This window comes from Coleofasciculus sp. E2-BRE-01 (assembly GCF_040221695.1).
Classification (GTDB): domain Bacteria; phylum Cyanobacteriota; class Cyanobacteriia; order Cyanobacteriales; family Coleofasciculaceae; genus Coleofasciculus.
On record NZ_JAVKEA010000063.1, the window covers coordinates 1 to 48,951 of the forward strand.

Below are 48,951 nucleotides of genomic sequence, written 5' to 3' on the forward strand. Positions count from 1 at the left end.
TGGTTTATTTCCACGAACAGTTTTTACTCCGAATACTTCTTGAGCTATACAATTCTTCTCTTCCTTGTCTACTTTCCTTCCTTGTCTCCCTTGTCTTATCCCCACCCTAAAGTAAAAAACCTACACCTGTCAGGCTCCCCCAGCTCCCCCAGCTCCCCCAGCTCCCCCATCTCCCCCATCTCCCCTATCCACTCGATTTGACCGCAACTTGGCATAAATCGTTCAGGGAGCGGATCGCTAACCCGTATTATTAGAAGAGGGGTTAGATTATACAGTCTTGGCATGACGATTATTTGGGAACTCGATTTCTATTCACGTCCAATCTTGGACGACAATCAGAAGAAGCTCTGGGAAGTCTTAATTTGTGATAGTCCTTTAAACATCCACCAATCCACAGACGACTTATTTCAGTACGCGCAGTTTTGCTCCAACCAGGAGGTCAACTCCTTATGGTTGCGGCAATCCCTAGAAGAGGCGATCGCGAAAGCTGGACAAGCACCGACAAAAATTCGCTTTTTCCGGCGTCAGATGAACAACATGATTACTAAAGCCTGCCAAGAGTTAGGCATTCCCGCGATCGCCAGTCGTCGCACATACACGCTGGATCACTGGCTCAACCAGCGGATCAAGGACGTTTATCCCCAGCAACCCGGATATCAGTCCTCAGCCGCCGCCTCTGCCTTTGTGCGCTACCAACCTCAAGTTCCTCAACCCTTACCCGACGCCATCCAGGGACAAAAATGGGCATTGGTTAGCTTGGAAGCCGAAGCATTTGCTGATATGGAGGAGTGGGACATTGACTTTGGTGAAGCTTTTCCCCTGTCCATGATGGATCTGGCTCCCGATACGCGCATTCCGGGCATGATTATTTTCTCCGATCGCGCCAAAGCTCTAGCCGCGTGGATGTCGGGTTTAGAACTAGCGTTTGTTAAATTTCAAGGAGGTGTCACTCCTCGGTTATTACTGGAAACGGGTGCTAGTGATAGCTGGATTTTAGCCAACCTCACCGATGCCCAAACCCTAGCGGAAGCTCAAGGCTTTGAATCTGCCAAAGAAAAGGCCCAGTCCATACATTTTCTCGCCGTGCAGTCAACACCAACCTCAGAAACCTTTGCTGGATTTTGGTTATTGCAAGAATTAACGTAGCCCTGAATGGGTTAGGGGTTTATCACCATGAGCCGGAACTATAAACAGAATCATTAAGCCTAAGTATTATGGAGTCTCCGAATTTGTCACCCGCTTTGTCCTCCGAACAACTCCTAGATCTGGCACTCAAAGCTGGAGCCAAGGATGCTGAGGTGTATCAGTCGCAATCGCTGTCTCGACCTGTACTCTTTGAAGCGAATCGCCTCAAGCGGCTAGAAAGTAGTCAATCAGAAGGGGTGGCGCTACGCTTATGGAAAAACGGTCGTCCCGGATTGGCGGTTGCTTATGGTGCAGTGAATCCCCAAGACTTAGTGGATCGCGCCATTGCCCTTAGCACTCTGAATGAATCGGAATCGGTGGAACTCACACCGGGACGTACCGAAGGTTATCCCGACTTGGGCAAATCCGTGGCGGTAGAAGAATTGGTCGTCATGGGCAAAGAAGCGATCGCTAAAATTCGGGACGCAAATCCAGAGGTTCTGTGTACCGCCGAATTGGAATGTGAAGCCGAAACCATCCGCTTGATCAACTCTCAAGGCTTAGATTGTCACTACACCGACACCACACTCAACTGTTTTGTCTCCGTCGAATGGGTGCGCGGCGATGACTTTTTATGCGTCTCGGATGGTCAAACCCAACGGGAACAGCTTAACGCCGATAAAATCGTACAAGCGATTCAGCAACGCCTCAACTGGGCGCAAAATAACGTTTATCCCCCTATCGGTCAAGTCCCGATTTTGCTCACCGCCAAAGCCGCCGATTTACTCTGGGATACCGTCCAAACCGCATTAAATGGAAAACAGGTGTGGGAAAGGGCTTCCCCTTGGAGCGATCGCTTGGGTCAAGTGGTCAGTTCCCTCAACCTTACCCTATCTCAACAACCGAATACGGGTCCCTATAGCTGTCCTTTTGACGACGAAGGGACTCCGACTCGACCCCTATTATTAATTCGCGAAGGACAGTTGCAACAATTTTATGGCGATCGCACCATTGGGCGATTACTGGGAACAGGCAGTACAGGGAATGGATTTCGTCCCAGCTTAGGCAGTTATCCCACCCCAGGTTTAGTCAATATCATGGTGCAACCCGGTAAAGGCTCATTGAGAGACTTACTGATGCAACTCGATGATGGATTGGTGATCGACCAAATCCTCGGTGGTGGGGCTGGCATATCTGGAGACTTTTCTGTCAATGTAGATTTAGGGTATCGCGTCTGCAACGGTACGATCATCGGTCGGGTAAAAGACACTATGGTTGCGGGAAATGTCTACACTGCCCTCAAGCAGATTGTTGCCCTAGGTGAAGATGCAGAATGGAATGGTCCATGTTATACCCCATCCTTAGTCTTAGAAGGACTCTCAGTGACCGCTTCTGAGCAAACCTCTATTTTGATTTAGCTCGTTAGGAGAGAGGGGAAGCTGGGGAAGCTGGGGAAGCTGGGGAAGCTGGGGGAGCTGGCGAAGCTGGGGGAGAGTAGGGGCAAGTTTCAACTTTAGGGACTAATATTGATTGTTATCCCTAGATTGGCTGCAAAACCTGTCCTGTTTGTAGGGGCGGGTTTTACCGTTGGCGTTTGGTTTTCACCCTGATGTCACTAAACCCGCCCCAATGGAGTGCAAGAATTCTTCAACGAATGACAAATGACAAATGACCAATGACCAATGACCAATGACCAATGACAAATGACAAATGACAAATGACCAATGACAAATGACCAATGACCAATGACCAATGATCAATCCCATACGTCAATGGTTACTGCCCAAGCGACGTTTGGCGATCGCAGAAGCTTGTTTAATTGGGGTGGTTTCTGCGCTATCCGCCGTGTTACTCCAACACAGTATTGGTTGGCTCGGTTCATGGCGGGTTCAAACTTCTGAACAATATCCACCATTTTTAGTTTTACCCGCGTTCGGATTGGTATTGGGAGCGCTGTCTGGATTCTTGGTCGAGTATTTGGCTCCTGAGGCTTCTGGGAGTGGTATTCCTCAGATTAAAGCCGCACTTGCTCAATATCCCATCGCTCTTGATTTGCGGGTGGCGGTGGTTAAACTCCTCAGCAGTATTTTCGCGATCGCGGGAGGACTTACTCTGGGACGCCAAGGACCCACGGTGCATATTGGTGCAGCGTTGGCGGCTCAATTTAGCCGTTGGTTTCCCACATCCCCCAGCCATCGACGACAGATCATTTCAGCAGGGGCGGCGGCGGGTTTAGCGGCGGGATTTAATACGCCAATTGCGGGTATTTTGTTTGTGGTTGAGGAGTTACTCCATGATTTTTCTGGGTTAACTCTAGGAACGGCAATTCTCGCCTCGTTTATCGGTGCGGTGATTTCTCGGATTTTAGGGGGGCGTAGTCTCGACCTGAACCTGGAATGGGGTGAAACAACTACCAGTTTTTCCGCTCCGGAGATTCCCTTTTATTTACTCCTGGGTGTTTTAGCTGGATTACTGGCAACCTTATTTAATCGAGGAATTCTGTTTTCCCTGACCCTACAGCGCCGCTTTCATGTCTCCTTGGCGGTGAAAATGGGGCTAGCGGGATTAATCTGTGGGTGTTTAGTTTCTCTATTACCCCCAGCGTTCCGCAATAATAGCGGCTTACGGGAGTTATTAATTACTGGGGACGCCAGTTGGCAGTTCACTAGCCTTGCTCTAGTGACCTACTTTTTTCTCGCAATCTTATCTTATGGTTCAGGCGCTCCTGGGGGGTTATTTCACCCGTCATTGGTTTTGGGTTCTGCCCTCGGTTATCTGATCGGCGTCGCCAAGTTGTCGTTTTTAGGGGTTGGGGAACCGACGACTTACGCCTTAGCCGGAATGGGCGCGTTTTTTAGTGCCGTATCTAAGGTTCCTATAACCGCGATCGTAATCATCTTCGAGATTACGGCGGATTTTAATCTAGTTTTACCGTTGATGATCACCTGTGTGGTGTCTTATCTGATCGCTGATCAACTCTCCAAAGGCTCACTTTATCAGCGTCTGTTGGAATGGAGAGGGTATACCTCCCCCACTCAAAAAGTAGACAAGGGTTCATTGGTTGGGTTAACAGCAGAGGATTTGATGCAACGACAGGTGGAAACCTTATCGCTGCACATGACTCTGGAGGACGCCTTGCAGATGGTATCTCGTTCGACGCATCAAGGGTTTCCTGTGGTAGATGAAGGGACGCTAGTGGGGATTATTAGTCAATCAGATCTTACACAGGCGACAAAAATGCAAGGCAATCCGCCCCGTTGTCCGTTTCCCGGCACCACACCCCTAGCAGAGATTATGACATCGCACCCGATAACGGTGAAGCCGACAGCGAGTTTAGTCGATGTGCTTTATCTGCTCAACCGTTACCACCTCAGTCGCCTCCCAGTCACTGAAGGGCGTAAGTTATTAGGAATTATTACCCGCAGCGATATTATTCGGGCGGAATTGGATCAACTTGATAGTAAGACAACTCAGACTAGATCACAATCAGAACCCTCTTATGTAGTTTATCAAACCCGATCGCCAGAAACGGGACGAGGACGGTTATTAGTTCCCATCGCTAATCCCCAAACCGCCCCGATATTAGTCAAACTTGCCGCCGCCATCGCCCGCGATCGCGACTATGAATTGGAATGTCTACAAGTGATTCTCGTCTCCCGCAGCACGTCTCCTGCTGAAACGCCAGTAAAAACAACAAAAATTCGTCGGTTATTACGTCAGGCGGAAAAGTGGGGACGAGATTGGCATGTACCCGTTCACACTCAAATACGGGTGAGTCAGGATATTACTCAAGCGATTCTAGACACCATTAAAGAACGACATATTAATTTGATGATGATGGGGTGGAAAGGCTCAACATCAACCCCTGGACGCATTTTTGGCGGGGTAGTGGATGGGGTAATTCGACAAGCGCCCTGTGATGTGATGGTGGTTAAATTGGGTGAAATGATGCATCCGCCTTATATCCCTCCCTTCTTTCAGCGTTGGTTGATTCCCATCGCAGGGGGTCCCAATTCGCAACGCGCTTTGGAATTTTTGCCAGCGTTAATTCCCTTAAGTAGTAAACCACCTGATATTCGATTATGCCAAGTCTTTGATCCAGAAGATACGATTACGGATACAACCGCCATAGAAGAAGCTAGCGACTTTTTAAAGAAACAAATCGAGGGTCGGATTCGCCGGATTCCCATTCGCGCCAGTGAGGTTTCTGATGCGGTGGTTTATATCGCCAATAACCAATTATGTGATGTCGTGGTTTTAGGCGCAAGTCGGGAAGGGCTATTACAGCTAATGATTCAGGAGAATATACCGGAAGCGATCGCGCGGCGGGTTAAGAGTACCGTTATTTTAGTTCGCAGCGTGACATAATCTGTCCACCTACTTAAAAGATTAGATTCCATCGACGGGTATTATAGAACGGGAAACAAAGAATAAATTTCACTCACTCGTTATGGTTCAAATCATTCAAGCCCAAGATATGAATTTACGCTATCTCATAGAAAACCATAGACTCCAACTGGTTGAAAACAACCAAATTTTTCCAGAGTGGCAGGAAGATTTATCCGATCTATCTGATTCCGACAAACAACAATTAGACAAAGTAAAAGCGGGTTATCTCAATCTGCTTAACTATCCACCATTACTAGAGGATGTGGTGAGAATGGCTGTCTTAGACCCTATTCTCTTCATTGGTGATTTTTATCTGGCTCCCTTTTACGTTAAATCCGAACAATCCATTGATATTATCGAGGAAGATGATGGTGTAATTATCAGGGGAAGAATTGATACATTAGTCTTAAAAAACCAGCTTTGGGTCATGGTTATCGAGTCGAAACGAGCCTCCTATTCCATTGAAGCCGGACTTGCCCAAATGTTGGCGTATATGCTAGGAAATCCCAATCCAGAAAAACCTAGCTATGGCATGATTACCAGTGGAGGAACGTTCATATTTGTCAAATGTGTTCAGGAAGACTATCCCCAATACGCGACATCAAACTTATTAGCGACTCGCAACCCTGGAGATTTGTACAGCGTTCTCAAAATTTTGAAGCGCTTAAGTCAAATTGTAATTAGTAGTTAACTTTTTTTAGTTGCCGAGTTCCCTCTCAAATGACAAATCATCCCAAAGTTAACCAATCAAAAACCTGATCAACGGTTAGTTCTAATTCAATTTCCCTGAGGATAGGTAACCTAGACGTTCCGGAAAGTAGTTCCACACGCTGGGTAGAATCGATAACCAGGATACTTTCTACTTCTGGATCAATTAACCATCCGAATTCAGTACCGTGGCGGGAACAGTGGAGGAGATTGCTGAGGACTTTGGTTTGTCTTTGATCTGGAGAAAGAATTTCTATTGCCCAATCGGGATGGATTTCAAAGCGATTGGCAATTTTGCCAGATGGTTCAATCGGTATTCTTGCCCAACGAAACACGGCGATATCAGGAATGATAGAATCACCGCCAAAGGTGCAGCGGAGTTCCGGGAATGCCTTGGCAATTTTGTTGGGTTTAGCGACTCGATCAATAGCTTTGCATAATTCAATCTGAATCAGACTATGTTGACCCTGCGGTGTATGTTTTTGAATAATGTCTCCATTGATAAATTCTGATGGTGGTTGAGTTTCTGGGAGGTTCAGAAACTCCTCTAAGGTTAGAGCTTGAGTGGCTGTTGTCTGATGATTTATACGCAAAGGATAACTCCTAGTATTAGCTTACCATTGATGAAACGATGTTGACTTTATAATTTATAATCTAGATAATCCAGTCCTTACCTTGCGGACGCAAGTTTGTGTAGCAGCGACTTGAATCGCCAGGATTCCCGTTATTTTTTCCAGGGAAGCTTTGTCCCCATCTCCGTTAGCGCTGAGAAGACTAAATAGAGGATGAGACAGCTAACACCTGCTAGAAAAAGAACTAAATCATTATCCATAATTAGGGGTTGCTGAATAAGTCTTGTGGTGGGGAGAGGGAATAGGGAATAGGGAATAGGGAATAGGCAACAGTTTTGTTTGTACCATTAGCACAAGAGAATCGCTATAATTCTGTGGGTTCAACCTCTCAAAAATTGCTATACGAGACAATCAGCGTTTTTTCTTTGACCCAGAAGACCGACTATTACTACTGCCAAAACCAGAGGAACGATTTCGGGATGAACTTGGCTTAGGTTTCGATTGGCTAGACTGTCTTAAATTACTACTTCCATAACCCGAACCCGTGGTTCTGCTACCTGATGAAGACGGGGAGGAACTTGTTGAGGAACCTGTCGATGTTGGTGCAGATTGAGTGGTTGTAGTTGGATTTGTTGTTCCCGGTGAAGCTTGAGGCGTTCTCGATTTATCCGTTGGCGTTGATGGGGTTGTACTGGATGAATTCGTGGATGCGGGTGAGGTTCTTGGAGTTGTAGTTGACTTTCGTAAGACTCCCGATGTGCGTAACTGATTGTTCCGTACCGCAGGCGGTGGTGTGTTGTGGTTGCTTTTATATTTCGTGACCGCTTGGTCATAACTTGAGGCATGATAGCCACTATGAAGCACTTGACCTGATCGATAGGGAGGTGGAATATAGTATCGAGGAGAATAAAAGTCCAGTTCAATCTCAATCTCCCCGTCACTCTCAAAGGGTTGCCAATAGGTTGATTCCTCCCGCACAATTACCATTTCATTGTTCCCGGCGGGTTCAGTAACCGCGTGGATATATTCAATCTGAAACTCTGGACTCAAATGCAACACCGCTTGGTTATTCTGCATTTGCAGATAACTTTGTTCCCCAGCATTGAGTTCCTCTGGCGTCAGGGGTATCATTTGCGGGTTCGTTGTGCTGTACACCGGGGGTGTAGAGTTCATTAAAAATAAGGTATACTGCCCATTGGCGTCATTGTAGGTCACTTGCTGGAGAGGATACTTCCCATTCGTGAGTCGAGTTTGAGACGATACTGTGTTAGTGTTTTGCTGTCTTACAGACTGAGAATAGTTAGTTGAATTCTGACAAGCCAGCGTTGTCCAACATAGCGTTACACTGAGAAGCACGGGAGTAAATTTGCGGAACGTTCGACGTGGCGTACCCATAACCGCTCCTAAATAATTTTTCATAGATACTATTGTAACTCCTGATTAGTTAAGGATGGTTAGACCTAACACCTCAGTTTAGCCAACAGCCAAACTGGGGATGAGTCTCTGTCTATTACTCAGGATTAGGTCTTGAATTATATGTGCGATCGCGAGTGTCGTTACATTTCTTAACCAACGTCACCTGTCCCCAATCCTGATAATTTCTTGACAACAAGACACCTATAGTATCCTGATTTCGGGTCAGGCGTCCAGAATAGTGAAGAGAAAACGGATGGAAGAGTAATCGCAATCCTCACATCGATCTAGCAATTTGTAGGAAAAAATGAATAAACGACTATTGAGTGTCAGCCTCCTGTTCCCTATTTTACTGCTTGAGGCAGGTCACAGTTTAGCGCATTCTGGAAGTATAGCAAATCAAGCGTTCGTATTTTCCAGCTCTCGCCCGAGAACGTCTCAGGTTACACTCGATAGGCAAGAGTCTCCCCCATTTTTCCTGGCTGCTAGGAAAGAAAAACCCAAAACCTGTCGGTGGGCGGGTTATTGTGACGACGAGGATAACCAGGATAATGCAACAAGTGCGATCGCGTGGCGAGATGCCGTGTCTTTCAACGACAATAGAATCAGGACGATGAGGACTTATGGGACTAGATCTACCGAGATTTTATAAAGCGTGCAATCCAAGCAAGCCCTTAACCGTAGGGGAAGTTGAAGATCAGCAGTATTATATTGATTTTTCCCCAGTGAGAGGGAATCGAATTATTCAGTCACTGCGACGCACCATTGCCTTAATTTCCCCCGATGAACCCACTTGCCAACTGTTTACAGGTCATATTGGCTGCGGGAAGTCCACCGAATTGCTGCGACTCAAAGCCGAGTTAGAAAAGCAGGGATATTATGTGGTTTACTTTGAGTCCTCCCAAGACTTGGATATGGCGGATGTCGATATTACGGATATTCTCCTCAGTGTAGCGGGTCGGGTCAGTGAAAGTTTAGAAGCGATTAAAATTAAACTCAAGCCTGGTTATTTTGCCAATCTGTTTAGTGAAATTGCCGACTTCCTGCAAACGCCGATTGAACTAAATGCCGAAGCTGAACTCTCGATTGGCATTGGTAAAATTACCGCCAAAACCAAAGAAAGCCCCAGACTCCGCCGCCGCTTACGGGAATATCTAGAACCCCGTACCAGTGGTATTTTAGAATCGATTAATACTGAACTGTTAGGACGGGCAACCAAGGAACTGCGGCGACGAGGAAAGGCGGGGCTGGTCGTGATTGTCGATAATTTGGATCGGGTGGATAATCGTCCGCTTCCCTCGGAACGCTTACAACCTGAATACTTATTTATTGACCGAGGTGACCAATTACGGAAACTGAATTGTCACGTTGTTTATACGATTCCGCTATCGTTAACGTTTTCCAATGATGTGGAAATCCTGAAAAATCGGTTAGGGGGTGGATTACCGCCAACTATTTTACCCATGGTTCCTGTGCGCGAACGGGATGGGTCAGAATGTAAAGAAGGGATGGATTTATTGCGGCAAATGGTCTTAGTGAGAGCATTTCCCCACCATACCCCAGCACAACGATTCGCCTTACTTCCCGAAGTCTTTGATAATACTGAAACCTTAGATCGTCTCTGTCAAATCAGCGGTGGGCATCTGCGGAATTTACTGGGACTTCTATTTGGCTGTTTGCGACAAATGGACCCCCCAATCTCGCGGGATTGTCTAGAAGGCGTGATTCGCGAAAGTCGGGATTACCTCACCTCATCCATTGATGATGAGGAGTGGGAGTTACTGTTTCAGGTAGTACAACAACAGACAGTGAAAGGAGACGTGGAATACACCACACTACTGCGTAGCATGTTCGTCTATGAATACCGCGATCGCTATGGGAATTGGTTTTCTATTAATCCGGCGCTGGAAGAGACACAGAAGTTTCAAGATTGGTTGAGAGAAAACACCTAAAATGGTTGTTGCTGCAATCCTGGTTAACGGTAATTGTCGGGGCGGGTTTAGGGATTCAATCATCACACACACCCCAAACAAAACAACAAAACCCGCCCTATCCCCACCACCAGATCACGAAATCTATTCTAATATTTCACGCGATCGCACGCCAATCATCCCCATCCTGTAGGGGCGGGTTTAGGGATTAAATCATGATACACACCGCAAACAACAAAACCCGCCCTATCCCCACCGCCAGATAACAAAATCTATCCTAATATTTCAGGCGATCGCACGCCAATCACCCCAATCCTGTAGGGGCGGGTTTAGGAATTAAATTATCAGACAACACCTCAAACCAAACAACGAAACCCGCCCTATCCCCACCGCCAGACGACGAAATCTAATCCCCGGCGGATCGCATCCATGAATTGAACATTTTCGGTAATGCAGGGCGGGCTTTGTAACATATTTATTGGTTTTCCCGCCAATTTATTCCTCAACCCGCCCCTACCTATTCATTTATTTAAAAATTCCACCTTTCTCTATAAAATCTGGAATAATTAAACGATGCCAATCCAATTTCATCAACTCAGTATTACCAAATCTCTGACCCAATACATCCACCGAACTGGTATTTTCCGTGATGATGCCCACCAGAATCCGGATTGAACCAATGTGACTACAAATCAGAACCTTATTCACCTCACTCGTTTGTGTCATTTGAGCCAGATCAATCAAAAACGAGAAAATTCGTTGGGCTAATTGGGCATAACTTTCGCCATTTTCCGGGGCATAATTTAAATCGCCAGCCGCATATTCAGGAATAAATCTGAGTTTGCCTCCTTCTAATACGCCTAAATTCCGTTCATTCAGTCGCTTATCTTTGTGGATACTGCCCACGCTAATATTGCCGCTATTTATCGCAATATCTAAGGTTTTATAGGCGCGTTTTAATCCAGAGGCAAAGGCTAAATTGTACTCTGGATCAAGTTGAGTTCCTAATACCTTGGCTTGTGCTTCGCCTTGCGGCGTTATGTCTACATCTTGAGAACCCGCAATTCGCTTTTCGGCATTGACAGTGCTTTGAGCATGGCGGAAGATGTGTAAGGTTACCGGAGTTGCTAGAATCAAAGGGTGCTTTAGGTGGTTGCGGATGTCTTGCCAACTGAGAATTTTGTCATTTGTCATTTGTCACTTGTCCTTTGAGGCAATCGGAAATCAGGTACGGGGAATTACGCCATTTTAATGCACATCAGTTTAGCGGATCAGTATAATACTACTATTTACTATTTAGGGTAGCGTCTTACACAAAAGTAATACACCATAAGATACTCGACACAACGACGACTTATGCGATCTGTACTCAAAAAAATTCGCCCATTTTCTCTGAAAACTGTTCTAATTGTTCCCTTCGTTTTACAAATTGTCACGGCGGTGGGATTAGTGGGATATTTGTCCTATCGCAGTGGGCAAAAAGCCGTTGAAGATCTAGCAAACAAATTACTTGAAGAAACCGCCGAACGAGTTAGCGATCGCGTCAACAGTTATTTTGACCAATCTCGTCAATTTGTTACTCTGAATCGATTAGCTGTGGAACAAGGAGATTTAGATCTAACCGATGTTGATCAAGTTTACTGGCGACTCTGGCGATAAATGCAGGTATCTGATGCTCCGACTGCACTAGCCTATGCGAGTTCCACAGGAAGGTTTATTGGCGTGGCACACGATAAGTTAGGTATAGTTTCTCCTCCAGGTTCTTATATTAAAGCTGAGTTAAAAGGGACTGCACCAGGAACGCGAATCTATTCCCTACTCGATGAAGCGGGTCAAGTGATTGACACTGCTCAACTGCTGCCCAACTGGGACGCAAGAGAACGAATGTGGTATGAAGAAACAATTCAGGAAAATAAACTAATTTGGACAGAAATCCATCCATTGATCGGGACGCCTGTTGCCGCAATAAACATATCCACACCTGTTGATCAGAATAACAGATCGAAAGGTATTTTTTATGGTGTTTATATTCTTTCTTTTATCAGTTCTTTCTTGACCAAGTTAGACATTTCTACCTCTGGACAAGTATTTATTATAGAACGTTCTGGGGATTTGGTCGCCACCTCAACGAAAGAAAAGGCTTTTGTCAAAAATATTCAGGGCAAACAACTCATCCGGCTCAAAGCCACTGAAAGTGGCCATAAATTAACGCGGGCGACGATGCAAGCTTTACTCAATCAAGAGGATAATCTAGCATCAATTCAACACGCCAATTTTACCTTTTTCTACGAGGATTCCACCCAAACGCAATCCCAACGCCAGTTTGTTCACGTTGACCCCTATCAAGATGACTATGGCTTGGATTGGTTGATTGTCACTGTTGTGCCAGAGTCGGAATTTATGGCGCAAATTTATGCAAATACCCGCACGACAATTATTCTTTGTCTCGCCACTCTCATTATCGCTACAGGGGTGGGGATTATCACCGCCCGTTGGATAACTCAGCCGCTACTCAAGTTAAACAAAACTGCCAAAAACCTTGCTCAAGGAGAATGGGACAAACCTGTTGTAATCCAGCGCCAGGATGAAGTCGGAGAATTGGCGAACTCCTTTGCTCAGATGGCAACTCAACTACAATCCTCGTTTACGGAACTTCAGACTCTAAATAGGGCATTAGTTGAGAGTGAAAGCCGCCTGAATCAAATCCTAGAAGCGATTCCAGTTGGTGTATCCGTTCATGATATTAGCGGACAAATTATCTACGCGAATCAGACATCAAAGCAATTACTGGGGATCGACACCTTACCGGAAGCCAAAACCGCAGACTTATCAGAAACGTTTCACGTTTATCAGGCGGGAGGTGAAAATTTGTATCCCGTAGAAGAAATGCCCCTAGTTCGGGCGTTTCAGGGTGAAAAAGTGAGAATTGATAATATAGAAATTCGCTTACCCGATCGCACGATTCCGCTGGAAGTCTATGGCACGCCAATCTGGGATGAAACCGGAACCATTGTCGCCGCGATCGCCACATTTTTCGATATCACGGAACGTAAGCAAGTCGAGCAAATTTTAGCCGACTATAACCAGAATTTAACGACTCAAGTTCGGGAACGAACAGTAGAACTTAATGAAGCCCAACGCCTCGCTCATTTGGGCAATTGGTCATTCGATGTAAATAGTAAAAAAATTAGTTGGTCGGATGAAGTATTCCGAATTTATGGACGTGATCCGAGCCAGGGTGAACCTAGCTACGAAAAGCTTTTGCAACAAATCCATCCTGATGATGTTGCCCAGTTTCAGCATAATGTTGAACAAGCCATAATGCAAGGGAAATCATACGAGTATGAACAGCGAATTTTCCTGAGTGATGGTTCAATGCGGTATGTTTTGGCAAAGGGAGAAGCCGTATTTAATTCATCGGGACAAGTGGTTCAACTGTTTGGCACGTTACAGGATATTAGCGAACGTAAATTGATCGAGGAACAGTTACGAGAGAGTGAAGAAAAATTCCGCCAACTGGCAGAAAATATCCAAGATGTTTTCTTTATTCTCTCTAACACCGGAGAAATGCTCTATATCAACCCCGCCTACGAACAAATTTGGCAGAGAACTCGTCAAAGTTTGTATAACAATCCTCGTTCTTGGTTAGACTTCGTTTTCCCAGAGGACTATCCTTCAACAGTTGCTGCGATGGAACGACAATTACAGGATGCTACTGACTTTGATCACGTTTATCGGATTACTCGACCCAATGGAGAAATCCGCTGGATTCACGCCCGTTCATTTCCGGTTCCTCATCAAAATACTTACCGCTTTGTCGGGATTGCGGAAGATATTACCGATCGCAAACAAATCGAACTGGCGTTAACAGAAGCCAAAGACACGGCTGAAACAGCGAACCGGGCGAAAAGTACCTTCTTGGCGAATATGAGTCACGAATTGCGAACCCCCTTGAATGCGATTATGGGGTTTACTCAACTGATGCAGCGCAGCAGTACGTTTCCGGCTGATTATCAAGAGAATCTTCAGATTATTTACCGCAGTAGCGAACATCTACTGATGCTGATTAACCAGGTGTTAGACTTATCCAAAATTGAAGCAGGGCGGATCACCCTCAATCAGACCGTTTTTGACCTGTATGCCTTGTTGCACGATGTAGAAACCCTGTTCCAAATTAAGGCAAGGGACAAGGGATTACAGTTACTGCTTGATTACTCCAGTCAAGTGCCTCAATATGTACAAACTGATGCGGTGAAACTGCGCCAGGTGTTGATTAATTTACTCTCGAACGCCTTTAAATTTACCCAGGAAGGGGGGATATCGGTGAGAGTGTCACGAGGTATTGATGTCGGGGAAACTCCTACCGCTAATGAACCTGACGAGATTTCCCTCCAGTTTGAAGTTGAAGATACAGGCGCGGGAATGGCGGCGGCGGAATTAGAGACTATTTTTGATGCGTTTATTCAAAGTAAAACTGGGAAACAGCATCAGGAAGGAACAGGATTAGGGTTATCGATTAGCCGTGAATTTGTCCGACTCATGGGCGGTGATATGACGGTGGCGTCTCAAGTGGAACAGGGTACTGTTTTTAGGTTTGAGATTAGGGTTAAATTAGCCGACGCCAGCCAAGTTCCCAGCCAACACCCTCAACGGCGTATTATTGCTTTAGAACCTAACCAACCCTGTTATCGAATTCTAATTGTTGACGATCGCGTAGATAACCGCAAACTGCTGATCCAACTCCTCAATCCCCTGGGATTTCTCCTCCAAGAAGCGACGAATGGCAAAGACGCGATCGCGATTTGGCAAAGTTGGCAACCGCATCTAATCTTTATGGATATGCGGATGCCGATTATGGATGGGTATGAAGCCACACAACGGATCAAAGCCACAACTCAAGGTCAAGCCACGGTGATTATTGCCGTTACTGCTAGCATACTCAACTCCCAAAAAGAAGTTACCCTCTCCATAGGATGTGATGGATTTATCCGCAAACCTTTCCGCGATAGGGAGATTTTTGACGCGATTCACCACCATCTGGGTGTGAACTATGTTTATGAAGATATAACTGCATCAACCCCACCCAGCCAAACCCCAGCCTATTCCTTAACCCCAGACTCTCTAGCTGTCTTACCCGCCGAATGGTTAGAAGCATTCCACCAAGCGACAATATTGGGTGATATTGAGTTAATGCTGAGTCGGATTGAGGAAATTCGCACCTCTCACGAGTCCCTTGCCAACGCCTTGGCTGAGTTGACGAATCAGTTCGAGTTGGAGAAGCTATTAAGCTTAATCGGCTTGTAGTTAGGGAACCTCAGTCCTAAATTCCCTTGGGTTGAGCGAAGTCGAAACCCAACCAATCCCAATGTAGGGGCGCATGGCGTGCGCCCATCAAATCGGTGAGCCAGTAGGGTGGGCATTGCCCACCAGCCATAAATCAGAACCCTAGCGGATTGAGTCTTTTGAACCTTCCCAGCTTACAGAATCTTCACAGAAGCGGCAGTTTTGTAAATATTTTGTAAATATTTTGATCAAGTGTCTGAGATATTTGCCGTATAATTGACTTTGAATTAAGATATTCTTAATATAATTTAAAGAAATAAACCCTCCGGGTCAAAACGCTAACGTGATGATTAATGTGACAGAATCTCAGAAATTCAGACTCTGATACTCTGCCGCTTGAATCGTGAAACGAATCTACCCCCTAGATTATCGTTTCGAGGGGTCAGATAGGGTGCAACATTCTGGAAAATTAGGATAACAGAATGAATTTTAGTTACGACTACCACTAAATTTTAAGGGCACAAAAAAAGCAAAAGCTAATTAGAGCTGATCAAAGCTTGTCACTTGTTGTTTTTTATACAGTAATTGAGTACAATAAATCTGAAACTTAACCAATATTTATGTTGACAGCCTTGTTTCCTGCCTCCCAAATGTCAGTTTCTCAGAACAAATTTTCAAAAGAAACAATTTTAATCGTTGATGACTCTCCTGACAATTTAAGGGTCTTACGAAAACTTTTAACCGAACAAGGATATACCGTCAGAGTATCCCTGAATGGGCGACAGGCACTTCAGTCTGTTGACATCATGCAGCCTGACTTAATTTTACTCGATATTTTAATGCCCGATATAGATGGGTATCAAGTCTGTCAACAGTTAAAAGCCAATCCGGAAAGCCAAACTATTCCGATCATTTTTATCAGCGCCCTAAACAAATCTTTTGATAAAGTAAAAGCGTTTGAAATTGGGGCGGCTGACTATATCAGTAAACCCATTGAAACCCAAGAAGTTTTAGCCCGAATCGAGAATCAGTTACACATCTTACGATTACAACGGCAACTGAAGCAAGATAATGCCCGGTTAACCCAGGAAATCCAAGAACGCCAAAACACTGAAGTCCAACTGCGTAAAAGTGAAGCGTCACTCTTGCAAGCCCAAAGAATTGCCCAAATCGGGAGTTGGGAATTTGATGTCCGCACCCAAAAAGTTACTTGGTCAAGGGAAAAATATCGTATCTTTGGACTTGATCCCAATTCGTCAGCGATTACCTATGAGGACATTATCCAACGCATTCATCCGGATGATCAACCTCTATTTAAAGAAACCGTCCAGGAGGCGATCGCCTCAGGAGAACCTTACGATATCGAGTTTCGAGTCATACGCCCTAATGGGCAAATTCGCTATGTTGAATCTAGAGGAGAAGCGATTATCAATGACCAAGGGCAAGTGATTCAACTCTTCGGAATTGCCGTGGATATGACCGAACGCAAACGGCGACAAGAAGCATTGCGATTAATCGTAGAAGGAACCGCCGCCACCACAGGAGATAAATTTCTGCGTTCTTGTGTGCGTTATTTAGCGGAAGTTCTCCAAGTTCGTTACGCCTTTATTTCCACCTTTGCCAATCCTGCAGGAACACGAGTTCGCACATCATCCTATTGGACGGGTGAAACCTGGAGTGAAAACATTGAATATGATTTAAAAGATACTCCCTGTGAAAATGTATTTGCGGGTAAGGCTTGCCACTATCCTAAAAACTTGCAACAACTATTTCCCCAGGATCACTTTTTACAAGAGATTAATGTCCACAGCTACTTTGGCAGTCCCTTGAAAGATTCCGAGGGAAAGCTGGTCGGTATTTTAACAGTATTAGACGATAAAATGATGCCGTTAAGCGTTGAAAAACGGATGATTTTACAGATATTTATTGCCCGTGCTGGGGCGGAACTAGAACGCCTGCAAGCGGAAGCAGAATTACAACAATCGGAAGCACGAAAACGGCAAAAAGCACGAGAATTAAAACTGACATTATCGGAATTAAAACAGACGCAATCTCAACTGGTGCAATCTAAAAAAATGTCCAGTCTGGGGCAAATGGTTGCCGGAGTCGCCCACGAAATTAACAATCCAGCTACATTTATTGCTGGGAATATTCCCATCGCTCGTCAATATTTCAATGATTTAATTAAATTAATCCAACTTTACCAGGATGTTTGCCCGAATCATCATTCCGAGATTCAAGATTGTATTGAAGACATTGAATTAGAGTTTTTACAAGAGGATCTACCCCAATTGATGAACTCAATGAATGTCGGTGTGAATCGAATTCATCAGATTGTCAAGTCACTGCGACGATTTTCGGGGTTAGATGAAGCCAAACTGAAAGCGGTGAATATTCATGTGGGCATTGATACAACGCTGGTTTTGATGGAACACCGATTGCGTGAAACTAATATTCAAGTGATTAAAGCGTATAGTCAAATTCCCTTGCTTACCTGTTACGCCAATCAATTAAATCAAGTCATTATGATGGTGCTGGAAAATGCGATTGATGCGTTGCAAACCGATAGCAAATTTTACAATTCCCAATTAGGATTCGTTCCCACGATTAGAATTAGCACCGAACTCAGGCAAAGTAAGACGAAGGTAGACGGGAAGGAAGAAATGGGTAAAGCAGAAGCAGATGATGACTGTTTAGATTCTATTGGTTTCTCCTCCAAGTTTATTGTGATTCGGATTTCTGATAATGGAATCGGCATGAGTGAGGAAATACAAGAAAAAATATTTGACCCATTTTTTACGACTAAACCTGTAGGAAGTGGTACAGGTTTGGGGTTAGCAATTAGCCACCAGATTATCGTGGACAAACACAAGGGTAATATTCAATGTTTTTCTGTACCGGATCAAGGAACAGCTAAAATTGTGGAATAGATTTGACGTTTAACCCTGAATTTCGACAGGCTCAATTGCCGCGAAGTCGAAGGGTTAAACCGGGCGCACGCCATGCGCCCCTACGGTTTTGGGGCTAATGGTTAATTCATCAAATAAGGTATGCCACGCCACTACGGTATATCTGATCATCTACGATTATGCCTTCAGTGAGATATTTCAAGGGTTAGGGGGATTTATGCTTTTTGATAGAGAAAGCAGGCAAAGTTTAGCAGTTCTTTCCGTTTTTCTTCGGACAAATGATTGATCATAAAAGTTACTTTATCGGCTGTGGTGAGCCATTGTTTGGTTTGGGCTTGCCAAACAACAATAAATTGCTGAGTGGAAAGAGGACAAAGGGCAGTTGTTTCCCCAGTTTCGTTGATAAATTCTACTTCAAAGTGGTTTTTATCTAGACATTCAACAATTGTGCCTTGATTGCCAATAAATAGATTGTGTTCTGGCAGGTTTACCAGCAATTCTATAATATCAAGGATTTCTGGTTTAATCATGATCTTTTTTTAATAAAAATAGTGACTAATCGAGCTTGTTTAGAGTTTTCGGGAATTAACCAACCTGTCCGCACAGTTTCAATTTGTTGGGGTTCGATTCCTTGAATATCGAGATCGACTTGGTATCTTGTGCCATACTGATCTTGGTTTTGGGGGATAGCTTCAGCATCAAGAACTTTTTGATTAATTTGTTCGAGTAAGGGTTGATAATTGTCTTTAGTATAGCCTAAGTGTTGAGCAAACATTAAGGCTTTGTTTTTGCCTTTGGGGTTTTCTGGATCTAGGGCATAATTGGTTAGTTTACGAGGATCGATAACTATTTCATCGACCAGTTCTCTTAGTTTCAATAGTTTTTCCTCTTTTAATCTCTTTAACAAACATAACTTTACCTCATCACAAATTTACTAATGACAAACTCTCTTCTGATGCCACTCAGAAGGATAGGGGGTCATAGGAGCGATCGCGCGATCGCACAGTTATTCTTCGGTTTCTGGTGATTTTAAGTATAAGGGGGATAAGGTTGAGGAGTTGACATCTGGAGAAGATTCAGGAATGATGTTTTCCCAAAATCCTGTTCCTTCAAGACTGGCAGATACCACGCCAGCGACGATGCCAACTACCCCTAAAATCCCAACAACCATCGCCCAACGGGGTTGTTTGCCTAATCCAGAGATCACACCCTCTCGCTGTAGTCCCAACAATTTCAACCAATCCAGCACCGACTTGGGGCGTGCTTCGGGTTCGAGTTTCATTCCCGCCAAAATTGCTTTATTGACACGCTGAGAAATTTGAGAATTAATCTGTTTTGGCGGAATTAAATCCGCCTTACCCTTTTGGCGATCGCTAGAGGTGGCGGGTAGCTTCCCGGTTAAGAGGACATACAGCGTTGCAGCCAGAGAATAGACATCCGTAAAGGTGCCGCGCGATCGCGTCTTCGACTGAAGTTCAATCGGGGCAAAAACTTCATCTTGCCATCCCACGGTTACGGGATACTCAAATTTCCCGCCCAGGTCAAAATCAATCAGTACCGCCTGATATTGACCCGCCCTCACCATAATATTGGCAGGTTTGACATTCTGATGCAGCAATCCCTGCTGATGGGCAGCGATCAGCGCTTCCCCCATCTGCTGGATATAACTCAACGCTTCCTTTTCGGGTAACACTCGTTGAGACAGGTTCCCTAGACTCTTTCCCTGAATGTACTCCATCGCCAGACAAAAAAACTGTCCTTCAACGAATGTCTTGTACACCTGGATGACATGAGGATGCCGACAGCCTTCTAGCCGCCGCGCCTCATTGACAAACTTACATTTGAGACTTTCCCGACGTAAAGGAGTTAGCTTTTTGAGTCGATCCTCATTCAGCGTTTTGATGACCAGTTCGTTTCCTTGTGCATCTGTCGCTAGGTAGGTAATACTGAAACCCGCCTTGCCTAATGTCTTTTCAATGGTGTATTGACCATTGTGTAGTTTCTGCCCTATTATCCACGCCATCGCCTGTGCATTTAAACCCTTTGTTCTTATTTTGGCAGATTTGTCATTTGTCAGGGAACAGGGAACAGGGAACAGGGAACAGGGAACAGGCAATGGGCTATAAAAATTTTGTCTCCCATCTCCCCCATCTTCCCCATCTCCCTCATCTCCCCCATTTCCCCCATCTCCCCCATCTCCCCCATCTCCCCCATCTCCCCCATCTCCCCCATCTCCCCCATCTCCCCCATCTCCCCCATCTCCCCCATCCCTACTGCACCAAGGGAATCGCCACGATAAACTGGGTTCCCTTTCCCTCCTGGGAAATACAGCGGATTTGACCCTGATGCTTGTCCACGACGATATTATGGGCGATGGATAACCCTAACCCTGTCCCCTTCCCCGTGGGTTTGGTGGTAAAGAAGGGATCAAATAAGTGATCCTGAGTCGCTTTTGGCATTCCGGGTCCATTATCGGCAATGGTAATCACCGCCCACGGCGTCTGAGACGCGCGATCGCACTCTGAAAGTATCCCCTGTTTCTGCCAATATTCCCCCCTTTGTACGGCTGTAGAAATTGTAATTTTTCGCGGTTCAGGCTGATTTTCTAAGGCATCAATCGCATTGGCAATCAGATTCATAAATACTTGATTAAGCTGACTGCCATAACACATTACAGGCGGCAGATCCCCATAATTTTTAATCACCTGAATTTCCGGGCGTTCCGCTTTGGCTTTGAGGCGATTGTGCAGAATCAATAAGGTACTCTCTAACCCTTGATGAATATCAACAAACTTCATCTGCTGCTCATCCAGCCGTGAAAAATTCCGCAAAGACAGCACAATGTCTCGGATGCGGTTGGCTCCGATTTGCATAGACGACACCATTTTGGGTAAATCTTCAACAATAAACTCGATATCTTCCTCCTCAACAACGGCTTCAATCTCAGGTATTTCCACGGGACAATGTTTCTGGTAAAGCGCCAAAACCTGTAACACACTGTTAACATACTCGCGAGTATGAACCAGATTGCCGTAAATAAAATTGACCGGATTATTAATTTCGTGAGCAATTCCAGCCAGTAGTTGACCCACGCTGGACATTTTTTCGCTTTGAATCAGTTGACTCTGGGTTTGTTTAAGCTTCTCCAATGCCTCTTCGAGTTGTTGGGCTTGTTGTCGTGCCTTCAGTTCCGATTGTTGCAAGGCTTGTTCTACCTGCTTGCGCTCGGTGATATCAAAGCGAATGGCTAAATATTGGTAGATTTCTCCCTGTTCATCCAAAAAAGGAACAACAGTAGTATCCACCCAATAATAGGTTCCGTCTTTAGCTTTATTTTTGATTTCGCCTTTCCAGACTTTTCCCGATGCGATCGTCGTCCAGAATTCTTTAAAAAATGCTGGCGGATGATGACCCGATTTGATCAGGCGATGCGTTTTGCCAATTAACTCTTCTCGACGATATTGTGATATTTCGCAAAATTTATCATTGACATAGTGAATCACGCCCTGTTTATCGGTAAGCGCCACAATTGCGGCTCGATCTAAGGCAAATTCTAAATCGGATAATTCTTTAAGCGTTCGCTCCAAATTCCTATTCACAAAGTTTTGCTGCCCAATCCCTAGATTCGCTAAAGTCTCTATACCTACAGCGTCTTTGAATCCTGTATTTATCCGTCCATTGGTTTGATAATTATAGGAACTCTCTTGCTGATGAAGCTTTTTTGCTGTCATTTCAGGTTTCCCTTTACTTAAGTAAATATATTTAGATTTACGGATTAACCACCGCTTTGAGGATATTTTAGGCGTTTGTCAATCAGTAAGATGTGATTTACTTCACCAATTGGGGGTATTTATCGTAAAAAAAATCGAGTAAATTTGAGTTTTGTATCAAATAGTATGAGATTTATTACAAACCGTTTTCAAACTTAATCTTTCCTTAAAAGTTAATCAATGTTCCGGATTGCTGATTCATCGTTCAAGCTCTAATTTAATTTTTTCTCCCCCGGCTCCCTCCGCTTCCCCTGCTCCCAGACGTGCCATGGCACGTCTCTACATTGGCTTCCCCAGCTTCCCCAGCTCCCCCAGCTTCCCGGTGTCTTGGCTATTTGACTTTGGGACGAAACTCTGGATTAGGCGCGTATCCTGGTAAAATTTGTAGAAAGGCAGACACTATTGCATCATGCCTATAGCATCGGATTGATGGATTAGGTCAATTCTGTCCCACATTGCTGCAATTGATAATTGAGCAATAATACTTACTGTCTGTTTTGAGAAGAGGAGAACTACTTTGAAGAAAATTCTGTCCATCATTTTACTCGCCGTCGCCGTGTTTGGTTTGGCATTCAGTCGTCCGGCTCTAGCTGCTGATACGACAAAAGGAGGTCAAATCTTTGGTGCCAACTGTGCCGCTTGCCATATAGGGGGCAACAACGTGGTTATGGCAAATAAGACCCTGAAAAAAGATGCCTTGGAGAAGTATGGCATGGACTCCATGGATGCAATTGTCTACCAGGTAACAAACGGAAAAGGAGCGATGCCTGCTTTTGGCGGACGCTTAAGCGATTCCGACATTGAAAACGTTGCTGCTTATGTGTTAGAGCAAGCTGAAACGGGCTGGTAATTCAGATCCGTTACATTATTGTAGAGACGTTGCATGCAACGTCTCTACAGTCTTGTTTGGGGTGGGTTAATTCTTGGGAACGGGGCGGGTTGATTCACCTCTGGCTCACTATGGCACATCTCTACCTAACCCCAATCCCCCACATAAAAAGCGCCTGAGTGTACCCAGACGCTTTGATTGAAGTGAATATTTAGAGAGTGATACTAACCCCCAAGGGCGCTGGCACCACCAACGACTTCCAGAATTTCTTGCGTAATCGAAGCTTGTCGCGCTTTGTTGTAAGACAGGCTGAGCGTGCCAATCAATTCAGTGGCATTATCACTGGCGTTGTTCATCGCCGTCATCCGGGCGGCTAATTCGCTAGCGGCTGATTCTTGTAATGCCCGCAGTAACTGGTTGTTCAAATACAGGGGTAGCAAGGCATCCAAAATTTGTACCGGATCTTGTTCAAAGATCATGTCACGCGGTAAGGGACGACTTTCCGTTGTCACCTTTTCCCGTTCCACCTCAAATTCACCACCGCGAGTGGTGAGGCGGAAGATCTCATCATCTTGGGCTTCTAATCCTTGAGCGGTTAAAGGCAACAAGGTTTGTACCACGGGGCGAGAACTAATTAAGGAGACAAACTTGGTATAAACCAGTTCAACCCGATCCACGGTATCCGATAGGAACAATGACAGCAATTCATCGGCAATCATTGAGGCTTCGGTTGACGTGGGAATTTGTTCTAAGCCCGTGTATTTGGCGTCAATCGGCTGCTCCCGGCGCTCAAAGTATTGGATCGCTTTGCGCCCGATTAAGACATATTTGTAGTCGATGCCTTCTTTCTGGAGTTCCTTGGCGCGGTTTTCGGCACGGCGGATCACGTTATTATTGTAACCGCCACACAAACCGCGATCGCCAGACACGACGAGTAAGCCCACCGACTTGACGTCCCGTTGTTTGAGCAAGGGTAAGTCAGCCTCTTCAAACCGGAGACGATTCTGCAACCCATAGAGGACTTGTGCCAACCGATCAGCAAAGGGACGAGTTGATGTCACCTGTTCTTGGGCGCGACGCACTTTCGCCGCTGCCACCAGACGCATCGCTTCGGTAATTTTCTGAGTATTTTTGACGGATTTTATGCGATCGCGAATCGCTTTTAAATTAGGCATAGTTTGTTTATTGTTAACGGTTGATTATCCATGGTTCATGGCGTATTACCGATGAACCATGAACCATGAACGCATTACACAGAGACTAAGAATGTCTGCTTGTATTCACTCAAAGCTTCCTTGAGCAGGTTTTCGGCGTCTTCGGTGAGGACTTTCTTATCTTTGATAATCTCACCAAACTGTTGCTTGCTGGTTTTCAAGTATTCCCGCAGTCCCTTAGTGAACGCGGTGACTTTCTCCACCTCAATGTCATCTAAGTAGCCATTGATCCCGGCGTAGACGAGGGCAACTTGCTCATACACGGACAAGGGTGAGTATTGGGGTTGCTTGAGCAGTTCCCGTAACCTTGCGCCCCGTGACAATTGGTCTTGGGTGGCTTTGTCTAAGTCTGAGGCAAACTGGGCGAAGGCTTGCAGGTCATCAAACTGTGCCAAATCCAGTTTCAGTTTACCTGCCACTTTTTTAATGGCTTTGGTTTGAGCCGCAGACCCCACCCGTGATACGGAAATACCGGGGTTAATCGCCGGACGTAGACCGGAGTTAAATAAGTCAGCCGACAAGAAGATCTGACCGTCAGTGATCGAAATCACGTTGGTGGGAATATAGGCGGATACGTCACCGGCTTGGGTTTCAATAATTGGCAGCGCGGTCATACTGCCCCCACCCAAGTCGTCATTCAATTTAGCTGCCCGTTCTAACAAGCGAGAGTGGAGATAGAATACATCCCCAGGATAGGCTTCCCGACCCGGTGGGCGGCGCAGCAGCAAGGACATCTGGCGATAGGCTTGGGCTTGCTTGGACAGGTCATCGTAGATCACCAGCGTCGCTTTGCCGTTATACATAAAGTATTCGGCAATAGAGGCTCCGGTATAGGGTGCCAGATATTGCAGGGTGGCGGGGTCACTGGCGTTAGCGGCAACGATAACGGTGTAATCTAATGCGCCTCTCTCTTCCAGCGCATTGACCACTTGAGACACGGTAGATGCCTTTTGACCGACAGCGACGTAGACACAGATAACGTCTTCTTCTTTCTGGTTGAGAATCGTATCAATTGCGATCGCGGTTTTTCCGGTTTGGCGATCGCCAATAATTAACTCTCGTTGTCCCCGTCCCACGGGAATCATGGCGTCAATCGCGGTAATTCCGGTTTGCAGGGGTTCATACACAGAACGCCGTGCAATAATACCGGGAGCCGAGGATTCAATTAGACGAGATTCGCCGCTTTGAATCTCTCCCTTGCCATCAATCGGTCGTGCTAAGGCATCGACAACCCGACCAATGAGTGCTTCACCCACGGGAACCTGAGCGATTTTCCCGGTAGCCGTGACAGAACTCCCTTCCTGGATGTCGCGCCCTTCACCCATGAGTACGGCGCCGACATTATCTTCTTCCAAGTTCAGGGCAATCCCAACTGTCCCATCTTCAAACTCGACCAATTCCCCAGCCATGCACTGATCTAAGCCATAGATCCGGGCAATACCGTCACCAACTTGCAGAACGGTACCAACGTTAGAGACTTTGACCTCTTGGTCGTATTGTTCGATTTGCTGACGAATAATGCTGCTAATTTCGTCGGGTCTAATGCTTACCATTAAACTAATCCCTCTACTTTTTTGTCTTATGTCATTGGTCTTATGTCATTGGTCATTCGTCATTTGCCTTGTGAATTTAGCTTATGACTTATCACAGACGTAGACTGCTACATCTGGAACATGACGTTTGACATTTAAGTCGAACGACTCAAGCTCACACCAATACGACGCAGTTGTCCACGCAGACTGGCATCAACAACTTGAGACCCCACTTTAATAATCACACCACCGAGTAAATCGGCGTCAACTTGGGTATCTAGTTCTACATCTTGGGCATTGGTCATGGTGAGAACTTTCTGACGCACCGCCTGCTTTTGGTCGTCATTGAGTTCAACAGCGGAGACGACTTCAGCTAAAACCGTCTGTTTTAACTCCCGCAAGAGTGCTTGATACTGCTTACATACGTCTCTCAGAAACAGAATGCGCCGTCGCTCTACGAGAATCTTTAAAAAATTCACCATGTAGGGGTGAATTTGATCCCCGCTGATTTGTTCTAAGACGGCTTTTTTGTCATCGGCTTTGACAATCGGATTGCCTAAAAATTGCTCCAATTCCTCTGATTCTTTCAAAGTATCGAGCAACGCGGCAACGTCTTCACCGAATTTATCCACGAGGTTATGTTCTTGAGCCACAGACATCAACGCCTCTGCATACGGCTCAACTACCTCCGCGCTAAATGAACTTCCTTTCATAATTATCAGGCTCCTACTCGCTCGATGCTGCGGTCAACTAAGGTATGCTGTGCTGAGTCATCCAACTGACTTTTGAGTTGCGACTCGACACGCTCCATAGCTAGGGCGACCACCTGCTGGCGAAGTTGTGCGATCGCACGTTCCCGTTCTGAGTTTAAATCCTGAACGGCTGACGCTTTCATCCGTTCCACATCTTTAACCGACGCAGCCAAAACTGATTCTCTAGCGGCGTTGGCATTTTCTTCTGCTTTTGCCCGAATCTTTTCGGCTTCCGCTTGCGCTTGTGCCAGCTTTTGCTGAGCATCCGCTAACGAGGCAGCGGCGTCTTTTTGCTGCTTTTCGGCATCGCTGATGGATTCTTCAATACTGGAACGTCGCTCCGATAGGGTATTCCCTAAAAATGATCGCCCAAAGTAAATCAGTACCCCGATAATAATCACCAAATTAATTACATTGGTTTCTAAAATATCGAGGTTTAGACCAAATCCTCCTTCGGCGGTAGCTAAAATTGAAAAACTACCCATAATAGCCATATACACCTGCTTTAATTGAAAACTGCTATGCGGCTTTACCGCTAACGCTGGGTAACGTTTAAACGGGCTGGAATTTTTGTCCGGCGTTATTTTTGATCACACCACAGACAAAAGACTAGGGGTGTGAAACTCTCGCAAACCCCTGCTTCGCTACCCGGATAAAGCCGACATTACTTAACCAACTCTGGTCCAACAAGTTTTTCCAGAATCTGACGCGAAAGCGAATCCACTTCTTGTTCTAAGGATGTCATCGCTTCAGCTTTTTGTTGGTCAATTTCTTTTTGGGCTTGCTCTCGTTGTGCCTGGGCTTCCGCTTGAGCTTGAGCCATTTTATCAGCCGCTATTTTCTGAGCATCAGCTGTAGCCGCGGCAATCGTTGCTTGTGACTTGCGACGAGTTTCTGCTAGTTCTTGCTCATACTGTTTCGCCAGATTCTGAGCTTTTTCTAAGCGTTCCCGTGCTTCTAATCGGTTCTGGCGGATGTAGTCATCCCGTCCATCAATGGCGTTACTGAGTGGCTTATAAAAAACCGCATTCAATATCACCACCAAAATTAAAAATTGCAATGCCATCAGAGGTAGGGTGGCATCAAAATCAAATAACCCTCCTTCGGCTGCCTCTTCTGCTGCTTCAACAGCTAGTAAAATTGTCCAATGTATCATGATGTTTTGGTAATCCCACAGCGCACAAAATCCTTAGCTTTTTGGTTGGGATGGGATAGCGTTTTAGATTTCAATATCCTTCCAGATCAATAGCATCCAGACCTCAGTCGTTGGGGTCTGAATGCTCTTGTGGCATAAAGCGTTACGAGAAGGGGTTAGCGAATAATAAGACGAGAGCAACCACCAAACCGTAAATTGTCAGCGCTTCCATGAATGCCAAACTCAGGAGTAAGGTGCCCCGAATTTTACCTTCAGCTTCAGGCTGACGGGCAATCCCTTCTACAGCTTGTCCCGCTGCATTTCCTTGACCAATTCCCGGACCAATTGCCGCTAAACCAACAGCTAAAGCAGCAGCAATAACAGATGCAGCAGAAATTAATGGGTCCATGATATTTTCCTCGCTTTTGACTTTTGACTAAATAACAAACAAACGTGCGTGAAACGCTTACCCTAAACTAATTCGCTAGACACAGCCGAATTTTTTGATTGTTCACAAGACGGAAGTGGCAAATCTTAATCACTAGCTTAAAATCGCTAGTGATGGTCTTCCATCGCCTCTCCGATATAAGCCGCTGCTAGGGTAGCAAAGATCAGCGCCTGAATCGCACTGGTAAATAAACCCAATGCCATCACCGGGAGAGGTACGAACAGGGGAACCAACAGCACCAATACTGCCACCACCAGTTCATCTGCCAAAATGTTGCCAAACAGACGGAAACTGAGGGAGAGAGGTTTGGTAAAATCTTCCAGAACCTTAAACGGCAGTAGGATGGGTGTTGGTTGGGCATAACCAGCAAAATACCCCAAGCCCTTCTTGCTCAGACCCGCGTAAAAATACGCTAAGGAGGTCAGCAGCGCAAAAGCCACTGTAGTATTAATATCACTGGTTGGTGCCGCTAATTCACCTTCGGGTAGCTCAATCAGCTTCCAGGGAACAAGTGCCCCAGACCAATTTGCCACAAAAATGAACAAAAATAACGTCCCCACAAACGGCACCCAGGGACGGTACTCTTTCTCCCCGATCTGATTTTTGGCTAAATCCCGCAAAAATTCCAGGGCATACTCCATAAAATTTTGGAGACCACTGGGAACTCGCTGAATGTTACGGGTAGCAGCAATCGAGGCAATGACAAGAATGGCAATCACGACCCAGGAGGTAATAAAAACCTGACCATGAACCTTCAAATTACCAATATGCCAGTACAGATGCTGACCAACTTCTAATTCAGCAAGGGGGAAAGCATTATAGAACGCCAAACCATCTATCATTTCCATCCGGAGTTCCCCAGCTATCTTCTATCCTTTGGTTGAAACGACTACACAGAACGGATTAGCAATTGTCCATCGAACAATTGCTGAGTCTGTTTCCTGCTTCATCCAAAGGAATTGTCTCCTTTGTCCACAGGCGTTAAGTTCGGGTGTAGCCTACCCTACTGTACTGTTTGGATGCGTTGGCTGCCCTGACAATGGGAACTTACTTTGACGTAGGCAACAAGGTGCTTTGCAGCATATAAGCGATAAGCGCAGCTTTATACGTCAGAAATCCTAAAAATATGGGCAGAATGCGTAAACTCTGCCATTGACTGGCAACGACTAATAGTCCAATCAATAAAGCCAACCGAGTTGAACTCGGACGCCTCTTTTGGACACCTAACCGCTCAACGTCTTTCGCCAACATTCTCAAGTAAACCACACCAACGCACGCCCCGATCAAATAATTCAAGGCGATGTTGAGTGAGTAAAAAATCCAGACAGAGACAAAAACGACCCCTGTCATTGCCAGAGTCACCGACAACAACGCTTGTTTAAGTTGGTAGTACTCTTGCATTGAGGCACTTTCAGGGGAAGTCTGAGAACTCCCTGGCGGACTTTCCTCCGGTGTGGGCTTAGGTTGTACAGAGTTGTCTGACAAGTTCACAGGCAGCAGCAAACGCTAGTCCATCAAAATTGGCTGGATCGCATCTAGCCATAGGCGATCATACCACGCACCAGTAACATTACTTAAAACATTTTTAATCGTTATTTGTCCTTTGTCATTCGTCCTTCGTAAAGTCGGGGCGGGTTTAGTTACATCTGGGTGCAACCAAAAAGATAGTAGTGAAACCCGCCCCTACACAATCTTCCCCTGCTCCCCCTGCTCCCTCTGCTCCCCCTGCTCCCTCTGCTCCCCCTGCTCCCTCTGCTCCCCCATCTCCCCCATCTCCCCATTCCCCGTTCCCTACAATAGACGTGGACCCTTCAGGATTCAAAACGTAATGCCAAAACTCGCCTACCTCGACTGTCAGAGTGGAATTGCTGGTGATATGTGCTTAGGGGCACTCGTGGCAGCAGGAGTGCCGTTAGAGTATTTAAGTGAAAAATTAAAAGGGCTAGGAATTGACCATGAGTATCGGTTAAAGTCAGAATCAGTCCACCGCCAAGGTCAATTAGCCACTAAAGTCCATGTGAATTTGCTCACTCAAGCTCATCACCATGATCACGCTGAACCGTCAGACCATGAGCATAGCCGACACCTGGCAGATATTGAACACTTAATTACAACCGCTGGATTACCCTCACAAGTCGTGGATTGGAGTTTGGCAATCTTTCGCAACTTGGCGGAAGCAGAGGGGGCTGTTCACGGGATGGCACCCGAAGCCGTGCATTTCCATGAAGTGGGTGCTACAGATGCCTTAGTGGATATTGTCGGCACTTGTTTAGGGTTGGATTGGTTGGGCATTGACCGACTCTACTGTTCTCCCTTACCCACAGGAGGCGGTACAGTACAAGCTGCCCATGGTCGATTGCCTGTTCCTGTTCCTGCTGTTTTAAAATTGTGGGAATCTCGGCAAGTCCCTATTTATAGTAACGGTATCGATCGCGAATTAGTCACGCCCACGGGTGCAGCCATTGCGGTTACCCTTGCCACCCAATTTGGACCTCCTCCGGCGATGATTCTGCACAAGATGGGTCATGGCGCGGGAAGCATTGAATTAGCGATTCCGAATATCCTGCGACTTTGGATTGGAGAAGCCTCCGAGTTTGGGATTCAGCTTCAGGGACGAGATACGGCTACTCTCATCAATGATGACCCTTGCCAAGAAACCGTTTGTGTGATAGAAACCCAAATTGATGATTTAAATCCCCAAGTGATTGGGTATGTATTCGAGGTGCTATTTAATGCTGGGGCATTGGATGTATTCACCCAAGCCATTGGCATGAAAAAATCTCGTCCTGGGGTATTACTCACCGTGATCTGCCCACCGGAAAAATTAACCGTTTGTGAAGATATTTTATTTAGAGAAACGACAACCCTTGGTATTCGCCACTTTACCCAGCAACGCACGATTCTGCAACGGGAAATTCAGCGAGTTGAGACCAAGTATGGCAAAGTGCGAGTAAAAGTTGCCAGTCGTGCTTCCGGAGTTCAAAACGCCATCGCCAACGTTCAACCGGAATATGAAGACTGTGCCGCGATCGCACGAGACTATAATTTATCTTGGCGCGAGGTACATCAACTAGCACTCGATGCCTGGTATCGTGCTAATAATCCACCATTGCCATGATGTGGGGTGTCGGGTGTTGGGTGTCGGGTGTTGGGTGTCGGGTGTCGGGTGTCGGGTGTCGGGTGTCGGGTGTGGGAAAGCTGGGGTTGTAGAGACGTTCCGGTGGAACGTCTGGAAGCTGGGGGAGATGAGGGAGAACATTTAAAGTCGTTTAGAGTAAGCTGTTCAGCGTTTAAACCTTAATGTAAAAAATGGCTCTCATCCTTGTAGTACGAGCATCTTGCTCGCTACTAATACCCCATTTAAATGCATCACAGCTTAGAGCTTATCCAAGTAGTATGACACGTTGCTCCGTCTCAGTCCTTTAAACTGTAATTAATTGTTGGGTTCGGTAAGAATTATGGCAGAGTATCAAAAGATCGAATATCGCATTGGCAAGGATGGCAAAATCACCGAAACCGTCATCGGTGCTACCGGATCAAGTTGTACCGAAACCACCAAAGGGATTGAAGCGGATCTCGGAGACGTAGAAACTCAAGAATTGCTGCCAGAATACTATGAAGGTGACGAAACCATAACTACGGATCAAACCACGAGCCTAAATCAATATTAAGAGGAGCGGTAACATGGCTCATGATCTTAACCTCTTGGGGCTTGGTTTATTGCTGTGGTTTATCTTTACCACTTTCCTCATTAGTCGCTTTAGTCCCAAAAAAAGACCTGAAAACCATTCAGCCTCAGTTTCAGTTGCTGACTCCACTCAAATCGAGGAATTAGAGGCACAATGTCAGCGGCTACGTTATGAACTCGAAGCGCGATCGCAGCAACTATCCACAGATATCCAAGATACCACCTTTGAACAACTACGCCCCCTACTGACCAATTATCCCACCGCTTGCCGGATGATTGAAGAACGCCCGGATTTACCAGCTAAAAATTTAGTCGCACTCTTGACTCCATTAGAAAATCTAATTCAGAATTGGGGATATGAACCCATTGGTAAACCCTGGGAACAAGTTCCCTTTAATTCCCAACTACACCAACCTGATGTTGAAGATATCACAGAAGGAGAACTCGTTTATATTCGATTTGTCGGTTATCGAGATCATGATCGAATACTTTGTCCCGCTAAAGTAAGTCGTAACCTACCTAGGGGAGTGTCACATTAATGAGTATGTATGGGCGGGTTTAGGGACTTTGTTTCGCTGTTAATGATAACTTTTGTGCAAAACCCGCCCTGACTAACTTTTGAGTGCGATAACTATTTGACAAATGACAAATGACCAATACAGTTGCCATTGACTTCGGTACGAGCAACACAGTCGTCAGTATACTCGAACCCGATACCAACAATCCCAAAACTATCCGACTCGGTTCACTCTCTCGCCTGTTTAAAACAAACTCAAGTGAATCAGGTATCCCCGTCATTCCTACCCTAGTTTTTATCAAAGACAATAATCAAATACTTCTGGGAGAACAAGTTCGTTCCCAGCGCTTAGGACAATCCCAACCGACTCGCTTTTTTAAAGGGTTTAAACGGGATTTAGCGGCTGATTTTCAACCGCCTCCTCGTCTCATTAATGGTGAATCCTACACCGCTGAATCGGTTTTTGAACAATTTATTCAATCCATCTGGCAGCAACTCAAAGCCCAAAAAATTAACCCCTCTCAGCTTATTTTAACTGTACCTGTGGGCGCATTCGAGCGTTACTTAGATTGGTTTCGCGAGGTGGCACGTCGCCTGGATGTGGAGCAAATCAAACTGGTAGATGAATCCACAGCAGCGGCGTTAGGCTATGCAGTACAGCGTCCTAGTTCCTTAGTATTAGTGGTGGATTTTGGTGGCGGGACACTGGATTTAAGTTTAGTTCGTACTGCACCCCAATTGGATGCAGCCAAGCGCGATCGCGAAACCGTATTACGGGCAGAAGTGTTAGCGAAATCCGATGCATACATCGGGGGAGAAGATGTGGATAGTTGGATTGTTGAAGACTATTTGCATCAGCAAGGATGGTCAAGGGAAGAGATTGGTGAGGTGGGGTGGCAGAATTTATTAGAGTTAGCTGAACGGTTAAAAATTCGCTTATCCAATACTCAGGAGGCGAAGGAGAGTTGGTTAGATGAGGAGACATTTACCTCATATAACTTGCAACTGGATCGGGATAAGTTAGAAGAGATTCTGGAAAATCGCCAGTTTTTGGAACAATTGCGGGAAGCGTTGGATGAAGTTTTGACGATTGCCCTAGGGAAAGGAATTAGTAAGAGTGATATTGAACAGGTGTTGTTAGTGGGGGGGAGTTGTTTAATTCCGGCTGTCCAGCAGTTGATCCGATCCTATTTTGGCAAGACAAAGGTTAAGCTAGATAAGCCCTTTGAAGCCGTGGCATACGGGGCGTTAGCGTTAAATCAAGTGGTGAGTGTGGATGATTATTTGCGCCACAGTTATGCCATTCGCTTATGGGAACCGTATGCTAAAAGTTATTCCTATTTCACCTTATTTGAAAAAGGGATGCAATATCCCTGTGAACGGGGCGAACCGTTAACGTTACAAGTCGCCCTGGAAGGACAACGGGAAATTCGTTTAGATATTGGCGAAGTCGCAGAAATGGCACAAGCTGAAGTGACCTATGATACCTTAGGACGGATGACCAGTAGTCAGTTATCCAAGCAAGCGGCGTATCGTTCTTTGGATAGCGATCGCGAACAGGTTTGTGTAGCGCATTTAGATCCACCGGGACAGGTGGGAGTTGACCGAATTTCCGTTCAATTTGAGGTAGATGAACGGCGGGTTCTGGTGGCGACAGTTAAGGATTTACAGACGGGGAAACTGTTAGTTGAAAAAGGCGCGATCGCGAAATTACAATAGGGCGTTAACTACCGCCGTTATAACCCAGTTCGTGCAGGTGGACTACTGCAACGTGGCGGAAATATTGTAGGGGCGGGTTTAGGGACTAAATTCGGCTATTCCCTAATAAATGAACAACAAAACCCGCCCTAGTGGACTGACACAGCTAAAATTGTGGAATAGATTTTATCATTGAATCGGGCGCACGCCATGCGCCCCTACGGTTTTGGGTCTCCCATTCTAATTCATCAAATAAGGTGTGCCACGCCACTACCTTACAAATGACGTAGCTTGCTTCTCGCGAAGCGAGTATAACGAATGACGAATGACAAATGACAAATGACAAATGACAAATGACAAATGACAAATGACAAATGACAAATGACAAATGACGAATGACGAATGACGAAATTCAGTTATTGGTATAACGGTAAACTTATTCTAGGCGATCGCATCGAACTCGCCATCACTGATCCGGGTTTGATTTACGGCGCGACAACCTTTACCACCCTACGAGTTTACAACCACTCCCTCACCCACCCCTTAACGCATTGGGACGCCCATTGTGCGCGTTTACGTCACAGTTTACAGGTGTTTGGCTGGCAATTCCCCGACTGGGAACGCATCCGCTACGGTGCAGAACAATTACTCCCCTCGTTTCCGGTGTTGAGAATTGTGGTTTTCCCCGATGGGCGAGAATGGATTACGGGGCGTCCTCTCCCCGCTGATTTGAGTGAACGCCAACAGCAGGGAATCATCGCTTGGTTAGCTGAAGTGTCACATTTGCGCCGTTCTTTACCCACCTATAAAACGGGGAATTATTTGGGCGGATGGCTGGCGCTGCAAAACGCCCAACAACTCGGCGCTCAGGAGGCTATATTAGTTGATGATCAGCGGAATTGGTTGGAAACGAGTACGGGGAATCTGTGGGGCGCTAAAGATGGCTGCTGGTGGACACCGCCGATTGAGGAGGGGATATTACCGGGAGTGGCGCGATCGCACCTCATTAGTCGCCTTGAACGACAAGGATTAAAAATTTGCCAAGTTCCTTGGACTCCAAAATTAGTGCAGGAGTTTGACGCGATCGCTTATACCAATAGTGTCATGGAAATCATCCCGATTCATACCGTTCTCACGGCAGATCAACGGTTTGAGTATCGTTCCTGTGCTGGTGGTTTAGCACCGTTGCAGCGTTTATTTGGGGAGTATCAAAAATAATTACAGCCTTCCATTATACCACATCAAGAGGAAATTTGCTAATTCCCCCAGTTTACCAAGAACCAACTTCGCCAAATAGTCTGATAGACGTTAACATTAGTTAATATAATCAGCCGATTCGACGCCATCAGATCACATCCTAAGTCTTAGGAGGAAATTCAGTAGTGAATAAGAAATGGAGAAATGCGGGGCTTTATGCACTACTAGCGATAGTAGTCATCGCCTTGGCAACAACATTTTTAGACCAACCGTCCCAAACGCGGGAAACCTGGAGATACGACCAGTTCATTGATAACGTTAACAGCAAGAAGGTCGAGATCGTTCAACTCAGTTCTGACCGCACTCAGGCAATGGTAACCGCTCAAGACGGTACCCAGTACCAGGTCAACCTGCCTAACGATCCAGAACTAATCAGTATTCTCACCAACAATAACGTAGATATTAAAGTTCGCCCTCAGAGTGATGATGGGTTCTGGTTCAGAACCCTGAGTGGACTCTTCTTCCCGATCCTGCTTCTGGTGGGTTTATTTTTCTTACTGCGGCGGGCGCAAAATGGTCCGGGTTCTCAGGCGATGAACTTCGGCAAATCCAAAGCCCGAGTTCAAATGGAACCGCAAACCCAGGTCACGTTTGGCGATGTCGCCGGGATTGAGCAAGCCAAGCTGGAACTCAACGAAGTGGTTGACTTCCTCAAAAACGCCGATCGCTTCACCGCCATTGGTGCGAAAATTCCCAAAGGCGTGCTGCTGGTTGGACCTCCGGGAACAGGTAAAACCCTCTTAGCGCGTGCTGTTGCTGGGGAAGCTGGTGTACCCTTCTTCTCCATTTCCGGGTCTGAGTTCGTGGAAATGTTCGTCGGTGTGGGTGCGTCTCGTGTCCGCGACTTGTTTGAGCAAGCCAAGAATAGTGCTCCCTGTATCGTATTTATCGATGAAATTGACGCCGTAGGTCGTCAACGGGGTGCTGGCTTAGGCGGCGGTAACGATGAACGGGAGCAAACCCTGAACCAGTTACTGACGGAGATGGATGGATTTGAAGGCAATACGGGTATCATTATTATTGCCGCCACCAACCGTCCTGATGTTCTGGATGCAGCATTATTACGCCCCGGTCGGTTTGACCGTCAGGTGGTCGTGGATCGCCCCGACTACGCCGGACGTTTGGAAATTCTCAACGTTCACGCTCGCGGCAAGACCTTATCCAAGGATGTAGACTTAGAGAAAATTGCCCGTCGGACTCCTGGTTTCACGGGTGCGGATTTATCGAACTTGCTCAACGAAGCGGCGATCTTAGCCGCACGGCGCAACCTCACCGAAATCTCTATGGATGAGGTGAATGACGCCATCGACCGGGTATTGGCTGGACCAGAGAAGAAAGACCGGGTGATGAGCGAGAAGCGCAAGCGGTTAGTCGCGTATCATGAAGCGGGTCACGCGCTGGTGGGTGCGTTAATGCCCGATTATGACCCCGTGCAGAAAATTAGTATTATCCCACGCGGTCGGGCGGGTGGATTAACCTGGTTTACGCCCAGTGAAGACCGGATGGATTCTGGGTTGTATTCCCGTTCCTACCTGCAAAATCAAATGGCGGTAGCGTTGGGGGGACGAATCGCTGAGGAAATTATCTTCGGTGAAGAAGAAGTGACGACGGGGGCGTCGAATGACTTACAGCAAGTCGCCCGTGTCGCCCGACAAATGATCACCCGCTTCGGAATGAGCGATCGCTTGGGTCCTGTGGCACTGGGACGACAGAATGGCAATATGTTCCTAGGACGGGACATTGCCTCTGATCGCGATTTCTCCAACACCACGGCGGCGACAATTGATGAAGAGGTGCGTCAGTTGGTGGATGAAGCCTATCATCGGGCGAAAGATGTCTTAGTGGGTAACAAACACATCCTGGACAAATTATCTGCCATGCTGATTGAGAAAGAAACCGTCGATGCAGAGGAACTGCAAGAACTGTTAGCCGAAAACGACGTGAAGATGGCCGCGATCGTTTAATCCTTAGGTCGGTAATAATAATCTTTAAGGCAGCGTTAGCATACGCTGTCTTTTTTTTGCTAACAATGTTCCAGACGTGCCATGGCTTGTCTGGAAGCAGGAGAAGCTGGTTCTTACTTTTGGGACAACCATCTCTCCAAACCTCTCTCCTGCAAGGATAGAGGCTTTGAATTCTCCTCCTTCCGTGAAAAAAAAGCGCTGTAATTTTTCCCAATGGCTTGTTATGTCAGAACATGGTTTTATGTAGGGGCGGGTTTCACATCTATATTTTCGGTTGCACCCATATGTGACTAAACCCGCCCCGACTCTTGTCGGTTTCGAGTATCAGGACTTACGCACAGCCTCTATTATTCCTCAAACCTTTACGAATGACGTAGCTTGCTTCTCGCGATAGCGAGTATGACAAATGACGAATGACCAAGTGGGTGAAAAGCGAGTAACCTTTCACCATCTCAACTGGCAAGCTTACCAGCAAATCCTGCACGCTTTAGGCGAAAATCGCGCTGCCCGCCTCACTTACAATCTTGGTATTCTGGAGATTACCATACCCCTAGAAGACCACGAATTTGCGGCTCGACTAATTGAATTATTCATTCGCATTTTAGTGGTCGAAATGGGATTAAAAATCAAAACGATGGGATCGACTACCTTAGAACGAGAAGACCTCGATCGCAGTCCAGAACCAGACAATGCTTATTATATTCAAAATCAACATCGTGTCGCTGGGCGCAAAGTCGATCTTCAACATGATCCACCGCCGGATTTAGTGGTTGAAATTGATATCACCCATACCGATATTGACAAATTACAACTCTACGCCAGTTTGGGAGTTCCAGGATTTTGGCGCTATAACGGGCGGATTTGGCGAATTTATCAATGGCAAGCTGGACAATATCAGGAAGTAGAATCTAGTCTAACTTTTCCGTTTATTACCAAAGAAAACCTCTACGACTTTCTCGAACAAGCTCAACAGGACGAAGTAGAAGCAGAACAGGCGTTTCGCGCTTGGGTACGGCAACAGGTTCAACCGTCTTGATTCTTGGGATACTTTTTCCTTGAAATCTTCTGTCCTCTGCTTTTCACTAAGGTGTGATCAGAAAACTGTTCCCTGTTCCCTCACCCTCACCACAATCCTGATTCAGCAATCCCTATAGAGGCACTAAAGTGCCGACTACGAACGAACGAGCAAAATAGTAGGTTGGGTCGAGAAGCGAGACCCAACAAAACTGTTTGTAGTAACTTAATTTTAAAATGAAAAATAAGGAACGCTAGTTCTAACGGGGCAAATATATTTGGAATTAGCCCGCACGAAACAAATATCATTCATTTTGTTGTTGGCGGTTGGCATATCAATGATTACCTTTACCCAGGGTAAACCCCGTTCATCTTTCATAATTGTTGCACCAGCAGGCGCGTTGTCAGCAATGAGAACTGTCTGTTGAGGAAAACGTCGCACCACAGACCATTCTCCGATATTAAAATCATCTTGCCAACCACCAGGGCGAAAGTCTTCTAGCCAAAATTGGCGGAATTCTGGCGAGACGCGACAATTCAAGCCTCTGGGATCAGGATCAACAACCTGCCAACTCCACCAGGTATTCGCGGAGGCGGTATAATCACCTTGAGCGTTGGTTTGGGGTAAGGGTGGCAGTTCATTGGCAAGAAGTTTGCTGGGGAATAGGGCTAACCCCATTGAGATGCCCAAGATCATAGCTTTGAATTTGATTGTCTGAGTTAGATTGGGTTGCATATCTGTAATGCTACTTCTACTTATTGATCCTAGCTTAGAACACTAATCCCGTAATAGAATCATTCCCAAATCAGCTATGGAATATATGGCGCATAAGGGATTAATTTTTGCCAGGTTATTTGTTCATTTATCGGTGAGGCAGGGCGGGTTTTGTTGTTCATTTATGGGTAACAAGTAGATTGAGTGGCTAAACCCGCCCCTACACTTCCGCTCCTACAATTGATGTATAACTTATGATGAGTAAAGAGAAAATTATTTTTAGTACCGATTGGATTACAGTTAAGGAAACAGCTTGGGGGTATCACTACCTAGAACGCAAGGGACGAGATTCTGTGGCGATATTTCTGATTAGAAAACGTCAGAGGAACAGAGGAGACTATGAGGTTCTGATTAGACAGCAGCCCCTTTGTATCCATATTCCCGATATTAATCAAGAGCATAAACTCTATCCTTGTCCCATTACGGGGGGTATCGATGCAGGGGAGTCGCCAGAGGAAGCGGCGATTAGAGAGGTGCATGAAGAAGCGGGATTTTCGGTTCAGGTTTTGCCGTTGGGGAAGTATATTGTCGGAAGTCAAACTAATGAAATTTGTTATATGTATTATGCCGATGTAACGGGTGTAGAGCCGGGGATTGCACAGCAAGATGGTAGTTATTTTGAATCGATTAGCCATAATGAATGGCATCCGTTGGATTATTTGAATCAATGCGATTATTCAGCTTGTCAGATTGGGTATTTTCGGCTCAAATCTATTCTTGGATAAGCACTGATTAAGCCCTGAACTAAAGCCCTGAACTAAAGTACTCGAAGAGAAGCCGCTTCGCGTCTACGGGCTAAAAGCTAAAACCCGTTAAAACGGGTTCAAAGTCTTACTTAGTAAGCTCAAGTAAGCTTTGTTAGGTTTTCTACGTCAACCCAACCTACTGGTGTGGCACAGCTAATTTAATGGATTCGCATTTTCGGATAGCACGCTTTGTGCGCCCAGAAAACCCGTAAAATCTATTCCACGTACACGACGCAAACCCTACACCTGGTAAGGGCACGGCAATGCCGTGTCCCTACAGTGATACATTTATCACAGATTTAAGCAAATTCGAGGGTGGGATTTGTATCATTACCGACGAACTTTTTGATTACATTCCCATAAAGTACTTCACACCAAGCCAGCCGCTCGCAGTCGCAGATGTAGTGGAGTGGATACGGGCGATCGTGGCAATAAATAATGGGAATACTGACAACGACTCCATTTTGCCAAGCAAGCCTCGTAGTCTCCTTCCCAGGCTCTCGTGGCTCTTGTTCCCAGCTCTGAGAAGGGAATGCACTTTGGCAGGCTCTGCCTCCCGTAAGAAACAAGACATAATTGCTTCATTTTTTTCTCAAAAAGTTCTCGCTTAGGCTTGAGGCTTAACGTTTGAGTGAACTATAGTGTCCTTAATACCCAATCTGGGTTGACTACCCCCTTAATAATCCCGTCCGCGCAGGTGGACTTTGTTTGTATGGTTCCGTGACTTTCAGTCGCCTGGGCAAAAATGAGGTTACTTATCAACCTGGACTATGCCATTTCTATTAAATTCTGAAAATATTTTTGATTATTTAGTTGAGCATCAACTCGCTCCACAGCCAGACAAAGCTATGAGTCAGGTTGAACCCATTGCGGCGAAAAACTTTAACCTATTAGTCATCTATTAGTCACCTTTCCTAATAGTCATAAACTTCTAGTTAAACAGGAACGGCATAATCAAGAAGGAAAAGCCGCTGGTGAATTTTTGGGTGAGTGGCACATTCAAGCATTATTACAGCAATTTCCGCAACTGGACTCCCTGCGCCCATTTCTGCCCCAAGTGCTGCATTTTGATCGGGAAAACTCTATTCTTGTCTGCCGTTACCTGGATGATTACCAGGATTTAATGGAGTTCTACACTAAGGAAAATCGCTTTCCTACAGAAATTGCGGTTGAAGCTAGCTAAGGGGAGCATGTTTTGGGAAATATAATCCTCGAATAGGATATAACTGCAGTAGTTTTGTCTTTTTCTTCAGGATATTGAACTTGAAAGAAGAGAACGACAGTTAATTGGCTATGTCTTGGAGTTTTATCACGTTACGATTTTTGTCCGTGAATACTGATTCCAAGGAGAGAGTTTAGAATTGTATGAGTTTATTAGTGTAAGTTTTATGTCTATTAAAAATAGTTAAATTTATAGACAAAGTAAATTATATTCACTACTATTGACTTAGAAACAAAAATGAAAAAATTTACTTAGGGAGACTCGTAAATGGCTAGAATCGCAATTTCTAATTTATTCCCTACTCATACTAATTTTTCATTAGATATCGGGGAACTGGATAACAGTGAAATGAAAGCTGTTACTGGTGGCTTTGTTGTTACTGTACCTGTTGGGATTGCTATTGGTAGTGCTTTCTTAACTGGCGTTGGGATTGGTGTTACTCTCTACGGGGTTATCAAGGACTAATCTTGGGAATGCAAACTTAACTTTAAGAGAAGGGAACAGTAAACCATCTCTAGTCGAACAGCAAGATTTTGCTCAAGTTACATACTAAGGATGAGCTAAAAATGAACCTGATTGAGATTCGTGACATTCAACAGAACGATAGCTACCTCGAACAACTCAAGGACAGTGACCTAAAAGCAGTTACTGGCGGTGCTGTCTGCGGTGGATTGTGCGTTGCTGGTATCATCGTTCTTGCTGGTGCAGCAGGAGTCGGTGTCGGCTACGGAGTTGCCGCTTGGCTTGATTAAGGTCGATAGGTCATTGATAAAGAGCTTGTCTTCAGAAGAAGACAAGCATCCCTTCATTGTTGTCCGTAAGTTAGTATTGATCGCAACATGAAAACTACCCAGTTCTATGAAAAATTAGGAACAAGTAACGATAGAATTCGGTCATGAATACTTAAACGATGTCCTAGAGGATATCTCTACGGCTAAGTTTTTGTCTTTTAAGACTGGTAAATTCAGATAGCATAACGGTAATTGTAGGAATGAATAAATCGAACATGTCGGTAGTATGGATTGCATGTGCATTTGCTTTTCTAATCGGTACGGCAATTGGTATAGGACTATATGCTGTAACCGCAAAATCTTCGACCGAAGAAGCCGCAACCCAGTCTCTCTCCAAGGTGAATTCTGAACCTCAGGCATCTCGCGCTCAAGAGCAGGATTGAAGCTCCAACAACCATCGGGTCAGAATCTCCGCCTTCTACAAGACGCTTGTCTTGGTCGGGGTCGAATCCCCGTCCAAGACCTTCCCTACACCTCACACCCTACAAAAGAAAGCTAAGCGCCCAGTCAATAGAGTTTTTGAGAATTTAGGACGTTACATTTGAAAGTAATAACCTATACAGCTTGGCTATTTAATTTGAGATTAGTAACAACTTCAACTGTTGCAGTTTGTTGCTTCAGCCAGCCAGCAAACAAATCAGAAATAATTTGATAGCGCAACTTATTATCCAATTCCGGCTCAATAATCTCCTCCACCAAAACCAGATGCACCCCCTTAGCCGTCACAATCGGCTTAAGCACCTGTGGCGGCGTAGCCGCAAAAACAGCAGCCGAAACCTCCGGTTTCAACTCCTGACGGCGCACCATCCCCCGATATCCCCCCTTTCGGCGTAACTCTGTATCCTGAATGTATTGCTGAGCAATATCATGGAAACTCATCTCATCTTCCTGAAGCGCATAAAACAGTTCCATCGCTAAATCCTCATCATCCAGCACCACCTCATACATCACCACACCTGCATAATCCAACTGATGCTCGAAAAAGTAAGGTTCAACCTTATCCACAAATAAATGAGCCGCTAACTTTCCAGAAATGACGGTGTAATAGACAAGTTCTTCAAAATCATCCAGAGACATCCCCCGTTTTTCCAACCACACCCAAGTCTCATCAGCACCATTGAGTTTATTTATTAACCGCATTTGATCTGCGGCTTGCTGAAGTTCGTGAGTCTCCACTTTTATCCCCACCTCTTCGGCGGTAGCGAGAATCACCTGGCGGCTAACAATTTGCTCAATTATCTCAGGAATCCGAAGGGATAGCTTAACTTGATGCAGAATATCTTCGCTGGTAATCGTAATGGATTGTAGCATGATAAACCTCTAATAATTAAAACCTCAGACAAAAGGCGTTCACAAAAATCTATATCCCTACTTGGTACGTCTTAAACTGAGATATTGCACCAGTTGCAATAGGCTTTGTTTAGCCTGGGTTAGGCGGTAGCCACCCACCAAAATATTGAGCAGCGGTGCGTTACGCTTCGCTAACGCACCCTACAATTTTAACCCACCTTGCTGTAACTTTTTAAAGGGGTCAAGAATAAAGTCAATAATCCGACGCTGGCGAACAATAACTTCTGCTGTTGCCGTATCTCCTGGGCGTAAAGGAACACATTTATTGGCTGTGGGTATACAATCTTGTTTGAGTTCAATTTCCAGGTCATAATTCGCCACTTGACCCTGTTCCGTTTCCGTCACCTTAGACGTGGGTGAAATCTCCGTTAACGTTCCTTCCACCACACCATAATCCTGAAACGGATAGGCATCAAACTTCAACTTCACTGGCAAACCTTCCCGCAACGAACCACTCTCATTCGTCGCCATTTGCGCCCGAATCACTAACGCAGAATCCTCTGGAGCAATCTCCGCAATTTTAGTCCCCTGCTGCACCACCGCCCCCGCTCCTTGAATCGGTAATTCAAACAGCGTACCCTTCAATGGCGCTTCAATAATACGTTGGTCTAACTGAAACTTCAAGGATTCAATTTGACGCTTACTCTGAGCTACCTCTGCCTTCAGAGTCGCCCGTTCTGTTTCCAAGTTATTAAGCTGTTCCTCTATTTTTAGAACCGCCAGCTTACCGGAATGGGTTAAACTCTGATAACTCCGCTCCTGTTCTTTTAGTCGTAACTCTGCCTGTTCAATATCCGCTTGAACTTGCTGAATTGTCCGCTGATAACTACTCCTTTGCTCCGCTAAACGTAGCTTCCCCTGCTCCATATCCGACTTTGCCTGTTCATACAAACCTTGCCGTTCCTGTACCATATCTTCTCGGTTAACCACCTGAATTTCGGACACAATTCCTGCCTCCATAGCATCCCGATAACGCTCGACTTCCCGCTGAGCATTAGCTAAACGAGTCTCGATAATTTCCGCAGATGTTTGATTCAGCTTCAGATTCTGCTGAGCCTGTTCTACTTGTGCCAACTTTTCCTGTTTTTGTAAGTCAGAGGAATTCCTCAAGGCATCAATATTCTGCTGCGCTTGGTCAATTTGCACTCGCTTTTCTAAAGCCTGACCTTAATTTCCGCTACCGTCCCAGCGACAGCCGCATCGAGTTGGACTGTTTTCCCTTTAGGTTCCAGTCGCCCTCTGGCTGTCCCGGTTTCATCTACTTTAAACAGGATTGCCCAAGGTAAAACAATAGAGACAAATACGACTAAAAAATACAGCAATCCCCTTGTCCACACTTGGGGCAACGTATCGAGTAATTCCTTCGTCGCAAACGACCAATCATCGGTGGCTATTGCTGGTGTTGAGGCGGTTAATTCCGCTTCCTGTCGTTGAGTTGGCATCTGTCCATTCAATGAATTTGGCATAATTTTGTCCTTCGTAAAAACACTGATTTCACGGATTTATTGTCCAGATGGAGGTAGGGGGTGAGAGTTTAGTCACACTGATGACACTGATAGGTTAGTTCTCGCATTTAGAGAGGATAATAAAGTCATTATCCTGCCAATTCCTCTCTTGACCTCTACGCCAACCTCTACGTACCTCTGCGTTGAAAAAAATCATCCCGTAACATCCAACTGTTGCTGATTCAGATAAAAATAATGCCCCCGCTTCTTCATCAACTCCTCATGAGTTCCACTTTCAATCAACACCCCCCGATCCAACACCAAAATCTGATCCGCATTCCGTACCGTAGAAAGACGATGAGCAATCACCAACGTTGTCCTCCCCTGGAAAATCCCACTCAAATTCCGCTGAATAATCCTTTCCGACTCCGCATCTAAATGAGACGTCGCCTCATCCAAAACCAACAACCGAGGATTCCCCAACAACGCCCGCGCGATCGCAATTCGTTGTCGCTGTCCCCCTGATAACATCCCCCCGCCTTCCCCAATCTGAGTTTCATACCCCATCGGTAACTGCTTAATAAACTCATCCGCCCCCGCCAACCGCGCCGCCTCCATAATTTCTTCCAACCTAGCTCCAGGATGTCCTAAACTAATATTTTCCCGAATCGTACCGCCAAATAAAAACGTATCTTGGTCAACCACCCCCACCTGCTGACGTAACGAACGCAACGACAAACTGGTAATATCATGCCCATCAATCAACACCTTTCCCTCCGTCGGCGGATACAATCCCAAAACCAACTTAGACACCGTCGTTTTCCCCGAACCACTGCGCCCCACCAACGCCACCATTTGCCCCGACTTCACCTCAAAGGAGAGATTTTCCAACACATTACTATCACTCTCCGGATGATAGCGAAACGTCACATTATCAAACCGAACATCACCCCGCATCAGCGGTAACGTCGCCCTCGCTTGTTCCTGTAAATCCTCCTCCGGTTCCGCATCCAAAACATCATTAATCCGTTCTACGGCAATTACCACCTCCTGCAACTGATTCCACAACACCGTCAACCGTTGGAACGGCATAATAATATTCCCCAACAGCATATTAAATGCCACCAATTGCCCAATCGTTAACTGATTCTGAATCACCAAATGCGCCCCAAACCACAGCAACGCCGTCGTTGCCACCGCTTCAATCGTGTTACTAAAGATTTGCAGGCGATTGCCAATTACTTGCCCAGAAAACCCCGTCTTAATCTCCTGATTTAATAACTCCTCCCAATGCCAACGCACCGTCTGTTCCACCGCCGTAGCTTTCACTGTCCGCACCCCGGAAAGGGCTTCAATTAGATAACTATTCTCCGTGGCATAGGTATTAAAAATCTCCCGGGAAATCCGCCGTAAAAACGGTGTCGCGATCAACGCCAATAGGAAAAACGGTGGCACGATCGCTAACGCCAGTAGCGCCATCTTCCAGCTATACCAAACCATCAATCCCACATAGATAAACACCGTAAGTAAATCCAGTAGAATCGATAGCGCCTCACCAGAAAGAAACCGTTCAATCTTGCGATTTTCCTGTACCCGTGAGATAATATCCCCCACATAACGGGACTCAAAGAAACCCAACGGCAAGCGAAACGTATGGCGGATAAACCCGACAATCAGCGCCAAGTCTAACTTATTCGCCGTATGGTCTAGCAGATACTGACGCAACCCCAACATTGCCACCCGAAACAGGCTAAACATCAGCAAGCCAATCCCCACCGCCATTAAGGTTAAACCCGATCGCTGTACCACCACCCGGTCTAAAATTAACTGGGTAAATAGGGGCGTCACCAATCCAAATATCTGGATAAATAAGGATGCGACAAATACCTCCAGCATCACCAAGCCATGAGGCTTGATTAACTCAAAGAACTGCCAGAAGGGCGTCGTACTCTCTTTTTCATCCTTAAATAACGCCGTCGGTTGCAGCAGCAGCGCATAGCCCGTCCAATTCTGCTTAAATTCCCAGTGACTTAAGGTTTTCTGACCAATAGCCGGATCAGCGACAACAACCAGCTTCCGAGTAATTTCATAGACAACAATATAGTGCTTCCCTTCCCAGTGAACAATTGCCGGTAATTTCTGCTTTGCCAACTGATCCAGACTCGCTTTTACAGGGCGAGTGGAAAAGCCAATACTTTCCGCCGCCGCCGATAGTCCCCGCAGCGACGCCCCATTGTGGTCAACATTAGCAATATCCCGCAAGCGATTCAAACTAAAGCGTTTCCCCCAATAGCGAGACACCATCACCAAACAAGCCGCACCGCAATCCGACGCACTCTGCTGGGCAAAATAGGGATAGCGGCGAATCACCCGTTGTAATAAATGCCCGACTTGCTGAGTTGGGTTGGGGAAGTAGGCTTTACTAATCTTTTTTGGAGAGGTTGACGCGGGGATAGCGGGGATAGCCGGATGTGGCGGGGTGGAGGGTGTTGCATTCCCCTGATTGCCCTCAACCCTCTCCGGTTCAACCAGTTGGGAATTCCGCCGCTGCGCCTTATCCCACAACTGCTCTCGGATTTGAGGATAGTTCGCCATCAAGGACAATACTACCTCACCCGGAATCAAGCACAAGTGCAAATTCACCGACGCCCTAGCTGAATACGGCTGAAACCCCGCTTCGGGAAACACAGTAAATTCGCCAAAGGAGTCACCAACATCCAGAGTGGCAATTAATTCACCCCCTTGGTCGATTAACCTCACCTTACCCCCTGTGACAATATAAAGACCCGCCTCCGCCTCTGTTCCCTGCCAAAACTTGCCCACTTTCGGGGTTAGGGATTTAAATTGAGGGAGATAATCCTGAAATTCGCTGGCTGAAAGGGAATACCCCAGCGTATGATTGAGCTGTTCTAGAGAAACCAACTGCGTGGATGAATGTTGCTCCATGACCGTAGATGTCTCTATTTTCCGCTGATTTGGCGACGTGAAGTGACTCTAATTCTTGAGCATCAGCCACAGACGCCGATGGCAAGTCCCGAATGGAAATGCTGGTAACCCTTTGTGGTGTCTGTTCTGGGGTATGGCTGGGTTTTTGTCGCGTGGACAATCCTATTTGTGTGAGCAGTCGGTTAATGTGGCGAGCGCTCACTTGAATGCCAAACTCTTGCGCCAGATGCTTAGCCAGCCAGTTCGCTGTCCAACGCCGAAATGAATAGCCAAATTCACGGGGACTCCGGGAAACCAGTTCTTGCAGCCGCTCTAGATAGTCCTCATTTACAGCTTTCGGGCGACCCCGTGGGCTATCCTGCCATTTGTGCGCCATCCCACTGTGCGCCATCAAAATCCAATGCCGTGCTGTGGCTGGACAACATCCCAAACGTTTACAGATTTCGGTTTGAGTTTTGCCTTCATCCGCCAGCAGCATAATTTCAATGCGCTGGCGGTAATGTTCGGCTAAATCCCCTTGCAAACTTTTTTGTAGCTGTTTGCGCTGAAAGGGTGTAAGATACAAACTTGACGTTTTCAAGGCTATCTCTCCTAGTCAATATTCCTAACTTTCCGCACGCTGATGTCTCCTCATGCGTATTTTGAGGCATTACTGATGGATGATCGATAGGTGACTACTGTAAGCGGCAGAAATCAGCCAGCCGTTTCTATCCTGACGAGTGATTTATCATGTCTAGACCAATCCTCTTGGTCGTGGAAAACATCTGACATCTTGCACTAGACTAAAAATTAACTAGAGCAAACTTATCCAGTAAGGATGTAGACACCATTCATACATTACTGTATGTCGATATACAAATTGCTAGAAACACTGTTGTGCCAATAGGAATGATTAGCTTCGTCTATTTTACACTTGCCGAGAAAAAAATGGTGCATTCGATCAAAAAAACTGCCGACTTATTCTCAACATGCCGCATCGCCGCAGGTGTCATCCTACGGATTTTATATCATGTCCTGACGATTACCCATAATTGCAATGCTGTAATAACAAGGGTTTCAGGCGTTTTTATTCGGGGTGTTTGACCGGACATGATATTACAGGCAATAAGCAACAGCCAATTCAAGAGTCACACAACCAGTAGGGGCACGGCAGTGCCCATTGGTGTCAACTTAAGGTGAAAGCTCGGTTGAGCAAGGGTGTCGGGTGTCGGGTGTCGGGTGTCGTGTGTCGGGGTTCAGGATGGTTTTGTCTGTTGGAGTCGAAATATCCTCACACCTTCCTCAATTCACCTCACCTATTCATCCACAATGTTTTTTTCAAACAGTTTCCGTTTAATACATAGCTCCCCAACATTGCTCGCTTTCCCCCACACCCCACACCCCATACCCCACACCCAGTATCCTATCGTGGGTAATGTGGCTTAAGTTGACACCCATGCACGTCGGTGCGCCCCTACGGTTTCTTGTTTAGGTGTGCCACGCTACTGTCTTTTGGCTGTATTGTTTTAGTAATGAAGTAGTGCATTAA

48 protein-coding genes and 1 pseudogene are annotated in these 48,951 nt (G+C 45.9%); 26 read left to right on the plus strand and 23 right to left on the minus strand.

The window, feature by feature from the left end; genetic code table 11:
• Window positions 1-282 precede the first annotated feature (282 nt).
• Together RIG66_RS07765 and RIG66_RS07770 are read left to right on the plus strand one after the other, a co-directional pair.
• Window positions 283-1,146 (plus strand): Tab2 family RNA-binding protein, encoded by an 864-nt coding sequence (locus RIG66_RS07765; RefSeq protein WP_446376796.1) that lies wholly within the window; start codon window positions 283-285, stop codon window positions 1,144-1,146.
• A gap of 68 nt (window positions 1,147-1,214) precedes the next feature.
• Entirely contained in the window at window positions 1,215-2,543 is a 1,329-nt protein-coding gene (locus RIG66_RS07770) for a TldD/PmbA family protein (protein WP_446376798.1), read from the plus strand.
• Window positions 2,544-2,726: 183 nt separating this feature from the next.
• Here RIG66_RS07770 and RIG66_RS07775 read toward each other — a convergent pair whose 3' ends face one another.
• Window positions 2,727-2,891: a hypothetical protein gene (locus RIG66_RS07775; RefSeq protein WP_446376800.1), complete on the minus strand. Its 165-nt coding sequence runs from the start codon at window positions 2,889-2,891 to the stop codon at window positions 2,727-2,729.
• Between RIG66_RS07775 and RIG66_RS07780 the strand changes: the two genes are divergently transcribed.
• Entirely contained in the window at window positions 2,878-5,493 is a 2,616-nt protein-coding gene (locus RIG66_RS07780) for a chloride channel protein (protein WP_446376802.1), read from the plus strand. The two genes, RIG66_RS07775 and RIG66_RS07780, sit on opposite strands and share 14 nt — an antisense overlap.
• Before the next feature lie 82 nt (window positions 5,494-5,575).
• Window positions 5,576-6,205 carry a restriction endonuclease subunit R gene (locus tag RIG66_RS07785; protein WP_446376804.1) on the plus strand — a complete coding sequence of 210 codons (630 nt, stop codon included), beginning with the start codon at window positions 5,576-5,578 and terminating at the stop codon, window positions 6,203-6,205.
• 37 nt (window positions 6,206-6,242) lie between these two features.
• On the opposite strand, the gene RIG66_RS07790 is transcribed toward RIG66_RS07785, so the two are convergent.
• The gene (locus RIG66_RS07790) at window positions 6,243-6,815 is read right to left on the minus strand and encodes a Uma2 family endonuclease (RefSeq protein ID WP_446376806.1); all 573 of its coding nucleotides are present in this window, start codon (window positions 6,813-6,815) and stop codon (window positions 6,243-6,245) included.
• A gap of 390 nt (window positions 6,816-7,205) precedes the next feature.
• On the minus strand, window positions 7,206-8,213 hold the full coding sequence (locus RIG66_RS07795) for a hypothetical protein (RefSeq protein WP_446376808.1): 1,008 nt from the start codon (window positions 8,211-8,213) through the stop codon (window positions 7,206-7,208).
• Between the two features lie 301 nt (window positions 8,214-8,514).
• Between RIG66_RS07795 and RIG66_RS07800 the strand changes: the two genes are divergently transcribed.
• Together RIG66_RS07800 and RIG66_RS07805 are read left to right on the plus strand one after the other, a co-directional pair.
• Entirely contained in the window at window positions 8,515-8,859 is a 345-nt protein-coding gene (locus RIG66_RS07800; RefSeq protein WP_446376810.1) for a hypothetical protein, read from the plus strand.
• Window positions 8,831-10,159, plus strand: a complete 1,329-nt coding sequence (locus tag RIG66_RS07805) for an ATP-binding protein (protein ID WP_446376812.1) — start codon at window positions 8,831-8,833, stop codon at window positions 10,157-10,159. Before RIG66_RS07800 ends, RIG66_RS07805 begins: the two co-directional genes overlap by 29 nt.
• A gap of 504 nt (window positions 10,160-10,663) precedes the next feature.
• Here RIG66_RS07805 and RIG66_RS07810 read toward each other — a convergent pair.
• Window positions 10,664-11,332 (minus strand): histidine phosphatase family protein, encoded by a 669-nt coding sequence (locus RIG66_RS07810; protein WP_446376814.1) that lies wholly within the window; start codon window positions 11,330-11,332, stop codon window positions 10,664-10,666.
• Window positions 11,333-11,494: 162 nt separating this feature from the next.
• Here RIG66_RS07810 and RIG66_RS07815 point away from each other — a divergent pair, with 162 nt between their 5' ends.
• The 3 genes from RIG66_RS07815 (at window position 11,495) to RIG66_RS07825 (ending at window position 18,351) form a co-directional block, all read left to right on the plus strand.
• Complete coding sequence (locus RIG66_RS07815; protein WP_446376816.1) at window positions 11,495-11,797, plus strand: hypothetical protein; 303 nt, start codon at window positions 11,495-11,497, stop codon at window positions 11,795-11,797.
• Window positions 11,798-15,442: a PAS domain S-box protein gene (locus RIG66_RS07820; RefSeq protein ID WP_446376818.1), complete on the plus strand. Its 3,645-nt coding sequence runs from the start codon at window positions 11,798-11,800 to the stop codon at window positions 15,440-15,442.
• Between the two features lie 629 nt (window positions 15,443-16,071).
• Entirely contained in the window at window positions 16,072-18,351 is a 2,280-nt protein-coding gene (locus RIG66_RS07825) for a response regulator (RefSeq protein WP_446376820.1), read from the plus strand.
• Window positions 18,352-18,545: 194 nt separating this feature from the next.
• Here the strand turns inward: RIG66_RS07825 and RIG66_RS07830 are convergent, their stop codons facing one another.
• The 5 genes from RIG66_RS07830 to RIG66_RS07850 all read right to left on the minus strand — a co-directional run bounded on the left by RIG66_RS07830 (window position 18,546) and on the right by RIG66_RS07850 (window position 22,061).
• Complete coding sequence (locus RIG66_RS07830) at window positions 18,546-18,860, minus strand: DUF4926 domain-containing protein (protein ID WP_446376822.1); 315 nt, start codon at window positions 18,858-18,860, stop codon at window positions 18,546-18,548.
• A complete protein-coding gene (locus tag RIG66_RS07835) occupies window positions 18,857-19,207 on the minus strand; it encodes a DUF6883 domain-containing protein (protein WP_446357145.1) in 351 nt (116 codons plus the stop codon). Before RIG66_RS07835 ends, RIG66_RS07830 begins: the two co-directional genes overlap by 4 nt.
• A 129-nt stretch (window positions 19,208-19,336) precedes the next feature.
• Window positions 19,337-20,353 carry a serine/threonine protein kinase gene (locus tag RIG66_RS07840; RefSeq protein WP_446376824.1) on the minus strand — a complete coding sequence of 339 codons (1,017 nt, stop codon included), beginning with the start codon at window positions 20,351-20,353 and terminating at the stop codon, window positions 19,337-19,339.
• 50 nt (window positions 20,354-20,403) lie between these two features.
• On the minus strand, window positions 20,404-20,580 hold the full coding sequence (locus RIG66_RS07845; RefSeq protein ID WP_446376826.1) for a hypothetical protein: 177 nt from the start codon (window positions 20,578-20,580) through the stop codon (window positions 20,404-20,406).
• A 20-nt stretch (window positions 20,581-20,600) separates the two neighbouring features.
• Entirely contained in the window at window positions 20,601-22,061 is a 1,461-nt protein-coding gene (locus RIG66_RS07850) for a sensor histidine kinase (protein WP_446376828.1), read from the minus strand.
• 556 nt (window positions 22,062-22,617) lie between these two features.
• Between RIG66_RS07850 and petJ the strand changes: the two genes are divergently transcribed.
• Window positions 22,618-22,950 carry a cytochrome c6 PetJ gene (gene petJ / locus RIG66_RS07855; protein ID WP_446376830.1) on the plus strand — a complete coding sequence of 111 codons (333 nt, stop codon included), beginning with the start codon at window positions 22,618-22,620 and terminating at the stop codon, window positions 22,948-22,950.
• Window positions 22,951-23,153: 203 nt separating this feature from the next.
• Here the strand turns inward: petJ and RIG66_RS07860 are convergent, their stop codons facing one another.
• The 9 genes from RIG66_RS07860 to RIG66_RS07900 form a co-directional block, all read right to left on the minus strand.
• Window positions 23,154-24,104: a F0F1 ATP synthase subunit gamma gene (locus RIG66_RS07860; protein WP_446376832.1), complete on the minus strand. Its 951-nt coding sequence runs from the start codon at window positions 24,102-24,104 to the stop codon at window positions 23,154-23,156.
• Window positions 24,105-24,178: 74 nt separating this feature from the next.
• Complete coding sequence (gene atpA / locus RIG66_RS07865) at window positions 24,179-25,696, minus strand: F0F1 ATP synthase subunit alpha (RefSeq protein WP_446376834.1); 1,518 nt, start codon at window positions 25,694-25,696, stop codon at window positions 24,179-24,181.
• A 134-nt stretch (window positions 25,697-25,830) separates the two neighbouring features.
• Window positions 25,831-26,388, minus strand: coding sequence for an ATP synthase F1 subunit delta (gene atpH / locus RIG66_RS07870; RefSeq protein ID WP_446376836.1), 558 nt, complete (start codon window positions 26,386-26,388; stop codon window positions 25,831-25,833).
• A 5-nt stretch (window positions 26,389-26,393) separates the two neighbouring features.
• Window positions 26,394-26,921, minus strand: coding sequence for a F0F1 ATP synthase subunit B (locus RIG66_RS07875; RefSeq protein WP_446376838.1), 528 nt, complete (start codon window positions 26,919-26,921; stop codon window positions 26,394-26,396).
• Window positions 26,922-27,091: 170 nt separating this feature from the next.
• Window positions 27,092-27,583, minus strand: a complete 492-nt coding sequence (locus RIG66_RS07880) for a F0F1 ATP synthase subunit B' (protein ID WP_446347962.1) — start codon at window positions 27,581-27,583, stop codon at window positions 27,092-27,094.
• Window positions 27,584-27,725: 142 nt separating this feature from the next.
• The gene (gene atpE, locus RIG66_RS07885) at window positions 27,726-27,971 is read right to left on the minus strand and encodes an ATP synthase F0 subunit C (protein ID WP_006102085.1); all 246 of its coding nucleotides are present in this window, start codon (window positions 27,969-27,971) and stop codon (window positions 27,726-27,728) included.
• Window positions 27,972-28,117: 146 nt separating this feature from the next.
• Window positions 28,118-28,858, minus strand: a complete 741-nt coding sequence (gene atpB / locus RIG66_RS07890; protein ID WP_446376840.1) for a F0F1 ATP synthase subunit A — start codon at window positions 28,856-28,858, stop codon at window positions 28,118-28,120.
• Between the two features lie 199 nt (window positions 28,859-29,057).
• Window positions 29,058-29,411, minus strand: coding sequence for an ATP synthase subunit I (locus RIG66_RS07895; protein ID WP_446340727.1), 354 nt, complete (start codon window positions 29,409-29,411; stop codon window positions 29,058-29,060).
• A gap of 235 nt (window positions 29,412-29,646) precedes the next feature.
• The gene (locus tag RIG66_RS07900; RefSeq protein WP_446376842.1) at window positions 29,647-29,832 is read right to left on the minus strand and encodes a hypothetical protein; all 186 of its coding nucleotides are present in this window, start codon (window positions 29,830-29,832) and stop codon (window positions 29,647-29,649) included.
• A gap of 6 nt (window positions 29,833-29,838) precedes the next feature.
• Here RIG66_RS07900 and larC point away from each other — a divergent pair, with 6 nt between their 5' ends.
• The 8 genes from larC (at window position 29,839) to RIG66_RS07940 (ending at window position 38,170) form a co-directional block, all read left to right on the plus strand.
• Window positions 29,839-31,128, plus strand: a complete 1,290-nt coding sequence (gene larC, locus RIG66_RS07905; RefSeq protein ID WP_446376844.1) for a nickel pincer cofactor biosynthesis protein LarC — start codon at window positions 29,839-29,841, stop codon at window positions 31,126-31,128.
• Window positions 31,129-31,134: 6 nt separating this feature from the next.
• Complete coding sequence (locus RIG66_RS07910) at window positions 31,135-31,311, plus strand: hypothetical protein (protein WP_446376846.1); 177 nt, start codon at window positions 31,135-31,137, stop codon at window positions 31,309-31,311.
• A 157-nt stretch (window positions 31,312-31,468) separates the two neighbouring features.
• Entirely contained in the window at window positions 31,469-31,681 is a 213-nt protein-coding gene (locus RIG66_RS07915) for a DUF2997 domain-containing protein (protein ID WP_446376848.1), read from the plus strand.
• 13 nt (window positions 31,682-31,694) lie between these two features.
• On the plus strand, window positions 31,695-32,237 hold the full coding sequence (locus RIG66_RS07920; RefSeq protein WP_446376850.1) for a nucleotide exchange factor GrpE: 543 nt from the start codon (window positions 31,695-31,697) through the stop codon (window positions 32,235-32,237).
• 110 nt (window positions 32,238-32,347) lie between these two features.
• Window positions 32,348-33,934, plus strand: a complete 1,587-nt coding sequence (locus tag RIG66_RS07925) for an Hsp70 family protein (RefSeq protein WP_446376852.1) — start codon at window positions 32,348-32,350, stop codon at window positions 33,932-33,934.
• 381 nt (window positions 33,935-34,315) lie between these two features.
• Window positions 34,316-35,131 (plus strand): aminotransferase class IV, encoded by an 816-nt coding sequence (locus RIG66_RS07930; RefSeq protein ID WP_446376854.1) that lies wholly within the window; start codon window positions 34,316-34,318, stop codon window positions 35,129-35,131.
• Between the two features lie 164 nt (window positions 35,132-35,295).
• Window positions 35,296-37,134: an ATP-dependent zinc metalloprotease FtsH3 gene (gene ftsH3 / locus RIG66_RS07935; RefSeq protein WP_446376856.1), complete on the plus strand. Its 1,839-nt coding sequence runs from the start codon at window positions 35,296-35,298 to the stop codon at window positions 37,132-37,134.
• 406 nt (window positions 37,135-37,540) lie between these two features.
• A complete protein-coding gene (locus tag RIG66_RS07940) occupies window positions 37,541-38,170 on the plus strand; it encodes a Uma2 family endonuclease (protein ID WP_446376858.1) in 630 nt (209 codons plus the stop codon).
• A 210-nt stretch (window positions 38,171-38,380) separates the two neighbouring features.
• Here RIG66_RS07940 and RIG66_RS07945 read toward each other — a convergent pair whose 3' ends face one another.
• Entirely contained in the window at window positions 38,381-38,884 is a 504-nt protein-coding gene (locus tag RIG66_RS07945; RefSeq protein ID WP_446376860.1) for a hypothetical protein, read from the minus strand.
• Window positions 38,885-39,117: 233 nt separating this feature from the next.
• Between RIG66_RS07945 and RIG66_RS07950 the strand changes: the two genes are divergently transcribed.
• The 7 genes from RIG66_RS07950 to RIG66_RS07980 all read left to right on the plus strand — a co-directional run bounded on the left by RIG66_RS07950 (window position 39,118) and on the right by RIG66_RS07980 (window position 42,065).
• Complete coding sequence (locus tag RIG66_RS07950) at window positions 39,118-39,648, plus strand: NUDIX hydrolase (RefSeq protein WP_446376862.1); 531 nt, start codon at window positions 39,118-39,120, stop codon at window positions 39,646-39,648.
• Between the two features lie 284 nt (window positions 39,649-39,932).
• The gene (locus RIG66_RS07955) at window positions 39,933-40,280 is read left to right on the plus strand and encodes an NACHT C-terminal alpha/beta 1 domain-containing protein (RefSeq protein WP_446376864.1); all 348 of its coding nucleotides are present in this window, start codon (window positions 39,933-39,935) and stop codon (window positions 40,278-40,280) included.
• A gap of 159 nt (window positions 40,281-40,439) precedes the next feature.
• Entirely contained in the window at window positions 40,440-40,574 is a 135-nt protein-coding gene (locus tag RIG66_RS07960; RefSeq protein ID WP_446376866.1) for a hypothetical protein, read from the plus strand.
• Between the two features lie 77 nt (window positions 40,575-40,651).
• Entirely contained in the window at window positions 40,652-40,852 is a 201-nt protein-coding gene (locus RIG66_RS07965; RefSeq protein WP_446376867.1) for a hypothetical protein, read from the plus strand.
• A gap of 306 nt (window positions 40,853-41,158) precedes the next feature.
• Window positions 41,159-41,356, plus strand: coding sequence for a hypothetical protein (locus RIG66_RS07970; RefSeq protein ID WP_446376869.1), 198 nt, complete (start codon window positions 41,159-41,161; stop codon window positions 41,354-41,356).
• Window positions 41,357-41,424: 68 nt separating this feature from the next.
• Window positions 41,425-41,643, plus strand: a complete 219-nt coding sequence (locus tag RIG66_RS07975) for a hypothetical protein (protein WP_446376871.1) — start codon at window positions 41,425-41,427, stop codon at window positions 41,641-41,643.
• Window positions 41,644-41,897: 254 nt separating this feature from the next.
• Window positions 41,898-42,065 (plus strand): hypothetical protein, encoded by a 168-nt coding sequence (locus tag RIG66_RS07980; protein ID WP_446376873.1) that lies wholly within the window; start codon window positions 41,898-41,900, stop codon window positions 42,063-42,065.
• 172 nt (window positions 42,066-42,237) lie between these two features.
• On the opposite strand, the gene RIG66_RS07985 is transcribed toward RIG66_RS07980, so the two are convergent.
• From RIG66_RS07985 to RIG66_RS08000, 4 genes and pseudogenes are all read right to left on the minus strand, one after another.
• Complete coding sequence (locus RIG66_RS07985) at window positions 42,238-42,993, minus strand: peptidylprolyl isomerase (RefSeq protein WP_446376875.1); 756 nt, start codon at window positions 42,991-42,993, stop codon at window positions 42,238-42,240.
• Window positions 42,994-43,173: 180 nt separating this feature from the next.
• Window positions 43,174-44,498 (minus strand): annotated as a pseudogene (locus RIG66_RS07990) (HlyD family efflux transporter periplasmic adaptor subunit).
• 192 nt (window positions 44,499-44,690) lie between these two features.
• The gene (locus RIG66_RS07995; protein WP_446376877.1) at window positions 44,691-47,423 is read right to left on the minus strand and encodes an ABC transporter transmembrane domain-containing protein; all 2,733 of its coding nucleotides are present in this window, start codon (window positions 47,421-47,423) and stop codon (window positions 44,691-44,693) included.
• Entirely contained in the window at window positions 47,317-48,003 is a 687-nt protein-coding gene (locus RIG66_RS08000; protein ID WP_446376879.1) for a helix-turn-helix domain-containing protein, read from the minus strand. Before RIG66_RS08000 ends, RIG66_RS07995 begins: the two co-directional genes overlap by 107 nt.
• A 595-nt stretch (window positions 48,004-48,598) precedes the next feature.
• Between RIG66_RS08000 and RIG66_RS08005 the strand changes: the two genes are divergently transcribed.
• Complete coding sequence (locus RIG66_RS08005) at window positions 48,599-48,766, plus strand: hypothetical protein (protein WP_446376881.1); 168 nt, start codon at window positions 48,599-48,601, stop codon at window positions 48,764-48,766.
• The last annotated feature ends 185 nt before the right edge of the window (window positions 48,767-48,951 follow it).

Bases quoted from the DNA above. Each gene is read 5' to 3' on its own strand.
- RIG66_RS07810 (WP_446376814.1), bottom strand. From the start codon at position 11,332: ATGACAAATGACAAAATTCTCAGTTGGCAAGACATCCGCAACCACCTA.
- RIG66_RS07880 (WP_446347962.1), bottom strand. From the start codon at position 27,583: ATGATACATTGGACAATTTTACTAGCTGTTGAAGCAGCAGAAGAGGCA.
- RIG66_RS07970 (WP_446376869.1), top strand. From the start codon at position 41,159: ATGGCTAGAATCGCAATTTCTAATTTATTCCCTACTCATACTAATTTT.
- RIG66_RS07830 (WP_446376822.1), bottom strand. From the start codon at position 18,860: ATGATTAAACCAGAAATCCTTGATATTATAGAATTGCTGGTAAACCTG.
- RIG66_RS07780 (WP_446376802.1), top strand. From the start codon at position 2,878: ATGATCAATCCCATACGTCAATGGTTACTGCCCAAGCGACGTTTGGCG.
- RIG66_RS07930 (WP_446376854.1), top strand. From the start codon at position 34,316: ATGACGAAATTCAGTTATTGGTATAACGGTAAACTTATTCTAGGCGAT.
- RIG66_RS07800 (WP_446376810.1), top strand. From the start codon at position 8,515: ATGAATAAACGACTATTGAGTGTCAGCCTCCTGTTCCCTATTTTACTG.
- atpH (WP_446376836.1), bottom strand. From the start codon at position 26,388: ATGAAAGGAAGTTCATTTAGCGCGGAGGTAGTTGAGCCGTATGCAGAG.
- RIG66_RS07845 (WP_446376826.1), bottom strand. From the start codon at position 20,580: ATGGGGGAGATGGGGGAGATGGGGGAGATGGGGGAGATGGGGGAGATG.
- RIG66_RS07980 (WP_446376873.1), top strand. From the start codon at position 41,898: ATGTCGGTAGTATGGATTGCATGTGCATTTGCTTTTCTAATCGGTACG.
- RIG66_RS07775 (WP_446376800.1), bottom strand. From the start codon at position 2,891: ATGGGATTGATCATTGGTCATTGGTCATTGGTCATTTGTCATTGGTCA.
- RIG66_RS07955 (WP_446376864.1), top strand. From the start codon at position 39,933: ATGCCGTGTCCCTACAGTGATACATTTATCACAGATTTAAGCAAATTC.
- RIG66_RS07825 (WP_446376820.1), top strand. From the start codon at position 16,072: ATGTCAGTTTCTCAGAACAAATTTTCAAAAGAAACAATTTTAATCGTT.
- RIG66_RS07795 (WP_446376808.1), bottom strand. From the start codon at position 8,213: ATGAAAAATTATTTAGGAGCGGTTATGGGTACGCCACGTCGAACGTTC.
- RIG66_RS07840 (WP_446376824.1), bottom strand. From the start codon at position 20,353: ATGGCGTGGATAATAGGGCAGAAACTACACAATGGTCAATACACCATT.
- RIG66_RS07985 (WP_446376875.1), bottom strand. From the start codon at position 42,993: ATGCTACAATCCATTACGATTACCAGCGAAGATATTCTGCATCAAGTT.
- RIG66_RS07765 (WP_446376796.1), top strand. From the start codon at position 283: ATGACGATTATTTGGGAACTCGATTTCTATTCACGTCCAATCTTGGAC.
- RIG66_RS07945 (WP_446376860.1), bottom strand. From the start codon at position 38,884: ATGCAACCCAATCTAACTCAGACAATCAAATTCAAAGCTATGATCTTG.
- atpB (WP_446376840.1), bottom strand. From the start codon at position 28,858: ATGGAAATGATAGATGGTTTGGCGTTCTATAATGCTTTCCCCCTTGCT.
- RIG66_RS07860 (WP_446376832.1), bottom strand. From the start codon at position 24,104: ATGCCTAATTTAAAAGCGATTCGCGATCGCATAAAATCCGTCAAAAAT.
- RIG66_RS07950 (WP_446376862.1), top strand. From the start codon at position 39,118: ATGATGAGTAAAGAGAAAATTATTTTTAGTACCGATTGGATTACAGTT.
- RIG66_RS07925 (WP_446376852.1), top strand. From the start codon at position 32,348: ATGACCAATACAGTTGCCATTGACTTCGGTACGAGCAACACAGTCGTC.
- RIG66_RS07770 (WP_446376798.1), top strand. From the start codon at position 1,215: ATGGAGTCTCCGAATTTGTCACCCGCTTTGTCCTCCGAACAACTCCTA.
- atpA (WP_446376834.1), bottom strand. From the start codon at position 25,696: ATGGTAAGCATTAGACCCGACGAAATTAGCAGCATTATTCGTCAGCAA.
- RIG66_RS07805 (WP_446376812.1), top strand. From the start codon at position 8,831: ATGGGACTAGATCTACCGAGATTTTATAAAGCGTGCAATCCAAGCAAG.
- atpE (WP_006102085.1), bottom strand. From the start codon at position 27,971: ATGGACCCATTAATTTCTGCTGCATCTGTTATTGCTGCTGCTTTAGCT.
- RIG66_RS07960 (WP_446376866.1), top strand. From the start codon at position 40,440: ATGCCATTTCTATTAAATTCTGAAAATATTTTTGATTATTTAGTTGAG.
- RIG66_RS07850 (WP_446376828.1), bottom strand. From the start codon at position 22,061: ATGACAGCAAAAAAGCTTCATCAGCAAGAGAGTTCCTATAATTATCAA.
- RIG66_RS07940 (WP_446376858.1), top strand. From the start codon at position 37,541: ATGACGAATGACCAAGTGGGTGAAAAGCGAGTAACCTTTCACCATCTC.
- RIG66_RS07915 (WP_446376848.1), top strand. From the start codon at position 31,469: ATGGCAGAGTATCAAAAGATCGAATATCGCATTGGCAAGGATGGCAAA.
- larC (WP_446376844.1), top strand. From the start codon at position 29,839: ATGCCAAAACTCGCCTACCTCGACTGTCAGAGTGGAATTGCTGGTGAT.
- RIG66_RS07920 (WP_446376850.1), top strand. From the start codon at position 31,695: ATGGCTCATGATCTTAACCTCTTGGGGCTTGGTTTATTGCTGTGGTTT.
- RIG66_RS07995 (WP_446376877.1), bottom strand. From the start codon at position 47,423: ATGGAGCAACATTCATCCACGCAGTTGGTTTCTCTAGAACAGCTCAAT.
- RIG66_RS07820 (WP_446376818.1), top strand. From the start codon at position 11,798: ATGCAGGTATCTGATGCTCCGACTGCACTAGCCTATGCGAGTTCCACA.
- RIG66_RS07785 (WP_446376804.1), top strand. From the start codon at position 5,576: ATGGTTCAAATCATTCAAGCCCAAGATATGAATTTACGCTATCTCATA.
- RIG66_RS07875 (WP_446376838.1), bottom strand. From the start codon at position 26,921: ATGGCTATTATGGGTAGTTTTTCAATTTTAGCTACCGCCGAAGGAGGA.
- RIG66_RS07895 (WP_446340727.1), bottom strand. From the start codon at position 29,411: ATGCAAGAGTACTACCAACTTAAACAAGCGTTGTTGTCGGTGACTCTG.
- RIG66_RS07815 (WP_446376816.1), top strand. From the start codon at position 11,495: ATGCGATCTGTACTCAAAAAAATTCGCCCATTTTCTCTGAAAACTGTT.